At 55.3% G+C, this 57,671-nt stretch carries 38 protein-coding genes (1 of these 38 running past the window's edge); 8 read left to right on the top strand and 30 right to left on the bottom strand.

The window, feature by feature from the left end; translation table 11 throughout:
- From BMW31_RS13510 to BMW31_RS11330, 4 genes are all read left to right on the top strand, one after another.
- Nucleotides 1-151: the 3' portion of a hypothetical protein gene (locus BMW31_RS13510; RefSeq protein ID WP_177166319.1), read on the top strand. The gene continues 14 nt to the left of window position 1, outside the view; 151 of the gene's 165 nt are visible here — the last part of the coding sequence; the start codon falls outside the window, past its left edge; its stop codon occupies nucleotides 149-151.
- Nucleotides 152-156: 5 nt separating this feature from the next.
- Nucleotides 157-1,416, top strand: a complete 1,260-nt coding sequence (locus tag BMW31_RS11340; protein ID WP_177166318.1) for a YwqG family protein — start codon at nucleotides 157-159, stop codon at nucleotides 1,414-1,416.
- A 68-nt stretch (nucleotides 1,417-1,484) separates the two neighbouring features.
- Nucleotides 1,485-2,498: a PstS family phosphate ABC transporter substrate-binding protein gene (locus BMW31_RS11335; RefSeq protein WP_091825884.1), complete on the top strand. Its 1,014-nt coding sequence runs from the start codon at nucleotides 1,485-1,487 to the stop codon at nucleotides 2,496-2,498.
- 136 nt (nucleotides 2,499-2,634) lie between these two features.
- The gene (locus BMW31_RS11330) at nucleotides 2,635-4,038 is read left to right on the top strand and encodes a DUF1963 domain-containing protein (protein WP_091825881.1); all 1,404 of its coding nucleotides are present in this window, start codon (nucleotides 2,635-2,637) and stop codon (nucleotides 4,036-4,038) included.
- 945 nt (nucleotides 4,039-4,983) lie between these two features.
- Here the strand turns inward: BMW31_RS11330 and BMW31_RS11325 are convergent.
- The 16 genes from BMW31_RS11325 to BMW31_RS11250 all read right to left on the bottom strand — a co-directional run bounded on the left by BMW31_RS11325 (nucleotide 4,984) and on the right by BMW31_RS11250 (nucleotide 32,182).
- Nucleotides 4,984-6,108, bottom strand: coding sequence for a GmrSD restriction endonuclease domain-containing protein (locus tag BMW31_RS11325; protein ID WP_255404951.1), 1,125 nt, complete (start codon nucleotides 6,106-6,108; stop codon nucleotides 4,984-4,986).
- 25 nt (nucleotides 6,109-6,133) lie between these two features.
- Complete coding sequence (locus tag BMW31_RS11320) at nucleotides 6,134-7,201, bottom strand: adenine-specific methyltransferase EcoRI family protein (protein WP_091825877.1); 1,068 nt, start codon at nucleotides 7,199-7,201, stop codon at nucleotides 6,134-6,136.
- 915 nt (nucleotides 7,202-8,116) lie between these two features.
- Nucleotides 8,117-9,934 carry an FAD-dependent oxidoreductase gene (locus BMW31_RS11315; RefSeq protein WP_091825874.1) on the bottom strand — a complete coding sequence of 606 codons (1,818 nt, stop codon included), beginning with the start codon at nucleotides 9,932-9,934 and terminating at the stop codon, nucleotides 8,117-8,119.
- A gap of 53 nt (nucleotides 9,935-9,987) precedes the next feature.
- Nucleotides 9,988-10,995, bottom strand: a complete 1,008-nt coding sequence (locus BMW31_RS11310; RefSeq protein ID WP_091825913.1) for a metallophosphoesterase family protein — start codon at nucleotides 10,993-10,995, stop codon at nucleotides 9,988-9,990.
- Between the two features lie 95 nt (nucleotides 10,996-11,090).
- Complete coding sequence (locus BMW31_RS11305) at nucleotides 11,091-11,867, bottom strand: creatininase family protein (RefSeq protein ID WP_091825871.1); 777 nt, start codon at nucleotides 11,865-11,867, stop codon at nucleotides 11,091-11,093.
- Between the two features lie 9 nt (nucleotides 11,868-11,876).
- A complete protein-coding gene (locus tag BMW31_RS11300; RefSeq protein ID WP_091825868.1) occupies nucleotides 11,877-13,061 on the bottom strand; it encodes an AGE family epimerase/isomerase in 1,185 nt (394 codons plus the stop codon).
- 12 nt (nucleotides 13,062-13,073) lie between these two features.
- Complete coding sequence (locus BMW31_RS11295; protein WP_091825865.1) at nucleotides 13,074-13,991, bottom strand: dihydrodipicolinate synthase family protein; 918 nt, start codon at nucleotides 13,989-13,991, stop codon at nucleotides 13,074-13,076.
- Between the two features lie 33 nt (nucleotides 13,992-14,024).
- Nucleotides 14,025-15,263 (bottom strand): MFS transporter, encoded by a 1,239-nt coding sequence (locus BMW31_RS11290; RefSeq protein ID WP_091825862.1) that lies wholly within the window; start codon nucleotides 15,261-15,263, stop codon nucleotides 14,025-14,027.
- Nucleotides 15,264-15,274: 11 nt separating this feature from the next.
- Nucleotides 15,275-16,330 carry a mutarotase gene (locus tag BMW31_RS11285; RefSeq protein WP_255404949.1) on the bottom strand — a complete coding sequence of 352 codons (1,056 nt, stop codon included), beginning with the start codon at nucleotides 16,328-16,330 and terminating at the stop codon, nucleotides 15,275-15,277.
- A gap of 32 nt (nucleotides 16,331-16,362) precedes the next feature.
- Complete coding sequence (locus tag BMW31_RS11280; RefSeq protein ID WP_091825857.1) at nucleotides 16,363-18,450, bottom strand: GDSL-type esterase/lipase family protein; 2,088 nt, start codon at nucleotides 18,448-18,450, stop codon at nucleotides 16,363-16,365.
- A 121-nt stretch (nucleotides 18,451-18,571) separates the two neighbouring features.
- A complete protein-coding gene (nanU, locus tag BMW31_RS11275; RefSeq protein WP_091825909.1) occupies nucleotides 18,572-20,125 on the bottom strand; it encodes a SusD family outer membrane lipoprotein NanU in 1,554 nt (517 codons plus the stop codon).
- Between the two features lie 16 nt (nucleotides 20,126-20,141).
- Nucleotides 20,142-23,480, bottom strand: a complete 3,339-nt coding sequence (locus BMW31_RS11270) for a SusC/RagA family TonB-linked outer membrane protein (protein WP_091825854.1) — start codon at nucleotides 23,478-23,480, stop codon at nucleotides 20,142-20,144.
- A 692-nt stretch (nucleotides 23,481-24,172) separates the two neighbouring features.
- Nucleotides 24,173-25,579, bottom strand: coding sequence for an alpha amylase family protein (locus BMW31_RS11265; RefSeq protein ID WP_091825851.1), 1,407 nt, complete (start codon nucleotides 25,577-25,579; stop codon nucleotides 24,173-24,175).
- 23 nt (nucleotides 25,580-25,602) lie between these two features.
- Nucleotides 25,603-27,294 (bottom strand): DUF5018 domain-containing protein, encoded by a 1,692-nt coding sequence (locus BMW31_RS11260; protein ID WP_091825905.1) that lies wholly within the window; start codon nucleotides 27,292-27,294, stop codon nucleotides 25,603-25,605.
- Between the two features lie 20 nt (nucleotides 27,295-27,314).
- Entirely contained in the window at nucleotides 27,315-28,955 is a 1,641-nt protein-coding gene (locus tag BMW31_RS11255; protein ID WP_091825849.1) for a RagB/SusD family nutrient uptake outer membrane protein, read from the bottom strand.
- 17 nt (nucleotides 28,956-28,972) lie between these two features.
- Entirely contained in the window at nucleotides 28,973-32,182 is a 3,210-nt protein-coding gene (locus BMW31_RS11250; protein WP_091825846.1) for a SusC/RagA family TonB-linked outer membrane protein, read from the bottom strand.
- 190 nt (nucleotides 32,183-32,372) lie between these two features.
- On the opposite strand from BMW31_RS11250, the gene BMW31_RS11245 reads away from it, so the two are divergent.
- The 3 genes from BMW31_RS11245 (at nucleotide 32,373) to BMW31_RS11235 (ending at nucleotide 36,306) form a co-directional block, all read left to right on the top strand.
- On the top strand, nucleotides 32,373-33,482 hold the full coding sequence (locus BMW31_RS11245) for a DUF4434 domain-containing protein (protein WP_091825843.1): 1,110 nt from the start codon (nucleotides 32,373-32,375) through the stop codon (nucleotides 33,480-33,482).
- Between the two features lie 60 nt (nucleotides 33,483-33,542).
- Nucleotides 33,543-34,952 (top strand): sugar porter family MFS transporter, encoded by a 1,410-nt coding sequence (locus BMW31_RS11240; protein ID WP_091825840.1) that lies wholly within the window; start codon nucleotides 33,543-33,545, stop codon nucleotides 34,950-34,952.
- Nucleotides 34,953-35,112: 160 nt separating this feature from the next.
- A complete protein-coding gene (locus tag BMW31_RS11235; protein ID WP_091825837.1) occupies nucleotides 35,113-36,306 on the top strand; it encodes an ROK family transcriptional regulator in 1,194 nt (397 codons plus the stop codon).
- Between the two features lie 92 nt (nucleotides 36,307-36,398).
- Here BMW31_RS11235 and BMW31_RS11230 read toward each other — a convergent pair whose 3' ends face one another.
- The 3 genes from BMW31_RS11230 to BMW31_RS11220 form a co-directional block, all read right to left on the bottom strand.
- Nucleotides 36,399-37,100, bottom strand: coding sequence for a hypothetical protein (locus BMW31_RS11230; RefSeq protein WP_091825833.1), 702 nt, complete (start codon nucleotides 37,098-37,100; stop codon nucleotides 36,399-36,401).
- 46 nt (nucleotides 37,101-37,146) lie between these two features.
- Nucleotides 37,147-37,827 carry a hypothetical protein gene (locus BMW31_RS11225; RefSeq protein WP_091825830.1) on the bottom strand — a complete coding sequence of 227 codons (681 nt, stop codon included), beginning with the start codon at nucleotides 37,825-37,827 and terminating at the stop codon, nucleotides 37,147-37,149.
- Nucleotides 37,828-38,858: 1,031 nt separating this feature from the next.
- Complete coding sequence (locus BMW31_RS11220; RefSeq protein WP_091825827.1) at nucleotides 38,859-40,568, bottom strand: Na/Pi cotransporter family protein; 1,710 nt, start codon at nucleotides 40,566-40,568, stop codon at nucleotides 38,859-38,861.
- 516 nt (nucleotides 40,569-41,084) lie between these two features.
- Here BMW31_RS11220 and BMW31_RS11210 point away from each other — a divergent pair.
- A complete protein-coding gene (locus BMW31_RS11210; RefSeq protein WP_091825822.1) occupies nucleotides 41,085-42,746 on the top strand; it encodes a nucleoside kinase in 1,662 nt (553 codons plus the stop codon).
- A 915-nt stretch (nucleotides 42,747-43,661) separates the two neighbouring features.
- Here the strand turns inward: BMW31_RS11210 and BMW31_RS11205 are convergent.
- The 11 genes from BMW31_RS11205 to BMW31_RS11155 all read right to left on the bottom strand — a co-directional run bounded on the left by BMW31_RS11205 (nucleotide 43,662) and on the right by BMW31_RS11155 (nucleotide 57,271).
- Nucleotides 43,662-44,147, bottom strand: coding sequence for a pyruvate ferredoxin oxidoreductase (locus BMW31_RS11205; RefSeq protein ID WP_091825819.1), 486 nt, complete (start codon nucleotides 44,145-44,147; stop codon nucleotides 43,662-43,664).
- On the bottom strand, nucleotides 44,137-44,649 hold the full coding sequence (locus BMW31_RS11200; protein WP_091825816.1) for an RNA polymerase sigma factor: 513 nt from the start codon (nucleotides 44,647-44,649) through the stop codon (nucleotides 44,137-44,139). Before BMW31_RS11200 ends, BMW31_RS11205 begins: the two co-directional genes overlap by 11 nt.
- Nucleotides 44,650-44,744: 95 nt before the next feature.
- Nucleotides 44,745-45,566 (bottom strand): acetylglutamate kinase, encoded by an 822-nt coding sequence (gene argB / locus BMW31_RS11195; RefSeq protein WP_091825813.1) that lies wholly within the window; start codon nucleotides 45,564-45,566, stop codon nucleotides 44,745-44,747.
- A gap of 530 nt (nucleotides 45,567-46,096) precedes the next feature.
- Complete coding sequence (gene speA, locus BMW31_RS11190; protein ID WP_091825810.1) at nucleotides 46,097-47,989, bottom strand: biosynthetic arginine decarboxylase; 1,893 nt, start codon at nucleotides 47,987-47,989, stop codon at nucleotides 46,097-46,099.
- 56 nt (nucleotides 47,990-48,045) lie between these two features.
- Entirely contained in the window at nucleotides 48,046-48,624 is a 579-nt protein-coding gene (locus BMW31_RS11185; protein WP_091825900.1) for a shikimate kinase, read from the bottom strand.
- 53 nt (nucleotides 48,625-48,677) lie between these two features.
- On the bottom strand, nucleotides 48,678-50,993 hold the full coding sequence (topA, locus tag BMW31_RS11180; RefSeq protein ID WP_091825807.1) for a type I DNA topoisomerase: 2,316 nt from the start codon (nucleotides 50,991-50,993) through the stop codon (nucleotides 48,678-48,680).
- 452 nt (nucleotides 50,994-51,445) lie between these two features.
- A complete protein-coding gene (locus BMW31_RS11175; RefSeq protein ID WP_091825804.1) occupies nucleotides 51,446-51,982 on the bottom strand; it encodes an NUDIX hydrolase in 537 nt (178 codons plus the stop codon).
- Between the two features lie 3 nt (nucleotides 51,983-51,985).
- Nucleotides 51,986-53,419, bottom strand: a complete 1,434-nt coding sequence (locus tag BMW31_RS11170) for a sialate O-acetylesterase (RefSeq protein ID WP_091825800.1) — start codon at nucleotides 53,417-53,419, stop codon at nucleotides 51,986-51,988.
- An 11-nt stretch (nucleotides 53,420-53,430) separates the two neighbouring features.
- Nucleotides 53,431-54,501 carry a glycoside hydrolase family 26 protein gene (locus BMW31_RS11165; RefSeq protein ID WP_091825796.1) on the bottom strand — a complete coding sequence of 357 codons (1,071 nt, stop codon included), beginning with the start codon at nucleotides 54,499-54,501 and terminating at the stop codon, nucleotides 53,431-53,433.
- Nucleotides 54,502-54,503: 2 nt separating this feature from the next.
- Nucleotides 54,504-56,822 (bottom strand): cellulase family glycosylhydrolase, encoded by a 2,319-nt coding sequence (locus BMW31_RS11160; protein WP_091825792.1) that lies wholly within the window; start codon nucleotides 56,820-56,822, stop codon nucleotides 54,504-54,506.
- The gene (locus BMW31_RS11155; RefSeq protein ID WP_091825897.1) at nucleotides 56,819-57,271 is read right to left on the bottom strand and encodes a T9SS type A sorting domain-containing protein; all 453 of its coding nucleotides are present in this window, start codon (nucleotides 57,269-57,271) and stop codon (nucleotides 56,819-56,821) included. The genes BMW31_RS11160 and BMW31_RS11155 overlap by 4 nt, the downstream gene beginning before the upstream one ends.
- Between the last annotated feature and the right edge of the window lie 400 nt (nucleotides 57,272-57,671).

Raw genomic sequence — 57,671 nt, 5'->3', positions numbered from 1 at the left:
GTCGGCAGAGTATGGCCGACGTATCGGCGTGAGGGAAGGCCGGCCGCAGAAATACGGCACACAGAGAGGCAGCGATGGCAAGCTCTGCCGCCTCTTGGATAAGAAGATGGTGAACCAATGGCGGCAAGAAGTGGGCCTGCCTCCAATCTAACAAAAATGAAACCAACCGTTGCCAAAGCGGGCTTAGCCGTCTGCCTGCTGCTCATCCTGTTAACCGTGTTCCTCTTTTTTCATACCGGCGGAACCGATGCAGGCAAAATGAAAGTGGCCTATGGCGCTTTCATCCTCCTCATGCTGCACGGCTGTTACCGGGTGGTGTGGCATCTCCGCCATCCTTCAGCGGCCGGCGAAGTGGAGGAAATGGAGCAACAGCTGCGCCAACATACAGGCACCAAGGAGCTGTTGCAGCTGTTCTTAGACCCCCGGCAGATGAGGTTTCGCACCGTCGGTAGCCTGTTCATCCTCCTGGTTCTTTATCTTTTCGCCCGCCCTGTGTGGTTCTGGGCGTTTCTGGCCCTCACCGTTTGCATCAAATCCTTTTTGTTCTTTCAGATGTACCGCTATCAAAAAGCGCATGCGCATTTGGTAAATACTATTGCCGAAAAGGCCTTAAACAGACTTGAAGAGGGATGGGAAATCAGTGAAAACGCCAAAACCGCCCCACAGGCAGTTGCCGCCGTATTGCTGCAACTCACCGAACTCGCGCGCAAGACCGTTGGCTTTTATCTGGCCAAACCCGACGACGACCCCCTGCCCGTGGGCGCTTCCAAGTTCGGCGGGCAGCCCGATGTGCCCCCGGACTTTGAGTGGCCGCAGGGCGATACGGGACAACCGCTGCAGCTGTTGCTGCAGATTAACTGTGCCCATCTGGCCGCCTACGATGCCGACAAGCTGCTGCCCGCCTCCGGCCGGCTGTACTTTTTCTGCGATGTCAGCGCCATCGACAGCGGCAACGCACACCCTGCCGTCTGCGTGCTGTACACCGACCGGCCCGCCGCCCAGCTGCACCGGCAGGCTCCACCCGCATTGCTCAGGGCCGATTTGCGCCTGAACGAGCGCCTGTTGCTCTTCAACATGATAGAAACAATACCGTCTTACGACGACATGCTCCGTCTTGGACTGGCCAACCCCGAGCATCCTTCATTCGATGAATACTATGATGCAGTAGAAGTCGGAAACCTGCAGAACCCCACCGATGCTGCCGGAACGCTCTTGGGATACGCCGATACGATACAAAGCTCCATGCTGTCCGACCGGCCCGCAGACGACATTCTGCTCCTACAGATGTACTCTATAGAAGATGTAGACGACGGTCTTCAGTTCGGCGACAGCGGGATGCTCTACTGCTACATCACCCGCCACGACCTGCAGCAGCGCGACTTCTCGCACGTGAGATTTGAGATGCAGAGCTTTTAAGAACCCCCAGATATCCATAATAACAAATCTTTTTGAATTCTGCAAACTCATCAAACAATCATACAGCAATGAACAAACAGAAAATTACAGATGGTTTTAAAATGGCCATTCTTTCGGTTTTACTGATGATAACGGCCACCGTAGCCGTTAGTTGTGATAGTCAGGACGGACAAGAAGAAAAAGAAACAGTGCCTAAAACTTCCCTGAACGATTTCCCCATTCTTGACAGTTCAACGTCTACGCAGCCGCTTATGGTAATTCTGGCAGCCAAGGTTCTTGGGCTTCCTTATAAGTGGTGGCAAGACCAAGCCGTTACGCAAGTGTGGTATGTCGCCATAGATTGGCAAAAAACCTCATTGACGGAAACCCAACAAGCGGCATTACAAAAGAAGCTGAACAGCAGCACGACCCATGGCTCCTATATGAACCTGCTCGACGGCAAGGCTGAACTTATCGTCGCTTCACGCAATATATCGCGCGATGAGCAGAAGTATGCCGACGGCAAGGGCGTAAAACTGATAACCCGCCCCGTTGCAAAAGACGGGTTCGTGTTCATTGTCAACAAGAACAACCCTGTAACTTCCTTGTCTACGCAGCAAATTCAGGACATCTACACCGGTAAGACCGAAAACTGGAAAGAGGTGGGTGGAAACGATGCAACCATACATCCTTACATCAGGAATGCCAATTCCGGCAGCCAGGAGAAGATGGAAACAATGGTCATGAAGGGCCTCACAATCGTTGGCAGGCCTGGTATGGAGACGGGAACGATGGCCGGCCCGTTCTACGAAATACGCCGCGATGCGGACGGAATAGCCTATACGCCTTTTTATTATTACAACATCATGACGCGTGGTCAGGACTATGCAAAGACCATAGGCGTAGAAGGAGTGATGCCCGACAAACAGACCATCAACGACGGAACATATCCTTATGTTTCCGAAATCTTTGCTTCCGTACGGGCGGATGTTGACCATAACTCGCAGGCCTATAAACTTTTCCAATATCTAACGCAGTTAGGCGCCCAATCAGTCATAGAGGAAAGCGGTTATATTCCTTTGTCCCAAACAGCAAGAAAATAATGGATTGGATGGATATAATCCCTGACCTTTGTATATGATGTTTGTGAGAAGCGTGCAGTTTTATGGCTCCGCGAAGTTTTGATACTTACGGAATAAGAATCCGACAAGTGTTGTTAACCCACCAACTTTTTATAAAATGAATTTTCACCAAATTGCCATCATCGCCCTGGCCACCCTGCTCTTCGGCGTGTTGGGCGTGCGTCACTACCTTAGCGAGCGGCAGGCAAGGCAGCCGCTCGATGGCGACGAACCCTACCGGAGCCGCACCGTGTACAGCTATCCGCCCTTGCTGCGGCAGTTCATGTGGCCGTTTTTCCGCCATTTCATTGTGGGCAGCTGGCAATCTTGCCTGCTGTGCTGGGCTGTTCTCGTCATGCTTGCCCTTGGGGGCATAGAGGCAGCGGTCGCTCCGCTGCTGTGCTTGCTGCTGTTTTACGGCCGGCAGATGTATCTCGGCTATAAAAGGTATAAGTTCATGCACGAGAGCGGCATCCTCACGCTGCTCTTGCCGGATGGCGTGTGCACAGCCGTGAGCCCGGCAGACATCGACCGTCCCGACGATGCCGAGTACATCTCAAAGCGCACACTCGATGACTTTGCCGTCTGCAGCTTCGTTCCCTGGGAACAGGTAACGGCCGTCCACGTTTTCGACGACATGGTGGCGGTGGAGTCGGAGGAAGAAATGTCGCTTTTCTTCCCCTCCGGTCCCGATGAAATGGACGATATTCGGCGCTCCGTGGCGCCCTGCTTCAAGAAAGTGAAGGCCGAGATGCACCTGCTCGACCTCGACGAGGCCAAGCACGAAATGGAAGAAGACGCCTCGCTGGCGCTCTACCTCTCGCCTTACGATCCTGACGACAAAGAGCGGCCCGAGGTGACTTCGCAGACCGGCGGACAGCCTAACATGCCGCCCGGTGTAGACTGGCCGCTGCACAACGGGCAGCCCATGAGCTTCCTGATGCAGGTGCGCATCAGCGAAGGAGCGGCCGACGCCAAGACAGAAGATGAGCTCAGTCCGCTGGGCAGCGGAGGTATGCTCTACTTCTTTGCCGACCTCAAGACCGCTGACCGGGACGACCAGCAGTCGTACCGGGTTCTTTTAGTGCCCGAGGAGGGCGACTACGCCCCGCGGCCATTCCCCGACGAGCTTACGCCGGCGTTCCGTTTCGACGGCTTTCCGCTGGTTTTCAACAAGGGATTGGGCTTCCTCGACCCCGGCTCTTACGACTACCGCTACTGCGACCCGGCCATATCAAAGGCAACCTACGATACGGTTGTAGACCGGTATCTTGACGATTTCCCGATAGTAGTGGGCCACATGTTCGGCGGCGGGCAGTGGGTTGAGCGGTCGTCTTTTGGCCATGTAGAGGGTCTGGAAGAAGAAGGCTGCTTCCTGCTGTTGCAACTCGAGGGCTTCGAAGCCGAGGAGGGGCTGCACCCTTTGCAGCTTGGCAGGCCGCAGTCGCGCATGTTCTTCTACATCACCAAGGCCGACCTCGCACAGCACAACTTCTCCCGTGTGCTGGTAGACTGGCAGTAATCGCCCTTTACCCGTCCCTTCCTCCGCAGCCGTCCGTTGCCCGTAGGCTTGCTGCTGCGGGTGAAAGGCTGTGTAAGCGCAATTTAGAGACGGAGTAACAGAATGATTTTTTCGTTGCTGCAGTGGTTTAGAGACAGAGTAACAGAGTATTTTTTCCGTTGCTGCAGTGGGTTTATAAGTTAGGAAAGCGTAAGCAACGATGTACTGCAAGGGTAACTGGTATCCTCCCCTTGGAAAGGGGAGGCGGAGGAGGGGATGACCACATGGCAGGCAGTTGGCAATTTTCGTGCGCTGTCATCCCCTCCTAACCTCCCCTTTCTAAGGGGAGGATACCGGTTTGTCCTGTGGGTATTGTGCTCCATTGCCCCATTCATCACCCGCTCTAATCATAATTCAAGCAACGAAAAAATTACTCTGTTACTCTGTCTCCAACCCACCACAGCAGCAAAAAAAACATTCTGTTACTCTGTCTTTAACCCACCACAGCAACGAAAAAATTACTTTGTTACTCTGTCTTTACCCCCCAACAGCAGCAAAAAAAATATTTTGTTACTCTGTCTTCACTGCACAGCAGGCCGCCGGCAGGAAACGGCAAGCAGCAAAAATAATACTCTGTTGCGTGGTCTCTGATAACTAGAAGCTAATCAGCAGGAGACCTGTCGCAGCGTTTGCTACCTTTAGAAAGGGTAGGATAGGGAGGGATGATGACTTATAAAATTGCTCTTTAAAACTCCAATTTACAATCTAATATAAATCAGCAGGTTACAAGCAGTAAAGCAAAAGGTGCCGTTCAAGCCCCTTGAAGGGCACCTTCAAAGGGCTAAAAGGTATCGTTCAAGGAGCTTGAAGCATAGTCCCATACTGCCAGATATTGTTTTGTTACGCTGTCTGTAAAATCTTCAGACAGCGCAACAGGGTAATTTTTTTACTGCGGGTGGCGGTGGGTTATTTGCTTCCTTTGCGTCTATTGCACTCTTTACACAACATTTGGCAGTTCTCGATGACCGTCCGGCCGCCCTCTCTCCACGGCGTGATGTGGTCTCCTTCCATGAATTCGTAGTCGAACTCTTTGTGACAAATGGGGCAGATGTGCTTCTGTTGTTCCCATACAGCCAGTTTAATGTCTTCAGGGAAAGTCCGTAAATCGAGGTAGTGCTCATCGCCTGTGAGTACGTAAGGAATGATACCGGCAGGGCGTTGTATCTCGCTGTCGCGCATGAGTGCTGATATTTGTTGGCCTAAGGCTACCGTGTCGAGCGTGTGAGTATGATATTGGTCGTAGAAAAGAGCCCAGTCAAGCCCTTTCATAATCTTCTTGAACTTCTTCATGTCGAAGTTGGTAATGGCCCAGTTCAGTACATTCTGAAAGTAACTCCACAGGTTATTGGCGTTTGGTTCGTGCTGGTGTTGAGCCATGTAGCCAACAACAGTCTGGCGTTTTCCCTCACGTGTCTCGTGCTCCGCTATCCATTCCAAAGCCTTTTTGAGGAAGTCTTGCCTAATGGGTGTACCGTTCACCAAGTCTTTTCCTAACCTGTAGGCTCCGCAGTTGGACTTTGAAAAGTGGCGTTTGGCATCCGTTACAAAAGGGCCTGCATACACGGCGTTGTTTATTTCCTGTTCATTCAGTGGCTTGCCGGCAATGTTGATGGTCTTGAACCACTCCAGTTTTTCGGACGGTTCGCCCTCGCAAACGTAGATGGTAAGCGGATAGTTGAGGATACGTTGCTGTATGTCGGCAGGCTGATTGAAGAAGTTTTTGTAGTCATAGGCAAACTTTCCAGCCACATACTCACACAGCGAGAGGGTGCGCTGCTGACCGTCCATCACTTCGTAAGGGCATTCGGCATCGTCGCTCCGCCTCACCCAATACATTACGTTGAGCGGATAACCGCGCAACACGGTCGTGATGACGGCCTGCTGTTCGGTCTCGTTATAGATGAACTCACGCTGGTATGGCGGGCGAATGTCCAACTTACCGCTATAGCCGCGTACTCCCAGCTCTTCGTTGTTTATATAACCCTGGATTATCTCACCCACTGTTACCTCTGTTTGTTTAATAGTCATCATAGGTTTTCAATATGTTTAAAGGTAATTATAAAGGTTTTGGATGCTTGTTCTTGATAATAATGCGGTGATATTTCTTTTGACACAAAATACCATTACAAATCTTTTGTCTCGACTTGTATTCTTTAAATTTTGGCATCTTCCGTAGTATGTCCAACCGAATACAAGGCTCACAACAATCTAAAATTTCAAATTGTTCAGGATTGAAGAAGTTTAAAAAAGTTATTGGAACTCCGATATATCCATCATAATCGTAAGGAACAGCATTGGATTCAGAAACTTCTATAGCGTCGTAGTCTTGATATTTTGGATATTCTTCTGGTGAATAACGACAAACAAGGTCCAATTCTTCATTGCGTTTGGGTATTTCGAGGTTTGTAAACCATGTTACCCCGGAAACCCTAATCATGTCTCTCCGGTGGTCGCCGGCAGTAGCAATGTCTTCGTAAGGGGAAAAGAAGTGGGCTGCGCCGCCCTTGAAGCCGTAGCCTAACCATACTTTGTTTTCTTTTATAAGCGGGAATACTTCTTTGTAAGTGATTGCATTTTGATGGCCGACAATAATAAACTTCTTGCCGTATTCTATCAGTTGCCCTATGTATTCTCTGAAAAGAGAGAACGGAGGGTTGGTTACCACCACGTCCGCCTGCTGCAAGAGCTCAATACATTCGGCAGAACGAAAGTCGCCACTCTCTAAAGTCGCCATCACGTTACGGTCGTTTTGCAGCAGATAACGCACATCGGCCAGGTCCACGGCGCCATCACCGTTCAGGTCTTTTACCTCGGTTATCTCCACTTTGTATGCTATCTTGGTAGGTTCGGCATCTAAGTCGTCAAAATGAATGAGCAGCTCGTTGCCCTGTACTGGTGAACCATTATAGCACGTACAGATTAGTTTCTTGAGTCCAAGCTGATTAAACCGGAGGGCAAAATACTTGAAGAAGTTGCTTTCATAGGGGTCGTCGCAGTTGCAAAGTACGGTTTTCCCTCTAAAGTGAGGCCAGTAATGTTGCAGTTCACGCTCAATATCGGTGAGCTGGGTGTAGAATTCGTCCTTCTTTGCTGATTTGGCTGCATTAAGGTTCTTGTTAGCCATGAGATTGATAGTTTAGGTCTGCAAACAACTATCAATCACGCTAAGACGCAATAAAGGCGTGGAAGCACCTTACTGCGTTCAGCTATGAGGCAGCCTAGGATGGAAACCTCAGTCAACTAATAAGAATGCACCACGCCTATTGCGTGTGCACTGCTATATAGCTGACTATGGCTCCCGTCTGTACGAAATGCCTTATCACGATTATTCATGTTACGTTATTTCCAATAAGTTTCCTAGGCTTTTGGCTGAACGCGAATAATAGCGAATGCTTTATTTTACCAACAATGTCTTTGGAAAAGGTGATGCCTTATCCGCTTCAAAGGTATAAATAATTTGCCAAATACATGCCTTCTGGACTAAAAAAAACAAGAAAACATACCTTAAAAGCGCGAAAAAACAGAATAAAACCCTAATGGCAACGCCCGCAGATGCCGAAAACCAGTGAACTGCCTTTCAATTTTTGATTTCCGTACGCAAATATGATATTCTGTTCTTACAGTTAAAAGACAGCGTAACAGAGTATTATTTTAGCTGCTTGAGTTATCAAATGGGTGAGAGACTGTTGAAAGAACGGACTGCAATATCCACTGGTCAAACCTGTATCCTCCCCTTAGAAAGGGGAGGTTAGGAGGGGATGATTCACCCTGCTTCTTTGCTCATAGCTGCTATTTGGTCATCCCCTCCTCCGCCTCCCCTTTCCAAGGGGAGGATACCAGTTAGCCTTTCTGCTCATTGTTCTCTATTCATTACTGCCAACAATCAATCACGCAGCAGTAAAAAACTTACTCTGTTACTCTGTCTTTAAGCCCCAGCAGCAGCGTAAAACTTATTCTGTTACTTTGTCTAAAAAACGTGCTTACGCTGTCTGAAAAATGCGTTTACGCTGTCGGGAGAGCAAATCATTGGGCGGGAATGCTACTTGGGGTTGCCTTGCCAGTTAACGTCGCGACGCTCGAAGGGATGCAGCAGCCGGTCGGCGAGTACGGCCAGATGGAGGCGGAGGGCAGGAGCGGAGGGGCGGTAGGTGCCTAAACCGAAATCGGAATAGACTTTTTGATATTGTTCGTCGGTGATGGTGATGCCCTCGGTGCGGGCTATCTGCCGGATGGCGGCATGCAGTTGCTGCTGGCTTACCACAGTGGTGCCGGTGGTGTCTATGTGCGCTGCGGGGTAGAAACGGGCCAGGCCGGAGAGCGTGCGGCGGTTTACGGCGCTGTCGGTGTGCAGCCACATCTCGTTGCTCCAGTCTATGCTGCGCCCCCGGGGCTGCAGAATGCCCGTTACGGCGATGCGCTGCAAGGGCTTGAAACAAGGGTCATGGCGATCCTTATCCAGCAAGGGGAGCAGGTAGCCGCCGGCCTCGAGCAGGGCCGTCTGCACCTGTCTGACCGATACCTCGTGCGGCCTTACGTGCTGCCTCACGGCCAGTGCCGCTATGGCTCCGGCCGCCTGCCCCAGCTGCATCACCACGGGCTGCAGGCGCGTGGTGCCGTTCACCGTCTCCGAAACGGAGATGCACTTCTCTGCCAGCAGCAGTCGGTCGTCGTCGCTTGACACCACGACGCCCGCCGGAATGCCGTACGAGGGGATTGAAGGGTAGCTCTGCCGGGCCGCCCAGGCCGCATCGTAGGCGTAGTGGTGCTGGTCTACGGGGTAATCTCCTACGGCAATGCTCGTTTGGTAGAGGCGGTTGCGGCTCGGGTTCACGATGTCCTCAATATCCATACGTACCAACCCGCGGAACCGCCGGCTGTCTCTGTAGTAGGGAATGAGCGGCAGGCGGTCGGCAGAAGGATATTCGGTCGCCAGTTCCAAATCGCGAAATCCCAGCTCGTGTTGCAGGAAGTAGACGTAGCGCAGCGTCTTGCGCTTCATCTTCCGGATGGCCCGGGCAACCCTGCGCGGGGTGAGTTTGCGGTAGTCGAGGTAGAAGTCGTTGCCCCAGATGGGCCAGTTGAGCATGTACTTGCCGTGTTGCAGGTGGCCGTAGGAGAGCATCATGTGGGCCGGCCACAGCTTCTGCAGCGTCGTGGAGTCGTTGAGCGGGTTGATGCAGCAGTTGCGGAACTCGCTTGCCCGGTAGTTGCGCGGTCTCGGCAGCAGGCGAGCTGCGGCCGACTGCTGCACGGTAGCCACGTAGGTAACATCCTGCGCCACCCTGCTTGTTTCGAAGCACAGCCCTGCCATGTAGCCGGCATCGCCCAGTTCGGTGGCATCTATCAGGTAAGAGGCCATGACCTGTCGCCGCCCCTGCGGCGTGCGGAGCGTGAGAAGCCACCCGTGGGGCAGCCGGCGGAGGCGTTTGAGCTGCGTTTGTTTGCTGACCCGGAGCAGCGGTTGGCGTGCCGTCCACTGCTCGAGGATACGTTCGCCCACGGCGGGTTCAAACATCACGTTGCTTACCCAGCCCGTTTGCAGGGCCCGGAGCGAGCCGTAATGGGCCGCCAGCGCATCGCGGAAGTCGCCCCACAAGCCGCCGGGCAGCCTGTAGCAGCCGTCTGTGGCACTCACGCCGGCCGCGGTGAGCATGCCTCCCAGCCACGCCGTAGGCTCTGCGAGCAGCACGGAGCAGCCCATGCGGGCGGCCTGCAGGGCTGCACAAGTACCGCCGGCTCCGCCGCCAACCACTACTACGTCGTAGGCGGATGAGTGGGCCGTGGCCGCTGCTGCAGCCGGTTGAGGCAGCAGCAGACCGAAGAGGAAGGCGGTAAACAGCGGCTTGAGGATGGACATAGGGCAACAGAATGAGCAAAAGGAAATGATAACGGCGCCGGTTCAGGTACGGGTCATCGCTTCTCCCAGTCGTCTTTTACGTAGCTGTCGGGGTAGGTGGAACGGTTGAGTACGTTGCCGCGCAGTTCGCGCACGTAGGTATCGAAGCTGCGGCGGTTCTCCTTCAGCACGATGATGCGGCCGCCGGTGGGCAGGTGGTTGTACACGGTGTTGCCGCCGGAGTAGCGGCCGTAGCCCAGCACCATGCCCTGGTAGCAGAGCGTGTAGTCGTTGTCGTGGTCGTGACCGCAGAAGATTGCCATCACGTCTCCGCCGAATTTCATGGCCGAGAACATGCCCGTGTTGATGCTCGGGGGGCATGATGCCTCCATGCGGGTGCCTATGAGCACGGCGTCTTCGTCCTTGCAGGCCTGCGAGAACTCGGGTACGGGAATGTGGAAGAAGGCCAGGGCGGGCAGCGGAGTGCCGCCGTTGGCAGCGGTGAACTGCCGGTTCTGCTGCCTGTACCACTGTACCTGCTGCTCGGTAAGCCAGGCATAGCCCTTCACATCGGGGCGAGGCGACATGCTGTGGCTGTCGAGGCAGTAGAGTAGGGCGGCCGTGCGGCGGCCGTTGTGCGAGCGGATGGGCAGCACGTAGTCGGGCGATTCCACGCCTCCACGTGGCGGCATGATGCTGTGGGGTGCCTTTTGGGCCATGTCGTAGAGCGTGTGCAGGGGCATGTCATGCTCGCAGTCGTGGTTGCCGAAGAGGTAAGCAAAGGGCACGCCGTGGCGGGTAAGGCGGTTGAGCACCAGCTGCAGCGTCTTGTCGGCTGGCGCGGAGAAAACCACGTCGCCCGTGAGCAGCACCAGGTCGGGCCGCTCGGCGGCGATGAGGCGGTCGATGCAGTTGAGCGCGCTGTCCGACTTGGGGTTGCCGTACTGCACATGCAGGTCGGTCAGCTGCAGGATTTTGAACTCTCCGTTGCCGCGGAATTTAAGGTTCTGTGCTACTGCAGCGGCGGTAAAAAGAAGCAGCAATGAGAGCAGAAAGGCTGCTCCGGCTCTTGTAACCGGCATCAGCAGGGCCTGCATTGCGTGCTGCGCAGCCTGGTGGTTGCGTGGTAAAAAGGTGTTATGCGGGTTGTTCGTCATTGTTCATGGTCTGTTTTAAGCTATTCATAGAGTTCCTGCTGTTGCTCTACATGGGCAAACTGGCAGAGGAACCCGGCATATCCGGCCGCCACGGCTGCGGCAAACCGGCGGCCTTTCTCGGCGGTGGAAAGCGACGGGTTGCCTATTCCGGTATCGACGGGCGAGGCGTACGACCAGTTGCGGGGCATCCAAACCTTGCCTTGGCGCAGGGCATCAATCTTGAAGCCGTGGCCCTCTCCGGGTCCTGCCTCGTTGAGGCTGACCAGTTCGGGGTGGTAGTGCATCATGACGGAGGTCTCAATCTCGTCGGCATGGTCGCCCGGTTGGTCAAAGTAGTCGGCTGCCGGGGCCATCTTGAACCATTCGCCGCAGGCGATGAAGAAGTCGGGGTAGGTCGTAGAGAGGTCGCGCAGCATGTTCTTGAAGTTGTTTCCGCCGTGGCCGTTCACTATCACCAGCCGGCGAAACCCTTGGTGGTGCAGCGATGCAACGATATCGGTGAGGATGGCGCGCTGCGTGTCGTAGCGCGAGTGGATGCAGAAGCAGAGGTCTCGCTGGCCCGGGTTCTGCGAGCCCATGGTTACGGGCGGCATGACCATACACCTCACTCCGTGCTCCTCGAAGGCGCGGCGGGCCGCATCTACGGCTATATCGTGCGAGAGAATACAGTCCGTCAGGTAGGGCAGGTGCAGGTTATGGGGCTCCGTAGCTCCCCACGGCAGCAGCACGATGTCATACGGATGGCGCCGTGCTGTGCCGTAAGTAGCAGTGCATAAGTCGAATTCGCGTGTTTGCATTGCCGTGGGTTACAGGGTTTTCAGGATGTCCTGGCAGAGCGTGTAGCACTGCGTCATCATGCGCGGAATGTGGAACGGGCCCTTGAAGAGGTTGCCCTTGGCGGGCTGGGCCACGGTGCCGTCGCGGTGCAGATAGCCGTACCACTCGCCGTACTGGGCGTCGGGGAAGTGGGCGTAGGTCCACTCGCTGATGCGCTGATGGCGGCAGATGTACTCCACATCGCCTGTGGCAAGGTAGGCGTAGAGCGAGGCGATGATGGCTTCACACTGCGGCCACCAGAACTTCATGTCCTGAGAGTAGTCCTGCGGAGGCAGGTTGCGGCAGTCTCGGAAGTTGATGATACCGCCGTACTGCTTGTCCCATCCCCAGTCCCACGACCAGTTGAAGATGGTGAGAGCCATGTCGAGAATCTCTTGGTTCCAGTTGCGGTGGCGCGCCTCTTCCATGAGGAACCAGCTCGTCTCAATGCAGTGGCCGGGGTTGATGGTGCGGGTCATGTTGGTGTCTACGAACTCTCCGCCCGGTCCTACACTCTCCAGGAGAGCCTTGAACTCCGGGTGCATGAAGTAATCCCTGAGCTCGCGGATGGAGCCATCTATCTGTTGGGTGAGCTTGGGGTCGTCGATGACGGTGCGGATGCGGCTGCCCACGTTGATAAGTATCATCACGATGCTGTGGCTGCGCAGGTTAACCTCGGGCTCGAACTTTGGCTCGAGGAACCCCGGTGTGGTGAGGAAGCGCTGCGTGTCGTCAAATACCTTCATGGCCTTGCGGGCATATTCCTTGTCGCCAGTTGCCAAGGCATACTCTGACATGGCGATGGCAGCAAAGGTCTCGGAGAACACGTAGCGGCGCTTACGCAGTGGGCGGCCGTCGGCGGTGACAGAGAAATACATGTGGCCGTCGGCATCGAAGCAGTGCTTCTCCATGAAGTCGATGGTGCTCTTGGCAGCATCAAGCCACTCCTGGCGCTTCTCCACGTTGTTATAAGCAAAGGCGCAGACGAATGCAAAGCGCCCCTGGAACCAGACGGACTTGGTTGTGTCCATCAGTGAACCGTCGCGGTCAACGCAGGTGTAGACGCCTCCGTGCTCTCTGTCCCAGCCATGCTGCATCCAGAAAGGCATGATGTTTTGTGTCAGGTCGTTCTTGTACGACGTGCTCCAATCCTCTATATACTTCTTTATATCCATAGTGCTGATGTTTTAAAATTGGTTACAACGACTGAAGAAGCCGATGCTTTCAAGTTCTGCTTTCATCCGGGCCTCCTCTTCATCGGTCATGTTCTGGAACGGAACACGGTTAGGACCGAGGTCAAAGCCTATGAGCTTCATGATGCGTTTGCCCGCTACGATGTTGCCGCGGTAGTGACAAATCACGTTGATGACCAGCTGCGCAAAGTTCTGATGCTCGCGTGCAGCCTCTATGTCGCCGTTGTTCCAGGCCTCGATGATGGCTACCAGCTCGCGTCCGTTGTAGTTCGTGGTGCCGCCTATGCCTCCCTTGGCTCCTCCCTGGGCAAGAGAAGGCAGGATGGTCTCGTCTTGTCCGTGCAGCATGTCGTACTTCCCGTTCTTGTACAGGCGGCATTGGTTGTACTCGTACAGGCTTTCGTAGGTGTATTTGATGCCGGCGAAGTTCGGTATCCGGCCGTCTACAGCCTCCAGGAGTTCCTTCATGGGCAGGTAAGCGCCGTTAAACGCCGGTATGTGGTAGTAATAGAACGGCAGCTGAGGTGCCGCCGCAGCTATCTGCTCGCAGTATTTAACCAGCTCCTCAATGCGCCCGATGTGCGGGAAAGGAGGCGCCATGGAGCCTATTCCCCATGCACCAATCTGCTGCGCGTGGCGGGCCAGCTCAACGCTGTCGCGCAAGCAGCAGCTGCCAACGTGAACAATGACCTTGAAACCTTTGGGTGCCACGCTCACCCAACGTTCTGCCAGCGCCTTGCGCTCGTCGGTAGTAAGCATGTAGCCTTCGCCGGATGACCCGTTGATGAATACGCCCTGCAGTCCGTTCTTCTGCAGCATGGCAGCATAGGCTGCTATCGGTTCGAGGTTTACATCCCCGTTCTGGTGGAATGGAGTGAACGGAGCGTCGATAAGACCAATGATTTTTTCCATAATCGAATATCTTTATTATATCGTTAATATATGCTATTCCATATTGTCGGTTTTGGGCTTCAGGGTGGCCAGCTGGAGCACCAGGGCCACTGCAACGATGCCGCCAAGCAGGGCGAAGCCCGAGCCCAGGCTGCCTCCGTCGGCCCATTTGCCGAACACCTGCGTAACGGCAGCGCCGGCGAACACGCCCGTCATGTTCATGATGCCGTAAGCAGTGGCGCGGTATCTGGACGGGATGAACTGGCACAGAATGGGCATGTTGTTGGCATCGAACATGCCGTAGCCGATGCCGAAGAGTAGTCCGGCGCCAACCACTGCTGCCATGCTGTGGCCGTAACCCAGCAGCACGAGCGAGGGAATGGTGAGCCCCAGGCCTATTGCACTGGTGTAGATGCGGCCGCGGAGGTTACGCTGAACCCACTTGTCGGACAGGAAACCGCCGCAGATAACGCCAACGAAGGATGATGCAGCTATGGTAATGGTCGATATGGGGCCGGCATTTTCCATCGGGATGCCAAGGTTCTCGGCAAACAGAGTGGGCAACCAGTTCTTCGTGGCCCATCCCGGAAGGCTGGGAACGGCAAAGTAGAAAAGGATTACCCAGAAGGCCCAGTTAGACAGAACCACAGCAAAGCCGCTGAAGAGTGATGCCTTCTTGCCCTCTGCTCCTGCGCCCGGCGCTGCTTGCCCGTGGCTGGGGTTCTCATGGAGCAGTGCCATCAGGAACAGCGAGTAGGCTATTCCGATGATGCCAAACCAGTGGAAGGTCTCTTTCCAGGACAGCATGGCGGCCACCACGGCACCGAATCCGCCGATAGCCTGGCCCACGTAGATGCCCGTCATGTGAATACCAATGGCCAGCGAGCGTGACTTTCCCTGGTGCCAGTCGGCCAACAGGGAGAGTGCGGAGGGAATGTACAGCGCCTCGCTGATGCCCATGAGGCCGCGCAGGATGTAGAGTTGACGGAAGCTGGTGGCCAATCCCATGAGCAGGGTGACAGCCGACCAGACGAACAGACTGCCCACCACGAGCCACTTGCGGCTCACCTTGTCGGCCACGAGTCCGGCGAATGGCGATACAATACCGTACACCCAGAGGAACACGGCCATCAAAGCACCGAAGGCCTCGGCCTGGTTCAGCTCCCGTATGTCGGCCTTCATGGCCTGCTGCATGGTCGACAGCATCTGCCGGTCCATGTAGTTGAGCAGGGCTACCATCCAAAACAGGCCCACCACTATCCAGGGATAAAAGTTCTTTTCTTTCAGTTTCATGTGCGCTCTGGTTATTTAAAGGTGAGGCGATAGATTTCGGGCGTGCGGATGCCGGGCTTCAGCTCGCCGCCTATCAGGTAAACATGACCGGCGTGCTTGGCCAGGGCGGCACCGGCGCGGGCCGTTACCTGAGTCTTGCCGGCTGTGTACCAGCGGCCATTGCAGTATATGCTGACGTAGGGATTGAACCTGTACCACTCCACCGGATGCGTCATGTAACCCGGCTGCGGATGGTTCACGGCATTGAGGAATACGTCCTTGTTCACGCCTCCCACGGCCAAGATGCAGTCGTCTGTGAGGTTGATGGCAGCCGCACCGCCCAAGAAGATGGCGCTTCCCTGGCAGTCGGCAGGAGCCGGCAGCGTATCAGGCGCAGCCTCAAGGTCGGCAAACCGGCTGCCTTCTATGTGCAGCGTGGCCGGTCGGTCGGCTGTCTTGGCGGTTGAACCGCCCCACATGCAGAAGGCTCCTTCTGCCCATCCGCTTACCGGCTGGCCCAGTTTGGCGCCGTTGGCAATGGGCACCAGCTTCCAGCCTTCGCACGTGCGGTCCAGGTTGAGCACACACAGGCAGCTGCCGTTGCTTACGATTACCTGGCTGCCACATCTGCTTCCGGTAAAGTTATCCATGCTTACGGGCAGCGGGGGCAGCTGCTTTACCTGCGCTTTTCCGCCTTCGAGCCACACCCGGTAAACGTTGGCGAAGCTCTTTTCGGCATTGTTTCCGCCTATGCAGAGCATGCCGTTGTCAAGCTGAACAGTTACTCCGTAGGCGCAGTCGCTGGGCAGCAGGCCCACCTGAACCCACTCCAGCGTCGTGCCATCGGTGATGCGGGCGGCGTAGATGCCGCGGTAATATCTTTTCTTGCCGCCTTCGGCCGCCGGTGTTTCGGGGAAATTGCATCCTCCGGCCAGCAGCAGAAAGTCTCCGGAGGTGCCGGCGAAGCAGGCCGACACGCCTTTTTCTATGCCTGGCTCGGCAGAGGGGAAGCCGCTCATCTTCTCGATACTCTCCAATTGAGGCCCCTGTGCGTGGGCCTGCAGAGGGTTTGTGATAACTGTCATCATAATGGATAAATGTATAATTAGCGATAACTTTTTCATTGGCTTACGTTTTCTTGAAAGGTGCTGCACGGCAATCCGGCTCCGTTAACCAGGTTGGCGCGGGTGTAAGGCTGCCATGCGTACCTTACGCTTAGGGGCCTGCCGACCTGCTGGCTGCTCACCGTAACCTTGTTGCCGCTGATGTGGGCCGTGGCCGGATGGTAGATGCCGTCGTCGCCGGCAAGCTCAAAGCCGATGACGGAGGTGCCCGTGGCGTGCAGTCCCTCGGCGTTCTCAAACGTGAGCACCAGCTCGCCGCCACCGCCCTTGGTGGCCTGCAGGGCTACGCCTGCACATGCCGGGCCCTCTGAAACGAGGCTGTGGCCGTAGGTGTGGCGCAGGGCCTGCCGGGCCAGTCGCTCGCCCACGGGCTGCTTGTTGCGGTAATGAACGTCGAGCGAGTCGCCTACATCGGTCGTTACCACCATCCACGTATGAGGCAGCTGCTTGGCCAGAAGCCTCTGCGAGTTGCGGAACTCGGGCCACGACGGGCGGTTGAGGCTCGACAGCTGGACAAAGTAGAAGGGCAAGTTGCCGTTGCCGAAGAACGCTCTCCAGCTCTTTTCCAGCAGCGTGAAGAGGCGGGCGTGCAGCTCGATGTTGTGTGCGTTCGATTCTCCCTGATACCAGGCCACTCCCTTGATGGCATAGCCGCGGAGCGGCAACATGCCCGTCTCGAACATGTAGGCCGGCTGGTAGGGGTGGCGCTGCAGCTTGGGGCTGGCGGCGTTGCTGATGTTGAACAACGCCCGCTCGCGTGCCCAAGGCTGGCCGAAGTCGTCGTGATACCAGTCGCGGAGTATGGCCGGAAATTCCCATTCCAGCGTGTGGCGGTCTATCCACGACTCGGTGGTGGTGCCGCCCACGGCATTGCAGATAATGCCCACGGGTACCTGCAGGCTGTCGGCCAGCTGTCGGCCGAAGTGGTAGGCAACGGACGAGAAGTGTGCCACGCTCTTGGGCGAGCACTGCTGCCAGCCTTCGTGCCGCAAGTACAGCAGCTTGTTGACCGAGTCCAGGGCCTCGCGGGTCCATTTGATGGCGTTGGTGGGGTAGGCGGCCGGCATGTTGTACAGGTGCAGCAGGCGCTGGCTGGCGGCGCCGGCCGTATCGGTGCGGGCGCTCCTTGTGGCCATCACGGGCAGTTCCATGTTCGACTGGCCCGAGCACAGCCAAACTTCGCCCACGTAGATAGGGCTTAGTAAGAGCTTGCCGCTCCGGGCCACAATCTTTGCCTGGTAGGGGCCGCCGGCTGGCGTGGGCCTGAAGGCAACCTTCCACCGGCCGTCGGTTCCGGCTGTAGCCTTGAGTGTAGTGCCGTTGAAGGCAACTCTTACGGTCTCGCCGGCGTTGGCCGTTCCGCTGAACACCACGGGTTCATGCTGCTGCATGACCATTCCGTTGCCGTAGAGCGGGTCCATGCGCAAGCCGCCGTAGTTGCCCGTGAGGGCCGAATATACGGTTTGCGCAAGGATACCGGCACCCTCGGGGTTGGGATGGATGGCATCGGGGAAGAGGTCGGGACGGGGATAAAAGGGCGAGAAGAGGTCTATGAGCCCCACGTTGTTGCTCTTGGCAATCTGACGGATGTGCTTTCGGATGGCCTCGTGCCAGTCTCTGGTGCCGCTCTCGAAGCGGGGATGGCGGTCAAAGATGGGCGTGAGCAGGCAAATCCATATCTTTACCTTGGGGTTCACGGCCCTGAAGCTGTTGATGAGTGTCTGATAATCGGAGTTGAAATCACTGTTGTAATTGGGCCAGTTGCGCGGGTCGGTGTCGTTCAGGCCGAGGTGCAGCACCACCCAGTCGGCCTTGAAGGCCAGCGCGTCGCGGTATTCCTGCTGCTCGTTGTAGGGCCGGTGCCCCTTGCGGAGCAGTGTTGTGCCGGAGTGACCGAAGTTTCGTACCTCGTACGCTTTGCCCAGCAGGCGCTGCAACACAGCCGGGTACGATTGTGTTTCCCTGTCAGGTAAGCCCAGTCCATACGTCACGCTGTTGCCCACACAGGCCACCTTTGTTATACCGCCTGCGCGAGCCGACAGCAGTACGATTATCAGATACAAGACGAGAAAGTTTCTTTTCATGTTGCCCCGGAGAATTAACAGCTTTTTGTGTACAAAGTTTCGTGTTCTACTACGATTGTGTATAAATGTCTACATTATTAAGAACAGGAAAGAACGTTCGCCCTCTCCTGTTCCTGTTTTATTATTTGTAACCTGCTGTCTGATTGAGCGCACTGTTGTTGGTCATCGTATTCTTGTCGATAGGCCACAGGAGTTTACTCGGTTCTGCCAGTGAGTATTCAGTCGTTTTGCCCATGAGACGGATGTCGTACCAGCGTTTTCCTTCGAAAAGAAATTCTCTGAAGCGTTCTTTCAGCACAGCTTCAACAGGGTCTTCGTCGCCGGCTACGAACTTATTGCCCTCGTAGAATGAGCCCTTGTCGTTGGGATAGGCAACCTCGTTGCTGTAGTTGGCGCCGTAGGCACGCTGCCTTACCTTGTTGATTTCGGCCGAAATGTCCTCACCCAGCAGTGCCTTGGCTTCAGCCAACATCAGCAGGCAGTCAGCATAGCGGTACACGGGGAAGTCGTCGAGCATGCTTCTTTCCGAGGAACCCGGCAGCATCACTCCCTGGAATTTGTAAGCAAAGGGCGCCACATATTCCAGTTGGCCGTTCTCACCCTTGGTGTAAACACTGCGGAGCGAGTGCTTCCAGCGCGAATCTCCGTCTCTGAAGAGCTTAAAGTAGATGTCCTTTCGCAGTGCGAGGCGGATCAAACCGTTGATTTCATTGTCTTTAGTGTCTCTGAAAAGTTGACCGTTTTCGGTATAGTACTTGCCATTAAGTAAGTAGCTCTGCTGTGGCTGGAGGTAACTACGGTAGATGCCATTGAGCAGAGAGAACTCGTTCTCGGCGCTGGTAAAGCAGAAGATGATTTCCTTATTCTCCTTGTTCGTATAGCTGAACACGTCTTGGAAGTTGTCCACCAGTCCCACTCCGGGGCAGTTGTTTACTGCTTCCAGCGCCGTCTTGGCGGTCTGGTAGTCGGTGGCACCGCCGTTCATCTGCTTGCCGCTCCACAGGTAGACCTCGCCCTTGAGCATCTTCGTGGCTCCCAGAGACCAGAAGTTCTTGCCTTTCGTGAACTTATAGTCGTCGGCAAAGGCCTTTTCAGAAGCGTCGATGTCAGCTTTTATCTGCGTCATAATGTCGGCTGCCGGGCTCTGCTTCTTGTTGATGTTGGCCAGGTCGATGGTTGCACCCGAGGTATAGTCCAGGTACAAGATGGCGTCTCCCCATGAACGGAGAAGCTGGAAGTACAGGTAGGCGCGTATGCCGTAGGCTGCACCGAAGTAGTAGTTCTTCTGGCTGTCGGACAGAAAGTCGGTATCAGCGAGCTTGCTGATCATCAGGTTGCACTGGTTGATAACATTGTACATGCCTGCATAGTTGCTAATGCCGGGATTGTCTACCGACAGCGTGTTATACGGCAGTCTCTCCATTCCCTGCGTGGCTTCGCCTCCGAAAGGAGTATCGCCGTACAGGTAGGCTCTGCTTTCTCCCAAGAGGAAGAAGTTACCGGACAAACTTCTGAAGTAGGAGTGGATACCCACGTTGAAGGCTTCGAACTGGTCAGCTGTCTTCCAGTATTTGTCATCGGTGATGATGCTCTCGGGTTCCAAGTCGAGGGAGTCGCAGGCGCTGAAGCTCAGCATGAAAGCGAACCCCAAGAATAAACTATATATTTTGTTCATCATAATTGTAAAATGGTTAGAATGTTAACGAAACACCAAGTAAAACCGTGCGGGGAGTGGGGTATCTTCCGTAGTCCACGCCCTCTGAACCACTATATACTATAGGTTCGGGTGAGCTTCCGCTGTAGCCGGTGATGTAGAACAGGTTCTGGCCGGTAAGGTACACTGAGGCATTCTGCAAGTAAACCTTGTGTATGAGGCTCTTGGGCAGCTCGTATCTCAGCGTGATTTCGCGGCAAGCCAGATAGTCGGCCTTCTCATAGAAGCGCGAGTTGTTGCCGTTGAGCACCTGTCCGGCGCCGTTGGCACGGGTGATGTTGTACTTGGCCAGCTGGTCGGCGTAGTAGAACTTAGGCAGGTCGGCGCCCGTATTGGTTTCCGTCCAGGTGTTCTTCACCTCTGAGATGATGTTGAACGTACCCTGGTACTGGCCCAGCGAGCGTGCCATGAGCTCGTTGTAGATGGTGTGGCCGAGCGCATAGTCGAAACGTGCGTAGAGCGACAGACCTCTGTAGGAGAGGGTTGTGGAGAAGCCGCCGGTAACCTTGGGGAACACGTTGCCTATCACCTTCTGGTCGTAGGAGGTAATCTTTCCGTCGCCGTCCATATCCTCCCAGCACACGTCTCCGGGCTCTATGGGCTTCCAGCCGGCACGTCCCTTGTACTGGCTTTCCATGCCGGGTCCGTAGAGGTTGCCCACTTCGTCTACCAGTTTGTTGGCATGGGCCTTCACATCGTCCCAGTCGCGGAATATGTGATCCTGTTTGTAAGCTACAATCTCGCCGAGCTTGCCGCCTTCCTGTCGGCCGCCAACCCATTTGGTTGTGTAGTGCCATTCGCCGTTTTTGTCGACAACGGCAGGCCCTGCAGCCACCTCGTAGCCGCCTACACGGTTGTTGGGCACGTTGTTAAAGGGCAGTTTCAATATCTTGTTGGCCACGGTAGTGATGTTGGCTGTTACGTCCCAGTTAAAGTCCTTGGTCCTTAACAGGTTGGCGCGCACCTCTGCCTCAAAGCCGCTGTTCTGCAGGTTGCCCATGTTGGTGGTGATGGAGGAGAATCCCGTGTAACCCGGCAGTGCCTGCGAGGTAAGCAAATCCTGCGTGCGGCGGTTGTAGTAGTCGAGTATCACGTACAGTTTGTTCTGCCACAGACCCACGTCGAGACCCACTTCAAAGGTCTTGCTCTTCTCCCATTTCAGCCCGGTGTTAACCAGTCCGGTGTTGATAATGGACGTGAGGTTGTCGTATTTGGGCAGACTGCCTGCACCGTAGGCACCGTACACCGTGTAGTCACCTATGCCGTTTACGTTACCGTTGGTACCGTAGCTGAGGCGGGGTTTCAGGGTCGTGATGGTTGCACTTACGGGCAGCTCTTTCCAGAAATCCTCTTCGGTTACGTTCCAGCCGAACGACATGCCGGGGAAGAAGCCCCAACGGTTGTCCTTCAATCGTGAGATGCCGTCGTAGCGACCCGTGAGCGAGAACAGGTAACGCATCTTGTAATTGTATTCTGCACGGCCGAAGGCTGACAGAATTCTGTAAGCACTCTTCTGCGTAGAAATCTGATCGTACTCCGAAGCCACGTTCATGGTGGAGATGTCGTCGGTAGGCGAGCCGTGGGCACTGCCGTTGAAGTCGAAGTAATCGTAAGTGTAATACTCGCCGCCCACCATCACGTTCAGGTTGTGGGCATCGTTAAAGGTGTTGGTGTAGTTGAGGGTAGAGTTGAGCTGTATCTGGTGATACTTCTCTATCTCTGCACCGGAGCCGCGGCGGGTGTTGGGAGCATTCTGGTTCTGCTGCTGCGTAGCCTTGTCGAAACTTTCGTACTGGTATTCGTAGTTCAGGTTGGATGCGTTGCCGTTCAGCGTGAGGTGGTCCTTAATGATGTCGAGTGTAAAGCCGGCGTTGAATGTGTAGCGGGCCGTGCTGTTGCTTCTCTTGTACTTTGATGCCCAATAGAGCGGGTTGCCGTCGGACGAACCAAAGCCGCTGGCCGGCGTTCCGTCTTCCAGATAAGGGTTCCACGTGGGGCGTTGTGAGCGGGTACGGTAGAACAGGTTGTACACGCTGAGGTACATCGAGGGAGCCGATGACCAGATGTATTGTGCCCCGGCCGTTACGGTAAGGATGGGGAGTACCTTGTACGATGCGTTCAAATTGCCCGTGAAGCGCTTGAAGCCCGTGGTCTTTACCTGTCCGTCTTCGTTGTAGTAGCCTACGCTGGCGGCAAATGTAGAGCGGTCGTTGCCACCCGTAATGCTCAGGTAATGCTCCATGGTCAGTGCGCTGTCATCGAAAACGGCATCCTGCAGAACGCCCGAGTGATCTCTGAACAGCAGCTTGCGGTCGGCATAGTAGGGGTCGTCCATCACCTCCCAACCCTCGTTTTGCAGCGAGGCGGTCTCGTCGTTCAGGTATCTGATGTCGAAGAGTGTGTTTCCCACGCCGTAGCCCATTTGGTTGTCTACGCTGTAACCGTTTGAGTAGGCTGAAACGGCCGTATTGGTATTCTTCATGCCATAGCGGTTGTACCAGATGTAGTCGTGGGCGTTGAGGAAGCTGTAGCCGCGGCGCGCATAGTTCTTTCCTATCTTGAAGTTGTAGGTTATGTTTGCATTGCCCTTCTTGCCTTTCTTCGTCTCAATGAGGATAACGCCGCCGTTGGCACGCGCACCGTAGATGGCTGTGGCACCGGCATCCTTGAGTACCTGGATGGACTCAATATCCTCCGGGTTCACGTCGGCCATGCTGTTGCGCACGATGCCGTCTACTATCACCAGTGCATTGTTGTTGCTGCCGGTAATGGTGGCGCCGCCGCGCAGCACGATATTGGGCGTAGAGCCCGGCTGACCGGTCGTATTAATGACCCGCAGGCCCGTTACCGAACCCTGCAAGGCCTGACCGGCATTGCTGAAAGCACCGTTGCTGAGCACTTTGTTGTCCATTTTGGAGATGGCGGTGGTCAGAGTGGTTCGCTTCTGCTGTCCGCCGTAGCCCGTTACCACGACCTCGTCCAGAGCCTGCGAACTTTCCCGGAGGGTGATGTTCAGGTCGTTTCCGTTCCAGACTGTTTCCATAGGGTCGTATCCTATATAGGAAATCTGCAGGACAGAGCCCTTGGGCACGTTTGAGAGAGTGAAGTTTCCGTCAATGTCAGTTACGGCACCTTGCTGGGTACCCTTTACAAGCACGGTAGCTCCGACAACCAGTTCTCCGTTGGCATCCTTAACGACGCCTCGGCAGTTCTGTTGCTGCTGGGTTATCTGTACCGAGTTGTCCGGATACGCCAATGCGTTGACGGCAGTGCCGGCCAGCATTGTACATACTGTAAGAAGTAGGACTTTGCGCATAAACAATTAATAATGGTTAGTTTTGATATCTGTTAAAATAGGCTACAAATGTACTCAGTTTCGACCGAATATCCAAAATATTTTCTATAAATCTTTACCAGTTTATTAAATTATTTGTGAATGGTGTCGGCTTTATTGGATTGTTGCAAGAAACTTGACCGTATCAAGCAAAAGTGCAGTTTTTTACCGGTGTGCCGGCCGTTAAACTGTATCTGCCGTTTAAGAGCTATCCTTCAAGCCTCCTGAACGGTGCTTTCAAGGGCGTTGAAAGATACCTTCAAGGCCGTTGAACGATACCTCCTGCAGAACGCCCGTAGACAGGCGGTTTGCTAAGGGGGAGCCTACCCCCGCCCTCCCAAAGGGAGGGGTCGTTGTTGTGAGAGGTGGGTGGATAGGGTAAAGACTGCTGTTGTTGTCTTTATGTTATCCATCCGGTAAAGACTCCCTCCCCCTTGGGAGGACGTGGGTAGGCTTTTCCTTCCCTTAGAAATGGGAGGCGGAGGAGAGAATGACATATTAGCAGTAACTTGGGGGCGGGTGCGGCGGTTTGCTGACGGTTGAAGATGGCGGCTTAAAAGAAGTTTTCTGTTGCCCCGTATCTTCAATCGCAGGGTGTTGCAGAGAAGCCAAGGGGAAAAAAGAAAGGGCATCGGTTACGTGAAACCGATGCCCCGGAGTGGCGGAAATGGCTGTTACGGGAGTGTACTGAGGTACTTGTCTATGCCCTGCTTCAGCGATTTCCAGTAGTCGAAGTTGCGCACGTGAACCATGTCGAACACGAAGTAGCCGTCAGCGGCGTTGATGCAGGCGTCGACGGAGTTGGTTACTGCCGGGCCGGCATTGCCGTTCTCAAACCCGGTGGGGTTGCCAACATCGGGCCCGGCGGCAAACGGCACGGCGCCCTGCAGCAGCTTGCGGGCCTGCTGGCAGAAGCCCTGCATGGTCCATTCCGTGGTTCCGTAGACCTGCGAAGCCGGGGCATAGGCCCCCAGCAGCATGCAATCGAGCTTGTCGGCGTAGCCGTATTTCTGGTAGTCGGCATTGGCCCACTGCGGGTAGTCGGCGGCAGGATTATACTTGCTGCTGGCCCAGTTTACGCCCATCTCGTAGTAGGTGGAGTACCATGCGCCCACGTAAACACCCACCTTGATGCCGGGGTTGAGGCCGTGAACCTTGTCCGTAACCCGCCCAACGAAGTCGTAGATGGTCTTGGCACGGAAGGCCAGCCAGTCCTTGAAGTATTTGCCGGGTGCTGCGGGCAGCGAAGCTGTGCCTGGTTGCAGTACATCGGCAGCGAAATCGACGCTTTCGACGCCCAGATAGTCTTCAAACTTCTTTCTTGTTACATCCGAGAAGTCGGACAGCAGGTTGTCGAACCGGCACCGGTCGAGGAAGATGGCGTCGATATCGTACTTGCACAGGTCGGCTATGAGGTTGAGCAGGTACGTCTGCACGTCGTCGTTGCATGGATTGAGGAACTTTGTGCCGTAGTATCTGCTGTCTGTCGGGTCGGTTGAAGTTAGGTCCAGCTCATTCGTCAGACCGTCTTCCAGGTTGAGCGTTGTTACCCACTGCCGCTTGCCGGCATCGCGGAACACGGCTCCCTGCTCGCCAAGTCCGTAGGGGTTGAGGGTTCCGCCCACGAACGTGTTGAAGGCCGCATCGACTTTGAGGCCCAGTTCGTGGCCGATGTCTATGAATGCCTGCAGGTAATCCCAGGTGGCCGTGCGCTCAAAATACCGGTAGTTGGGGCCGTCCCAGTAATCGAGCTTGGTTATCTGGTCGGTGTAGGAGGTCTTGTAAAGCACGTCGCCCATGGAGGGGCGCACGTCTACCACCACATCCGTAAAGCCGGCATCCTTGGCTTTCTGCAAGTCTTCGCGTATGTTGTCCTTGCTGTTGGCAAAGCGCGGGAAGTTGGCGGTGGCGTCAATCCAGATATAGCGCGGCTTGGCCTGTGTGGTTTCCGGCTTTGGAGAAGTTCCGTCCCACTGCCAGTTCTCGAGCGTGCGTTCGTGCTCTTCGCCGCTGCATGCACTCAGCGAGCACATGCAGGCGGCAAGGGCAAGGATATAATCTGCTATTCTTTGTATCTTCATGTTTGCTGTTTTTAACGGGTTCGTTATTTGTCAATGCAGTCAACCTGTAACCCTCCGAAGGAGAGGTGAGTGTTGGAGGCATAGAAGATGTAGAGGATGTAGCCATCCTCGGACGGGGTGATGAGCACGTCGCCGAAGCGGCCGTCGGCTGCAGCGCCAACCGAGCCGTACAGGTCGCCCATGGTATAGGTGTACTTCAGCGAGCTGCTGGTGTCTATGGTGCCTGACAGGGTGGCGGGAGCGGTGGCATCGTAGAGGTAGATGTGGCCGGGCAATCCCCAACTCGGCCAGTAGCCCATCTCAAAGACGGAGAGGTATCTGGCACCGTTAAACTCGCGTATGTCGGCTGCTCCGGTGTTGTAACCCCAGCCTGCGCCGCTGCTGTTGCCACTCAGCAACTGGGTGGCATTTTTCCAGTCCTTGGCGTAGTAGAGCGGACAGTTGCCGCTGTCGTAGTAATCGAACAGGCAGCCGTCGGCCGTGTTGGTGCTGCAGGCCACCACTTTGGAGACGCCGTCCTGGCCGCCCCAGGCGTTTACACCGCTGAAGAGAATGTTCTCTGCGGGGCCTGCCTGCCCGTTGGTAACAATCCAGCGGATGGCGTTCTGGCAGTTGTACGGAGTAGCGGTGATGATGGCGTTGCCGTTGAGGTCGCCCTGCACATGCAGGCGTGCACCTATGTCTACGCCCAGGTTGTTGGGGTAGGAGAGGAATAGCTCGGGTGCCGTGGTAACGGAATTGGTCTTCCAGATGTGGAGGGTCTGCCCGCTCTCGGCAAAATCGCAGATGAGCATGTTGCCCGCACAGTCGCTGGTAATGGCTCCGGTGGCTTTGGCCGAACCTAAGTTAATGGTGCCCATCAGGGTGCCGGTGGCCTTGCGGAAATACTGCGGCACAGAACCGTCGCCCAGATTGAGTATGACCGAGCCGCCAATGCAGGCCAGGGTAGGATGCGTGGCGGCCGGGTTGGTAACGCCCAGCGTGGTCATGTCGTTCTCAAAGAGCTTGGTCTCGCTGCCTGCCCGGTAGCCACTCTTGATTTTCTGCGGTACCTGCTTGATGACGGTATAGGTGGCTTTATCGGTGCCGTTGTCGGCAGTAACGGTAAATTCTACCGGGGTGTTGTAGTTAAGAGGCTGTGCAGGGTCGGGCGAAATGGTGGCATGGGGCGAGAGTGTGATGTCGGCCGTCAGGTCCGTCAGGTCTTGTCCGGTAGCCAGGTAAATGGTTTTGGCAGCCTCGTCTATTACGCCCGTGAAGTCGCCCGGCTGCAGGGCAAAGGCCTTGATTTGGCATTTGTCCGACCGGGTCATCTGCCCGGAGATGGTGATAGATTTCTGCTGGCCATAGGGGTCGGTGTAGGTAAACTCGTTCTTCTTGGTAAGGTCGAGCACGCCGAGACCGGGTTCCAGCTTGCAGTTGTTCTCAAGGGTGGCGACAATCTTCATGGATTTGAGATATTCTTCCGTGGTGTTGTCGCTCTCCTCCGGATAATAATAAGGTATGGGGATAACGTAATCGGTAATGTCCGAGCTGTTGTCAATCTGCCAGTTAACTGCGAGCTTATCCACGTTGGGGCCGGCAGTGAAGTAGGCGGCCAGACTCGACAGCCCCGCACGGTTGGCCGTAGGCGCCACCTTCTCCTCGTCGGCACAGCCGGCGAGCAGGAACAGGGCAGCCAACGAGCCTGCGATGTATGATAGTTGCTTTTTCATGTTCTGATGCTTTTTGATGGTTATTTCCACTCCGGGAATTGTTCAATCTCGCTGTTGTTGTTGATTTCGCTCTGCGGAATGGGCAGGCGGTTCATCTTCTGCGGGAAGTTCAAGTCCTGGTTGTCGACAGTTACGTAGGTATATTTGAAGTGGTCGCCCTGCTTCTCTATCCTGAAGCCGTGGCGGCGGATGCCGGTGAAGGCTTTTTCGGCCAGTCCCCAACGGCGCATGTCCCAGTAGTAGAGCCCCTCGAAGGCCAGTTCCACCTTGCGTTCATGGCGGAGGGCGGCAAACAGATTGTCGCCACTAAGGCCTGCAACATCGGGCAGTGACACTCTGCGGCGTACCTTGTTGATGTACTCCATGGCCTGCTTGTTGTCGCCGGTGCGGTAGCAGGCCTCGGCGTAGTTGAGGTACACTTCGGCCAGGCGGAATGCTATCCAGGGCTGCGTGCTGGCCTGCTGCTCGGCGTAGGCGTGGTTCTCGTCTACGAACTTGCGCAGGTAGTAGCCGGTTGTTGTACGGCCGTCGGCCTTTGGCTCAATCTGCCACTGGCACCATCCGTCGGTACCGCCTACGAAAGGCTCTATGGTACGGTCTCTCCATGCGGCTCCGTTGCAGAGAATGGTGGCCTGGAAGCGTGGCTCAAGCTGGTCGTAGGGTGGGGTGCTCAGCGTGCCTTCTGCGGCATGCCAGGCAGTCCAGTCGGCCTTGCCTCCTGTTGCCAACTCGTATTCCTCGACCATGTCCTGGGTTGGGGTGGCGTAACCGCCCGTCATGGCCATGGCTGCCGTGGTGTGATCTCCGCCCGGAGCGTAATAGCCGTCGAAGCTGTGGCTCATGTTGGACTTGATGTCGTAGCTGTACTGGTAGATGTCCTCGCTGTTGCCATCGGTAAAGGCGTCGGCATAGTTAGGAGTAAGTTCATAGCCCATGGCGAATACTTTTTCGCCGGCTTCCTTTACGGCTGCCCAGTTGCCGGCGTAAAGCATGGCACGCGAGAGGAGCGCGTAGGCGGCACCGCTGGTAAGACGGCCTTTGGCGTTGGTGCTTACCGGCAGGTTCTGGCCGGCATAGGAGAGGTCGTCGTAAACAAACTTCCAACAGTCTTCCTCGGAACTCAGTGCCTTATTGGTGCTGATTTGGCTGAGGTCGCTGTACAGGATAGCCTGATGGTAGCGCTTGAGCAACTCGTAATAATACATGCCCCGGAAGAAGCGCAACTCGGCCTCGAGGCGCCTGGTGGTGGCCTCATCGAAGCTGCTGGCTTGCAGCTTGGCGAGCGACTCGTTTGCACGTCTGATTTGTTCGTAGGTACTTTCCCATACGCCCATGTAGACATCCACGTAGCTGGGCGACAGGATGATGCCGCCGTAAGATATCTCGCTGGGGATATAACAGTGGGCGTTGTAGTTCATGTTGCCGTACTTGAACTCGTCGGTCAGTCCCTCTGTCATTCCGACTGCACACTGGTAGGTGTTGAAGCTGCCCATGTTGGGAATGTCGGCATAGTGATAGTTCACTGCCATTTCCGCGTATTCGGGCTTGCTCCACACCAGTTTGTCGGTAGCTTTGTTGGTAGGGTCAATGTCCAGGAAGTCGTTACAGGAGGCCAGCCCCATAACAGCCAACAAACAGAGACCAATATGTTTTACTTTCATAATACTTCCTTTCTTGATTAGAATGTTACGTTTATGCCACCCATGAACGTGCGCTGCTGGGGATAGTAGCCGTTGTTTACGCGCGGTGATTCGGGGTCGATGCCGGTAGGCAGGCAGTCGATGGTAAACAGGTTGGAACCTTCTACATAGAGACGGATGCGCTGGATGCCGATGGCTCTGAGCCAAGCCTGGGGCAGGGTGTAGCCTATCTGGGCCGTCTTGAGGCGGACGTAGTCGCCTTTTTTCATCCAGAAAGTGGAGGCCAGACCGTTGTCGCCGCCATGACTGAGGTTGCCCGTAGTTAGCCGCGGGTACTCGCCGTTGGGATTGTCTAAGCTGTAGGATTTCTGTACGAGCCAGAGCGGAGAGTTTGCTCCTTCCTTGAAGGTTTGCGTCCACACGGTATTGTCATCGGCTCCGTTGTAGTATGTGCCAAGCAGAGAGACGTCGAAGTCGAACCCACCAGTGAACTGGAGGTTCAGGTCGATGCCGTTCCAGGTAGCTCCCAGGTTGAGTCCGCCCATGATTTGAGGGCGGTTGCTGCGGCCGGTGCGGGCACGATCGCCCTCCCATGTAATCTGTCCGTCGCCGTTCAGGTCCTTGAATTTGATGTCGCCCACGTTGGGCCGCGAGCTGTACCAGGCCGACTTGGTAATTTCTTCCTCCGAGCGATAGAGGCCTTCGGCTATCCAGCACTCATAGCTGTCTACGCTTGTACCTACCACTTTGAGTTGGTTGGAGGTGTTGGGACTGTCGGGATAGCGCAGCCACTTGCTCTTGGCGTAAGTCATGTTGAGGCTGGCATGGTAGTTGAAAGGCTTGCCTGCCAGGCTGAACGAGTTGCGGTGGGAGATTACCCACTCAAAACCGTAGTTGCTGTAACGGTTGTTGTTCATGTACGTAGGATAATACCCGCCCATGGAAGGTGCCTTGTCGCCACCCATGGCGGCCAGCAGGTCGTAGTTCAGGTTGTAGAACCAATCGAATTCCAGTCCCAATTTGCCGTTCCAGAGCGTGGCATCGAAGCCGATGTTTGAAGAGCGGGTCTTGGACCAAGTGAGTTCGGGATTGGGCACGCCCGTGGTGTAGAGCGTGCGGTAAGCGGTGCCGTCGAAGATGCGGTTGCCCCCAATGCTGTAGGTGGAGAGGAATGAGAAGGCCGGTACTCCGTCGTTACCCAAAAGACCGATGGAGCCTCTGAGCTTGAGGTCGTCGAGCCAGGAACGCGTTGACTGCATGAACGGCTCGTTCGAAATACGCCAAGCTGCCGAAAAAGAGGGGAAGAATCCCCACCGTTTGCTGGATACGTTGCCGTTGAAGTTGTAGGAACCGTCGTATCGGCCGCTGAACTCAGCCAGATAGGTGTCGGCGTAGTCGTATTTCAGTCGGAACACGTAACCGGCCGTGCGGGTATGTCCGCTGTAGCCGTCGACGGGATTTTCTTTCAGCGCTGTACCGAAGGAGAGCTCCGGAAGCTCGGCAAAAGGTACGTGGTCGGCATAGGCAGCCATCGTACTCGATTTGTAGTCGCGCCCTTCTACCAGCAACATGGCATCTACGTTGTGTTTTTCAGCAAAGCGGCGAGCATATTCCACACTGAACTGTCCGATGAGTTGCTCGGTGGTGTATTGCCCTTCGCCGACGTGGTTGAGCGTAGAAGAAGCGTTTCGGGGGTCTTCATTGAGCGTGTAGCCGCCTTGGGCATTCATGGAATAAGTCTGGTAGGGCGTGTCGAGGTTTTTGTTCTTTGACGACAGATAGTCGTATGATGCGGTGACTTTAAATGTCAATCCCTGAAGCCAAGGGGCAGCGTATTCCACGCTCAAGTTGGAGTTGAGCTCAAAGCTGCGTGTCTTCTTGTAGCCCGACTCGTAAACAGCTGCCAGTGGACTGTAGGCTACTGCAGCGTTGTTTGGAATGGTGGCGGTGTAGAGACCGTTGTACCGTTGGGGCAGGAAAGGGTGCATCATTATGGCTTGGTGCCCGATGGAGAGCCATCCTACCTCGCCACCACCACCGCTGCCGTCATCGGCACCACCCGAATTATAGCCGGGCGTGCTGCGGCGTCCGGTGGTTCCGGCGGCTCCGAAGCTCACTTTCCAGTCTTTGCCGACTTTGGAGTCCAGGTTTACACGCATGTTGTAACGGCGGTAATCGAAGTTATCAACGTTGCCTTTCTGGTTGAAGTAGCCTGCTCCGAGATAGTAGTGCATGTCGGGTGTGCCTCCCTGCAGGCTTACGTTGTGCTTGATGTTGGTGCCGGTTCCGAAGACTTTCCCTATATAGTCCACGTTGTCCCAGCCGTCGGCGGAGTCGCCGTTGAGCATGGCCTCTACGTTGGCTTTTGTATATATGGGTACATAGTCTTCACGTTTGGATATAGTGCCACTGGCCAGTTTGTCCATCATGTCGGCCATGTTATAGTAGTCGGCATATTCGGGCCCGTTCATAAAAGTCGGGAAGTTGGCATTGACGGAGATTCCATACTGTCCGCTGTAAGATATCTGAGCCTTGCCTTCGCGACCTTTCTTCGTGGTAACGATGACAACTCCTCCTGCGGCGTTGAGTCCATAGACAGCAGCGGCAGCACCGTCCTTTAATACCGAGATGCTTTCAATGTCGTTGGGGTCGATGTCGTTGATAGAACGAGGCATGCCGTCGACGATGTAGAGTGCTTCGTACTGGGAACCGCGAATGCGCAGACTGGCTTGGTCATCGCCCGGCTCGCCCGATACCTGCACGGATGAAAGACCCGGCAGCTTTCCTCCTAATACGCTTGATACGTTGGTAGAAGGGCCTTCGAGCAGCGCGTCGCCCCTGATGGCCGACACGGCTCCGGTCAGTGAGGCTTTCTTGGCTGTGCCGTAGCCTACAACAACTACATCATTCAGAGTGGATGCGTCGTCTTTCAGGGTGATGTCAATGTGGCTGCGCCCACCGACTTTAACCTCCTGACTCTGCATACCGATGTAAGAGAACACGAGCACTCCATTGTGCCCCACTTCGACATTGTACCTACCGTTTGCATCGGTGATGGCTCCGCTTTGCGGATGTCCTTTCACCAAAACGCTTACGCCTGGCAATGTCTCACCTGAACCATCTCTGACCGTTCCGCTCACGCTGTTCTGTGATTGCGCCGGAAGAAGCACAAAGAACAGAGCCATGAGGCTTATCAGAAATGTCTTGCTAAGCAGAGAATTCTGCCAAGATGTCTTGTAATCCTTCATGGATAAATTTTCAATTATCAGTTAAACATTGAGAAACTTGCTCTTAAACTAAGTATTCGAGTGCAAATATAGATTTTTTAAGGATAAGTTCCAATATATTTTCAATAAATCTTCGTTTATTTATTAAATTATTTGTAAATTGCAACCGTTTTGCAACTTAATAATTAAAAAGTTATCAATATCAACTAAAATGGTAAGCAGAAGAAGTTTTATTAAGAAGGCTGCCTTAGCTGGAGCTGCAGCCGTGTTGGGACCGTCGGTTCTGAGAGCCGAGGAAGCCGAGAACAGGCTGCTTGGAGAAGGCATGCCGCACGGTCAGGTGCCGGTGGAAGAAACCGGACAGAAGTCGCACCTCATTGTTAAAAAGAACAACGGGCTGCGTATTACGGGAACCTTTCTGGATGAGATTTCGCACGACATCCCGCATCAGAACTGGGGTGAGCGTGAATGGGACCAGGACTTCCAATACATGAAGGCCATCGGTATCGACACTGTTATCGTCATCCGGTCAGGTTATCGTAAGTTCATCACCTATCCTTCACCTTATTTAATAAAGAAGCGGGGATGCTACATGCCGTCGGTTGACCTCATCGACATGTACCTGCGGCTGGCCGACAAGTACAACATGAAGTTCTACTTCGGTCTCTACGACTCGGGCCATTACTGGGACACGGGCGACATGAGCTGGGAGACGGAAGACAACAAGTACGTGATTGACGAGGTGTGGAAAACCTACGGCCATCACAAGAGCTTCAAGGGATGGTACATCTCCACGGAGATAAGCCGCCAGACCAAGGGCGCCATCGAGACCTTCCACGCCATGGGGCGCCAGTGCAAGGATGTTTCGGGCGGCCTGCCCGTGTTCATCTCGCCGTGGATTGACGGCAAGAAAGCTGTCGAGGGCACCGGTTCGCTCACCAAGGAGCAGGCCGTGAGCGTGCAGCAACACGAGCGGGAGTGGAACGAGATATTCGATGGCATACACGATGTTGTGGATGCCTGCGCTTTCCAGGATGGCCATATAGACTACGACGAGCTGGATGCTTTCTTCTCGGTGAACAAGAAGCTGGCCGACCGTTACGGCATGCAATGCTGGACCAACGCCGAGACTTTCGACCGTGACATGCCCATCCGCTTTCTGCCCATAAAGTTCGACAAGCTTCGCCTGAAGCTCGAGGCGGCCAAGCGTTGCCATTACGACAAGGCCATTACCTTCGAGTTTTCCCACTTCATGAGTCCGCAGTCGGCCTATGTGCAGGCTCACCACCTGTACGAAAGGTATAAGGAATACTTTTTTTAAAGCCCGCAGGGACAATCAACTCCGTTATTCTACGTTATGAATGAAAAACAACCGTACACTATGTATCATGAATTAAACGACACTAAGTTAGGTTACGTGATTTTTCTCTCGGTGGTTGCAGCCGTGGGAGGGTTGCTGTTTGGCTACGATACGGCAGTAATATCGGGCACTGTAGACCAAGTGGCCACGCAGTTCGGCCTCGACACCTTGCAGCAGGGGTGGTATGTGGGCTGTGCCCTGATAGGTTCAATTATGGGCGTGGCCTGCGCCGGCATGATGAGCGACCGGCTGGGGCGTCGCCCTACGATGCTCATTTCGGCCGTGCTGTTCACCGTTTCGGCTGCCGGATGCGCCTTCAGTGGCAGCTTCACGTGGCTCGTCATTTACCGCTTCATCGGTGGCGTGGGCATTGGCATCGTCTCCATCGTGGCCCCCATGTACATATCAGAGATTGCCGTACCCCGCTATCGCGGCCGCCTGGTGTCGCTCTATCAGCTTGCCGTTACCGTGGGGTTCCTGATGGCGTATGCCGTCAACTACCTGTTGTTGGGCGTGTCACATTCTGCCTCGTTTGCTGTCCCGTGGGCGCAACTCGTATTCGTGACCGAGGTGTGGCGCGGCATGCTGGGCATGGAGACGCTGCCGGCGCTCATGTTCTTCGTTATCATCTTCCTCATACCAGAGAGTCCGCGCTGGCTTGTGGTGCGTGGAAAAGATGACAAGGCTGCCGGCATACTCGGCAAGATTTACACCAACAGCGCAGCCGTGAGCCAGCAGCTGCAGGATACCAGGTCAACCGTCTCCGGCGAAGTGAAATCGGAGTGGCGCGAACTGCTGCAGCCGGGCATCTTCAGGGCAGTAGTCATTGGCGTGTGTATAGCCATTCTCGGCCAGTTCATGGGCGTAAATGCGGTGCTCTACTACGGCCCGTCCATCTTCCGCGATGCAGGCATGGACGACCCTCTCTTCTGTCAGGTGCTGGTAGGCGTAGTAAATACGCTCACCACCGTGCTGGCCATGAGTATTATAGATAAGGTGGGACGCCACAAGCTCATCTACTACGGCGTGTCGGGCATGATAGTCTCGCTCCTGCTCATCGCCGTCTACTTCCTGTGGCCGTCGGCATTTCCGCCTGCGTTCATGCTTACCTTCTTCCTGCTCTACGTGTTCTGCTGCGCCGTCTCCATCAGTGCGGTGGTGTGGGTGTTGCTTTCGGAGATGTATCCCAACCGTGTGCGCGGCCTGGCTATGTCGGTGGCAGGCTTTGCCCTGTGGATAGGCACCTACCTCATCGGCCAGCTTACGCCCTGGATGCTGGAGCATCTGTCGCCTGCCGGCACGTTCCTGCTCTTTGCCGTGATGTGCGTGCCCTACATGCTCATCATGTGGAAGCTGGTACCCGAGACGGCCGGCATGTCGCTGGAGGATATAGAGAGATACTGGACGAAAGCAAGTGGCTCAAGAAGATAAGCACTCAAGAAGTTATCCGTTCGCTTCGCTCACAGAGAAGTTAAAGCCGATGGCCTTGTGGAGCAGGGCTCACCGGTTCGGCAACACGGCTTGCGGCTTTTAACTTCTTTGTCTTCCTTAGCTTCCTTAACTTCATAAACTCATAATCAAAACAACAACTATGGCAACTATCTTTAGCAACGACAAGGATAATAAGAACGACTCACTCAAGAACAGAATCCTTGAGTGCTTCATACTCGACGGCAACTCCACCAACACCGACCTGGCCAAGGAACTGGGGTTGAGCGTGCCGACAGTGTCCAAGCTCATCAACGAGATGACCGAGGAGGGCTTTGTCAACGAATACGGAAAGCTGGAAACTGCCGAAGGGCGTAAGCCCAATCTCTATGGACTGAACCCCGACTCGGGTTACTTCATCGGCGTAGACATCAAGCAGCAAGGACTCAACATCGGACTGATGAACTTCCGAGGCGACCTCGTCGAACTCCTGAACAACGCCCCCTACGAACCGCAGAACACCGAAGCATCGCTCGACGAGCTCTGCCGGCACATCCGGGAGTTCGTTGCGAACCTAAGCATAGATACCCGCAAGATACTTGACATCGGCATCAATATCTCCGGACGCGTAAACCCCGACACCGGCTACAGCTACAGCATGTTCAACTTCTCCGAGCTGCCCCTCACCAAGCTCATGGAGGAGAAGCTCGGCTATCCCGTGAGCATAGACAACGACACGCGTGCCATGGCCTTCGGCGAGTACATGCAGGGCTGCGTCAGGGGCGAGAAGAACGTACTCTTCGTGAACTTGAGCTGGGGACTGGGCGTGGGCATCATCATCGACGGACAACTCTACAAGGGCAAGTCGGGCTTCGCCGGAGAGTTCGGCCACATCCATGCCTTCGACAACGGCATCCTCTGCCACTGCGGCAAGAAAGGATGCCTGGAGACAGAAGCATCGGGCAGTGCCTTCTGCCGCGTGGTAAAGGAACGCATCGCCGCCGGCGAGACCTCCGTACTCTCGGCTAAACCGCTCGACGAAATCACCTTCGACGATGTTATCGAGGCCACCGAGCGCGAGGACCCGCTCTGTCTCGATGCTCTCGAAGGCATCGGGCTCTATTTGGGCGAGCATGTGGCCAGCCTTATCAACCTCTTTAACCCCGAGTTGGTCATCATCGGCGGCACCATGTCGTTAACGGGCGACTTCCTCATGCACTCCATCCGCACCTCCATCCTCAAGTATTCGCTCAACTTGGTCAACAAAGACACCCATCTCTGCATCTCCAAACTCAAGGAACGGGCCGGCGTGGTGGGGGCCTGCATGCTGGCGCGTAAGTATGTGCTGGAGATGTAACCCCGCCGCCTAACGCCCCAACACGCCAACAGCCATGCCCTGCAACTGCGGGACATGGCTGTTGAAGTTTAACCAATAAGGTGCTAACCCTCTTATTCTATTTGTATCTTTGCATCCTCATAATAGACGTTGTCCAAATCCGGAACTTCCGATCGCTTGGTTTGTAGTATTCGGAACTTCAGTAAAGCATCTGGAGCAGTTTTCTCTATCGTTTCCGGGTCAACCTTAATGTTATAATTAGCATCAAATATCATTGGGAACTCTTTGCCTTCGTACGTTTTTATCATAATGTAATAAAAATGAGGCATGAAAAAAGTACTCACAAGTCCGGTATATACTCCCGTAAGCGGATGGTCAGACCATTTACTCCGGTCCTGATTGTTTGGCGTGCAAGGTTCTATAATACTTAAGGCTTCTTCAGGTGAATAATTAACATCCTTATCACCCGGTTCACCATAAAATTCCCTGCCTTTCAATACAAACTTAATGCTCATTCCCTTTTTGAGCTCTTGGTTCATTTGGTAGGTTTGGAACCTCATCTTTTTTGGTTTCCACGGTATGAAGTTCTCACCCTCGGGAGTATTGGTAATGAATACATGCGTCCAGTCGGCATCAGTTTCCATAACTTTAGCTTCAAAATAGCCTGGCTTGTCGTAAAACACACATTTTGCAGGCGATAGTATCAGGTCATAAGTAGGGTTCTGTTGATATTCTTCCTCGTCGCTACTGCAACTGGCAAAGCATCCCAACAACAGGGAGAGCAATGTGAGTTTGTGAATGGATATTGTTTTCATTGTGTAAAAGTTCTAATAGTTGTTTAACTAATGGGCATGCCAAGCATTAATCTTCTATCTTTATCTTTGCATCCTCGTAAAACGACATGTCGTATAAAGTGAGATCCAGTTTGCTCTCCAATATGTGGAACCGAGCCTTTTCCGAGTCAGACAAAGCTGCTAATTCATCAGGAACAGGACTTACAGTAATATAATACTCACCTTTTAGCCGTCTTCCTTCATAGGTTTCTAAACTGATGAATATTGATGTCTGTCCGGGATGGTAAATAAAATCTCCTGTGAACAGTCCTGTGTACGGATAGACAGCCCACTTGCTTTTGTCCTGATTAATGCCAGTGTATGGCCTAACGATGCCTAAATCTTCTTCTTCCTCAATGTCTTTGTTATCGTATCGTGCCATTAAGACAAACCTGATGGTCATGCCTTTTGTCATGTTCTGCTTCATTTGGAAAGTTTCAAACTTCATTTTTTTAGGCTTCCATTTCCATAGGCTCTCGCCTTTAGGTGTTTCTGTAATGACAACATGGGTCCAGTCAGCATCTGTTTCAATAACTTTCGCCTCGAAGTATCCCGAGTTAGCATAGTACATACATTGTATGTCTGGCAAACGAAGGTCGTAAGGGTCATCTCTTCGCTGCTCCTCTTCATCTTCGCTGCATGCGGTAAAGCCCAGTATGAGGAGCAGGGAGAGTAATGTGAGTTTAAAAATGGATATAGTTTTCATCATGTTTGTTTTATTTGATAGGTTAGTGTAATAGGCTGATTAATCTCTTTCTATTTTACAAATATAGGCAAATATCGGGCACATTGTTCGCGTTCGTGGTTAATAAAAGTTAACAAATAGGCTTGTGTTAACATATTCTGACGCTGCGATATGTGAAAACCAGCGGTGTATGCGCAGCTGGCGCGGAGTGTTAAATCAAAGGAGTATTCTTTCCGGAACTGACTTTGCTCTTTGTCCGGACTTTCTTTTCAGGGTCTTTTAGGGCTGGAAACAGCAACCTTAATCATGTTTTCCTGCAGGGCGTAAGTCAGCGGCTCGTGGCAGGGAGCAGGCTCGCGCCTTTCCCGGAGCTATGCTTCAAGAGGCTTGGATGTATCTTTCAGGGAGCTTGAAGATGTCCTTCAAGAGGGTTGAAAGGCACCATTTGTTTTCCCGTTCGCAATTGATTGGTTTTTAATAGTTTACAGGCATCATCGGGAAAAGGTTTTTCCTGCTGCTATCATCCCCTCCTATCCTCCCCTTTCTAAGGGGAGGAAAAGCTGCTGGTGCTGATTTCAGACAGAGTAACAGAGTGTTTTTTTGCTGCTGAGGGTTTCCTGCCGGGTTCCTGCTGCGGGTGAAAGGCAGAGTAACAGAGTAGTTTTTTGGCTGCTTGAGTTATCAAACGGGCGGGAGACTGATGAAAGAACAGACTACAATATCCACAGGTCAAACCTGTATCCTCCCCTTGGAAAGGGGAGGTTAGGAGGGGATGATTTGCCTTGCTTCTTTGCTCATAGCAGCTATTTGGTCATCCCCTCCTCCGCCTCCCCTTTCCAAGGGGAGGATACCAGTTAGCCTTTCCGCTCACCGTTCCTTATTCATTGCTGCCAACAGTCAACCTCCCAGCAGCAAAAAAACTACTCTGTTACTCTGTCTTTCAAACGCAGAAGCAACGAAAAACTACTCTGTTACTCTGTCTCCAAAGCACAGAAGCAGCGAAAATAAAGCCCTTCTACCCTGTCCTACAACCGAAGGAGGCCCGCTGCAGCAGGCTACACGTTCTGCTTGAGGCCCATGCGAGCCTCCACGACGTTAATCACGTAGTCGCCTAACTTTTCGCATTCCTGGATGATGTCCATGTACATGGTGCCTATGCCGTAGGTGTACTGGTGGTTGTCTACGTCGTTGATGTTCTCCGTCTTGAGCTGGTCGCGGAAGCTGTTTATTTCGTTCTCGATGTTGAGCGAGCGCTGCGCGTCCATCTTCTCGCGGTGACCGGTGAGCAAGGTGTTCATCTGGGTCAGCGCATCATCAGTGAGTTCAAACATCTGGTGTATGTTGTCGTACTGCCCCTCTGTGAACTCCTCCTTGTTTGTGAGCTTGCGGTGGAGCGTGCGGGCGATGTTGTAGCAGCTGTCGCCTATGCTTTCAATCTCGCTGATTTCGCGCAGCATGACGCGTATCTTGCCCTTCGTGTCGTCGCTCAGGTGTGCGTTGCTCACCTGATCCAGGTACTTGGCAATCTCTATCTCCATGTTGTCGCTGATGCCCTCGTACTTCTCAATGCGCTCATAGAGCTTGCCGAAGGCCTCTGCATTCTTGATGCCGAGCAGCTCGCGCACCATGCCGAACATGCGTTGTATGCGCTCCGCGAAGCTTTCTATCTCCTTCTGGGCCTCGAAGACGCTGAGTTCCGGCGTCTTCATGATGCCCACCTGGATGAAGCGCAGGCGGAAGTCCTCGTCTTCCTTGCTGTCCTTGGACTTGATAATCCAGCACACTGCTTTCTCCATCTGCGGGATGAACCAGATGAGAACGAAGGTGTTGGTGACGTTGAAGCAGGTGTGGAAGGCGGCCAACACGATGGGCAGCTGCACTGCCTTCTGTGCTGCGGAGGCCGAGCCGGCCGGGTCGTAGCCCACGAGGCTGCACACCATGTTGACAAACGGATAGAAGAGCAGCATGACCCACGTAACGCCAAACACGTTGAACAGCAGGTGGGCAAAGGCTGCCCGCCGTGCCTGGGTGTTGGCTCCCAGGGCAGCAAGGTTGGCGGTGGCCGTGGTTCCGATGTTTTCTCCCATCACCAGGGCTATGCCGAGGTAGATGGGCAGCACGCCCGTGGAGCACAGCATGATGGTGATAGCCATCACCGCAGCCGAGCTCTGCACCACGCACGTGATGAGGGTGCCTATGAGCAGGAAGACGAGAATGGTGAAATGGCTGCCCGTATCGAAGCTGGAAAAGAAGTGTACGGCCTCCGGATTGTGCTCCAGGTCAAGCTCCTTGCCGGCCGTACTGAGCAGTACGAGGGCGAAGAAGAGGAAGGCGATGCCGAAGAGAAAGTCGCCTATGTAGCGCCGCCGCTTGCTGTAAATGAGCATGATGCCCACGAAGAAGGCCGGAAACACCGCCATCGTGAGGTCTACGTTGTAGCCTAACGACATAATCCAGGCCGTGAGCGTGGTTCCGATGTTGGCTCCCATGATGACCGAGATGGCCTGTCCCAGGGTGAGCAGGCCGGCGTTGACGAAGCTCACCGTCATGACCGTGGTGGCCGATGAGCTCTGCACGGCGCACGTAATGAACGTACCCGTAAGCATGCCTGTAAAACGATTGGTTGTCATGGCTCCCAAGATGTGTCGCAATTGCGAGCCGGCCATCTTCTGGAGTGCCTCGCTCATCACCTTCATACCGTAGATGAGAAGGGCCAGGGAGCCGAGGATTTTGAGCAGAATAACAAGATAATTACTTGTTGTCATATAGTAGCTATTGAAATGGATAATTCAATTTCGTTACAAAGATACGAAAAATTAGCTGTACGGTTGCCTTTGCCACCGTATTTTTTTACATCCGGCAGCTTTGCCGCAGCTTTTCTCCGGCGGCAGTGCAGCCTGCCGGCAGCTTGCCCGGTCGGCGTTTGTGCGGCAGCCGTTCCGCCCCTTCGGCATGCCGCCTGCACAGCTGCCGGCGCGGCCCTTGTACAGGGCGGTTTTGGCAGAGGTATCGTTCAAGGCTCTTAAACGATACCTTCAAGCCCCTTGAACCTGTCCTTCGGCGTCCTTGAACGATAGCTCCGCCGCCGGCCGTGCTTACGGACAGGGGCAATTGATAAAAAAAACAAACGGGCCTGCAATTATGACCAGTCTCTTGGCCGGTCTCGATTTTTATTGCTACCTTTACCCGAGCCAAGGCGCAGAGACGCCGGGCGACCCTGCTGCAGCACGGCAGCAGGCGGGCTGGCGTAGCGAAGCAGAAACCAGAAACAACATAAACAAATGAAGCAAGTACTTAAAGTAAGATGTAAAAACAACGGCCAGACGCAGGAAGTTGCTGTGGGCAGCACGCTTGCAGAGGTCTATGACGCACTGAATCTCAAGATGTCCTACGGCCCCATCTCGGCCAAAGTGAACCATGTAGTGGAGGGACTGCACTTCCGCCTTTACCACAACAAGGACGTAGAATTTCTCGACATGCACACCGGCTCGGGCTCTCGCGCCTACACGCGCACGCTCTTCTTCGTGTGCTGCAAGGCCATACACGACCTCTACTCCGGTGCCGAGGTGGTGATAGACATTCCCGTGAGCAAGGGCTACTACGTGAACCTGCAGATTGGCCGGCCCGTTACGGTGGCCGACGTGGATGCCATCCGCCGCCGCATGCAGGAGATTATAGAGGCCGGCATACCCATTACGCGCCACGAGGTGCCCACGGAGGAGGCCGTCAAGATGTTCACCGAAAAGGGCGACGAGGCCAAGGTGAGGCTCCTGGAGAGCATCGGCACGCTCTACACCGTCTATTATCAGCTCGACGACTTCGTAGATTACTTCTACGGAGCGCTGCTCACCAACACCCGCGACCTGTACCTCTTTGGGCTCGAACCCTATCATGAGGGGCTGCTGCTGCGTATCCCTTCGCTCTCCGAACCTTCGGAGCTGAGCCCCATGCCGCAGCAGGAAAAGATGTTCGAGGTGTTCAAGGAGCACCACAGGCTGCAGGAGATAGTGGGCCTGCGCACTGTGGGCGACCTGAATGCAGCCGTTGCCGAGGGCCATGCCTCGGAGGTGGTGAACGTCAGCGAGGCACTGCAGGAGAAGAAGATATCACGCATTGCCGACGAGATTGCTGCCCGCCGCGATGTCCGCCTGGTGCTGCTGGCAGGCCCGTCGTCGTCGGGCAAGACCACAACCTGCAAGCGTCTGTCCGTCCAACTGCTTGCCAACGGCATCAAACCGCTGCAGATTTCGCTCGACGATTACTTCGTTGACCGCGAGCACACGCCAAAAGACGCCAACGGCGAGTACGACTACGAGAGCCTGCACGCCCTCAACATCCCGCTCATCAACACCCAGTTCAAGGCGCTCTTCGCAGGAGAAGAGGTGGAACTGCCCAAATACAACTTCCAGACAGGACAGAGCGAACAGAGCGGAAAGAAGCTGAAGATGAACCCCAACAACGTGCTCGTGGTGGAAGGCATCCACGCCCTGAACCCCGAACTCACCGCTCAGATACCCGAGGAGCAGAAGTATCGTGTCTACATCTCGGCCCTTACAACCATCCTGTTGGATGATCACAACTACATTCCCACGACCGACAACCGCCTGCTGCGCCGCATCATCCGCGACTACAAGTACCGTGGCGTGAGCGCGCAGGAAACCATCAGGCGCTGGCCTTCGGTGCGGGCAGGCGAAGAGAAGTGGATTTTCCCCTTCCAGGAGAATGCCGACGCCATGTTCAACAGCGCCATGCTGTACGAGCTGGCGGTAATCAAACAGCAGGTGGAGCCGCTCTTGGAGCAGGTGCCCGAGAGCTGTGAGGAGTACAGCGAGGCCTATAGGCTGCTGCGTTTCCTCCGTTATTTCCGTCCCGTTCCCTACAAGCAGCTGCCCCCCACGAGCCTGCTGCGCGAGTTCCTGGGCGGCAGCAGCTTCAAGTATTGATGCCTTAGGCAGAGTGGGTTGTGGTTAAAGATTGAGTAACAGATTAGTTCTTTCGCTGCTTCTGTGTTTGAAAGACAAAGTAACAGAGTAATTTTTCCGTTGCTGGGAGGTTGTTTGTTGGCAGCGATGAATAAGGAACGGTGAGCGGAAAGGCTAACTGGTATCCTCCCCTTGGAAAGGGGAGGCGGAGGAGGGGATGACCAAATAGCAGCTATGAGCAAAGAAGCAGGGCAAATCATCCCCTCCTAACCTCCCCTTTCTAAGGGGAGGATACTGGTTTGACCCGTTGGTATTGCAGTCCGTTCTTTCATCAGTCTCCCGCCCGTTTGATAACTCAAGCAGCAAAAAAAACTACTCTGTTATTCTGTCTTTCACCTGCAGCAGGCCCCGGCAGGAAACCTTCAGCAGTACAAAAACTACTCTGTTACTCTGTCAAAAATCAGCACCAGCAGCTTTTCCTCCCCTTAGAAAGGGGAGGTTAGGAGGGGATGAGGGCAACAGGAAAAACCTTTTTAAACTGCAGCCCGTAAACTATTAAAAACCAACAAATTACGAACGGGAAAACAAAAGGTGCCTTTCAAGCCCCTTGAAGGGCACCTCCAGGGGGCTTGAAGGTATCGTTCAAGAGGCGTGAAAGGCATCTTCAACCAGCGTAGAAATGAATGGCGGTTGCGCCTTAGGCAGCAATACGCAGTTTTATTACTCTGTCTTTCACCCTTCGCAGCAGCCAAAATACAGTTTTGTTACTCTGTCCTCGACACGGCGGTGCATAAAAAACAGGGACTGCAAAGCTCTCGTTCGAGCGGCAGTCCCTTTCCTACGTTAGTATGTTATGAAAAATTTGAGAGAATTGAAACTTCACAGTTTCTTTTTTGTTTTACTAAACATGATTTTATAGAGAAAGCATAGAAATATCTACTTGATGATTGTCGGCGTGGCTGTGGGCTGGATGCTGCTCTGCTGGAGCGTGTCGATAACAGATGAATCGCCCATTGCCACGGAGGTGCCATGCTGCACCTTGTTGTATTCGTTGCTGCCGGCATTGGCGTAAGGGTCGGCATCCTGGCCGAACGGAACCTGCATGGCGTTGCCCAGGGTGAGCAGGATGGCCACCACGGCAGCTGCCTTGAACAGTGGCCGGAGCCGCTGCGGCAGGGTTACGAGGCGTGCCTTTACGGGCGCAGGTTCCTCTATGAGGGCCGTTATCCTGGCGTCGAAAGCCTCGTCCAGTACATCTTCTTTGACCTCGCTCTGCTGGTATGCGAAGAGCTCCCGGTAGGAGCGAAGCTCTGCCGGCACGTCTTTCTGGCTGAAGAACATGCGGAGTATCTCCTCTTCTTCAAGCGATGTATCGCCTTGCCAGTAGCGCTGCAGGAGTTGTTTGATGTATTTATAGTCCATAATCGTCGTATTCTTTAAACCGTTGCTTAATCGTTTGCCGGGCGCGGAAGATGTTTACTTTCACTTGCTCTTCGCTAATGCCCAGTATGGTTGCGATTTCTTTGTAGGGTTTTCCTTCGAAATCGCGGAGCTGCATGCAGCTCCGCTGCTTTTCGGGGAGCCCGTCTACGAGTCTTCTGACCAGTGAGATGCGGTCTTTCTGTATCATTTCCTCGTAGGGATTAGATGCCTGGTCGGCCCGTTCTGTGGGTGTTTCGTCGAGCGAATCGTTTTGGTTTTCCGCCTTCTTGAGCCTGTCCAGGGCCAGATTTCGGCAGATGGTGAGGCTAAAAGCCTCAATAGATTCTATCTCGTTCCAGTCCTCCCGCTTGTTCCAGACCTTTATCAGCGTGTCCTGCACGATGTCTTCTGCCTCTTCTCTGTTGAGAGTGATACGCAGCGCCAACCGATAAAGAACATTCTTCAGCGGCAACACATCGTTACGGAAACTGATATCTTTCATCTTCTCTCTGATTAAATGACGAACCAAGAATGGATTAGTTACAAACCGGTTACTGATTTTCGCCGTATTTAACTGTCGTTAACACGCGGCTTTCTTCAGCTTCTGATAACCGTGCCATGCCGCCCGTCGATGGCCGTGGCCAGTGTGATGATAACGCTGCTTACGCCGGCGTCGACGGCTGCCAGCGCGTTTTCTATCTTCGGTATCATGCCGCCGGCGATGGTGCCGTTGGCTACGTGGCGGTTGAAGTCGGCCCGGTTGATGACGGGTATCACGCTCTCGGCGTCGGCCGGGTTGGCCAGCACGCCTTTCTTCTCGAAGGTGTAGATGAGCGTAACGTCGTATTGGGCGGCCAGGGCTTTGGCCGTTTCGGCGGCTATGGTGTCGGCATTGGTGTTGAGCAGGTGGCCTGCGCCGTCGTGGGTGAGGGGTGCCATGACGGGTGCTACGCCCGAGGAGATGAGCTGGCCGAGGCGGTCGGCGTCCACGTTGTCCACATCGCCCGCGAAGCCGAAGTCCACTTCGGTCTTCTCCGCGGTTCCCCCTGCACCTTGACCGGGCAGCGTCATGACCACGGGCGGGCGGCGATGGGAGCGTATGACGTCCATGTCGGCGCCCGTGAGTCCGAGCGCGTTCACGCCGCGAGCCTGCAGGCGGGCCACAATGTTCTTGTTAACCAGCCCGCCGTAGACCATCGTCACCACCTCCAGCATGTTGCTGTCGGTAATGCGGCGGCCGCCTACCATCCGGTTTTCTATGCCGAGCGCGGCTGCCACCTTGGTGGCCCGGCGGCCTCCCCCGTGCACCAACAGCTTGTTGCCCGCAATGGCCGAGAAGTCAGAGAGCAGACGGTCGAGTTGCGCCTCGTCTTCAACGATGGCGCCGCCTACCTTTACGATGGTGAGTTTTGGTTTCATATCTTGCTGTAAAACGTACGTTCGCGAAATTTCATCCAGATGCTTCGTAAGCCTTTGAGTACCAGAGTATTGCTCTTGCTTGTGGCAACCCGGTTTTTTGGAGGTGCCTTTCAAGCCTCCTGAAGGATACCTTCAAGGCCCTTGGCCGATAGCTTCAAGCGGCTTGAATGGCAGCTTTGTTCAGCTTACTCGTTTTGGAAGTTAAAGTAGATAGAAGAAGTTAAGGAAGTTAGAAGCCGTTAGCGGGAGGCTTGGTTGTTTTGGAAGAGCTTTTTAAGAAGTTAAAGAAGTTAAGGTAGATAGAGAAGTTAAAGCCGTAAGTCGGCCCTCTGAGCTTCGTTCTGTTGGCCCTCTGAACTCCAGTCCATTGGCTTTAACTTCTTTAACTTCTTACATTATCTTCCTTAACTTCTTGCTTTATCTTCTTTAACTTCTTGCTTTATCTTCCTTAACTTCTTGCTTTAACTTCTTTAACTTCTTACATTATCTTCTTTAACTTCTTACATTATCTTCCTTAACTTCTTGCTTTCCTACTCCAAGTACGTGTAGCCGTAGAGGCCGGAGCGGTAGTTGGAGAGGAATTCCTTGCCCTCGTCGAGCGATATCTTGCCCTGCTTTACGCTCTTGGTAACCCACTGTTCGAGCTGGCGGACGAGCTTCTTGGGGTTGTACTGCACGTAGTCGAGCACCTCCTCTACGGTCTCGCCGTCGAATATCTGGTCGATGCTGTACCGTCCGTTGTCCACACTGATGTGCACGGCGTTGGTGTCTCCGAAGAGATTGTGCATGTCGCCGAGTATCTCCTGGTAAGCTCCCACGAGGAAAACACCCAGGTAGTAGGGCTCGTTCCTGCGCAAGGGGTGAACCGACAGCACGTGAGACACGCGGCCGTCGGCCACGAAGTTGGCTATCTTTCCGTCGGAGTCGCAGGTTATGTCCTGCAGAGTGGCGTTGCGTGTTGGGCGCTCGTTGAGGCGCTGTATGGGCATGATGGGGAACAGCTGGTCAATGGCCCACGAGTCGGGGAGGCTCTGGAAGAGCGAGAAGTTGCAGAAGTACTTGTCTGCAAGCAGCTTGTCGAGGTTGCGAAGCTCATCGGGCACGTGCTTCATCGACTTGGCCAGCGTGTTTATCTCGTGGCACACGCTCCAGTACATGCTCTCTATCTCGGCCCTGGTCTTCAGGTCAACGATGCCGTGAGCGAAGAGTTCCAGCACTTCATCGCGTATCTGTTCGGCGTCGTGCCAGTCTTCAAGCATGGTGCGGGGGTTCAGGTTGCACCATATCTCGTAGAGGTCCTTCACCAGCTGGTGGTCGGTCTCCTTGGCTTCGAACTCCTCCGGCATCTCCGGTAGGCTGGCTGTCTCGAGCACATCGATAACAAGCACGGAGTGATGGGCGGCCAGCGAGCGTCCGCTCTCGGTGATGATGTTGGGGTGCTGGATGCCGTTTTTGTCGGCGGCTTCCACGAACGTGTACACACAATCGTTGACATACTCCTGTATGGAGTAGTTGACAGAGCTCTCGGAGTTCGAGGAACGCGTGCCGTCATAGTCCACTCCGAGGCCTCCGCCGCAGTCAACGAAGTCGACGTTGTAGCCCATCTTGTGCAGGTTTATGTAGAACTGGGCGGCTTCACGCAGTGCAGTCTGGATGCGGCGTATCTTGGTTATCTGGCTTCCTATGTGGAAGTGGATGAGCCGCAGGCAGTCATGCAGCCCTTTCTCGTCGAGTATTTTGAGCGCTTCGAGCAGTTCCGAGGAGGTTAGACCGAACTTCGAGGCGTCTCCTCCGCTCTCTTCCCACTTGCCGGAGCCGCTTGATGCGAGCTTGATCCTGATGCCCAGGTTCGGCATTACGTTGAGTTTCTTGGCTGCGCGGGCAATGATTTCGAGCTCGTTGAGTTTCTCCACCACGATGAAGATGCGCTTTCCCATCTTCTGAGCCAGCAGAGCCAGCTCGATGTAGCTCTGGTCCTTGTAGCCGTTACATACGATGAGCGAGTCGCTCTGGCACTGAACGGCTATCACGGCGTGCAGCTCCGGCTTCGATCCTGCTTCGAGTCCGAGGTTGAACTTGCGGCCATGACTGATGATTTCTTCCACCACCGGCTGCATCTGGTTTACCTTAACGGGGTAGATAATGAAGTTTTCGCCCTTGTAGTTGTACTCTTCCTTGGCCCGCTGAAAGCAGCTGGCGGTTTTCTCGATGCGGTTATCGAGAATGTCGGGAAAGCGCAGCAGCACCGGCGATGATATGTCGCGCAGCGCCAGCTCGTCCATGACTTCGCGCAAGTCTACCTGCGTTTTGTCCTTGCAAGGCGTCACGTAGACGTTGCCCTTGTCGTTGATGCCAAAGTAAGAGGTGCCCCATCCGTTGATGTTATAGAGCTCCTTGGAGTCCTCAGTTGTCCATTTCTTCATGTTGTTGTTTGGGTTTGCGGGCCCTGGGAGCCCGTTGTTGATGTGTTGTGCCGTATTTACAGGCCTAATAATGTCTTGATTTGGCCTACCGTAACCTTAATTTTGTCGTAGTGGTCCAGCAGGTCCACGTTGATTACATGGCGTGCTTTCAGGTAATAGGGCTCGCGGGCGAGCAGCTGTTCGCTGACGAATTGCTCCATCTCCTGCTGCGTCTTGCCCAGCAGCAGCGGCCTGACGGTGCGCCCCATCTTGAGGTGCTGGCAGAGCACTTGTGGCGAAGCCTTCAGATAAACGGTTGCTCCCTGGAGGTTGAGGTAGTCGATGTTGTCGAAGAAACAGGGCGTGCCGCCGCCGCAACTGATGATAACGCCCTCGAATTCGGCCACCTCGTGCAGCATGTTATGCTCTATACGGCGGAACCCCTCTTCACCTTTTTCGTCGAAAATCTGCTTCACCGAGCGGTGCATACGCGTCTCTATGTACCAGTCGAGGTCGTAGAAAGGCATGCCGAGTTCCTTGGACAGCGCGTGCCCGATGGTGGTTTTGCCCGCCCCCATGTAGCCGATGAGGATGATGCGGGGCGGCTGCGGCCTTTCTCCTGCCGTGTTGTGCGAAAGCAAATCGTTGTCAGTCATCATGATGTTCCGCTCCCCCTCCCTCTTGAGGAGGGTGGGGAGAGGCCGCTTGTTTATTTCTTTTTCGCCGTTCCGTTCACTATTTCCATGCACTGCTCGTAGCTTAGCTCGGCGGCCTTGTCATGCAGCGCCTTGGGCATACGGTAGTTCTTGCCGTCGTAGGCGATGTAAGGGCCGTAGCGACCGTTGAGCACTTCCAGCTTTGCATCTTCGCTGAACGACTTCAGGTGGCGCTGTTTCTCCTGCTCGCGTTTCTTCTCCAGCAGGGCTACAGCTGTCTCCAGCGTTACCGTCATGGGGTCTTCGGTCTTGGGCAGGCTCACGTATTTCTTGTCGTGAAGCACGTAGGGGCCGAAGCGTCCGGCACCTATCACCACCTTGCTGCCTTCGAACTCGCCGATGGTACGGGGCAACTGGAACAGCTCCAGGGCCTCGGCCAGGGTGATGGTCTCGATGCTCTTCTCGGCCGGAATCTGCGAGAAGCGCGGCTTCTCCTTGTCATCGGCCGAGCCAATCTGCACCACCGGGCCAAAGCGGCCTATCTTCACGAACACCGGCCTGCCGCTCTCGGGGTCGATGCCCAGCTCGCGTTCGCCGGCCTTGTGTTCCGAGCGGGCCGACATGACCTCGTCTACCACCGGCTCGAAGCTCTTGTCGAAGCCCTTCATCATGTGCGTCCACTCCTCTTTACCCTCTGCTATGCGGTCGAACTGGCTCTCTACGCGGGCCGTAAAGTTATAGTCCATAATCTCGGGGAAGTGCTCCATCAGGAAGTCGTTCACCACGATGCCGATGTCGGTAGGCAGCAACTTGCCCTTCTCGTTGCCCACCGTTTCCTTCTTCTCCTTGGCAGTTATCTTGATGCCTTTGAGCGTATCGACGGTGTAGCGGCGCTCTTCGCCCTTCTTGTCGCCCTTTTGCACGTACTCCCGTTGCTGTATCGTGCTGATGGTTGGGGCGTAGGTAGACGGCCGACCGATGCCGAGTTCCTCCAGCTTCTTTACCAGGCTGGCCTCCGTATAGCGTATGGGGCTCTGCGAGAAGCGCTCGGTAGAGGCAATCTCGCGGCGGGTCAGCTCGTCGCCTACGTTCATGGAGGGCAGCGTGTGGGCAAACTCGTCGGGGGCGTTGGTCTCCTCCTCGTCGGTCGACTCATGGTAAACCTTCTGGAAACCGTCGAAAACAACCACCTCGCCGTTGGCTATGAACTTCTCGTCGGCACCCTCTATGTCGATGGTAACGGTAGTTTTCTCAATCTGCGCGTCGGCCATCTGGCTGGCTGCCGTGCGCTTCCAGATGAGGTCGTAGAGCCTCCGCTCCTGCATGGTGCCCTCTATCTTGGTCTCGCTCATGTACGTTGGGCGTATGGCCTCGTGTGCTTCCTGGGCGCCCTTGGAGTGGGTGTGGAAGTTGCGGGGCTTGCTGTAAGGCTTGCCGTAGAGCTTGATAATCTCGTCCTTGCTGGTGTTGATGGCCAGTGAAGAGAGGTTCACGCTGTCCGTACGCATGTAGGTGATGCGTCCGTTCTCGTAAAGATGCTGCGCCACCATCATGGTCTGCGTTACCGTAAAGCCCAGTTTGCGGGCTGCCTCCTGCTGGAGGGTTGACGTGGTGAACGGAGGAGCGGGCACGCGCTTGAGCGGTTTCTTCGTTATTGCGTCCACGCTGAAGCGTGCGTCCTTGCATTTCTCGAGGAAGGAGGTGGCCTCCTCGTGCGTACGGAAGCGCTTGTCGAGCTCGGCTTTTACCTCCGAGGCCGAGCCGTCGGCATGGGTGAGGCCGAAGATGGCGTTCACGCGGTAGTACGGTTCTGACTTGAAGGCCTGTATCTCGCGTTCTCTCTCAACGATGAGTCTGACGGCCACGCTCTGCACACGGCCTGCGCTGAGCGCCGGTTTTACCTTTCGCCACAGCACGGGCGAGAGCTTGAAGCCCACGAGGCGGTCGAGCACGCGGCGTGCCTGCTGCGCATTGACCAGGTTCATGTCCAGATGGCGCGGGTTCCGGATGGCCTCCAGAATGGCCGGCTTGGTGATTTCGTGGAACACGATGCGGCTGGTCTTCTCTTCGTCCAGCCCCAGCACCTCGCACAGGTGCCAGGAGATGGCCTCTCCCTCGCGGTCCTCATCGGAGGCGAGCCATATCTTGCGGGCGGCCTTCACGTTCTTCTTGAGCTCGCTCACGAGCTTCTTCTTCTCGTCGGGAATCTCGTACGTGGGCTCCATCGTCTGCTCGTTGATGCTCAGTTCGCGCTTCTTGAGGTCGCGGATGTGCCCGTAGCTGGACATCACCTTGTAGTCCTTGCCGAGAAACTTCTCAATGGTCTTGGCCTTGGCAGGGCTCTCTACTATCACTAAATTGTCTTGCATATCCTGTAATGGTAATCTATTTGGAGCGCAAAAGTAAACAAAACTTTTGCATATACATTATTATATAGGGTTATTTTCTGTTTTTTTAAGTTTTTAACAAGTTTTCGGTAACGGCTCCGTTGCCCGTCTCCGGCGGCCCGGAGGCCTTGCAGCAACGCCACGGGAGCGTGCGGACAGCGGGCCGGAGCATGGCCGGCGGCGACCCTGCAGCCAACGACCGGCAAGGACGGAGACACCACCCGAAAACCCTGCCCGGCAGGAGCGGATTTCATGCACGTGTCTTTCAAGGCGACTGAAGGGCATGTTCAAGCCCCTTGAAAGGCACCATCAAGGGGCTTGAAGCACACATGTAGGCAAACCGCCCTGTACATGGGCCTTAGCAGCAGGCCTGCAGGGCGGCTCCGGCTCCGCATCCGTGAAGCCGAAACAACGAACAACCGGACTTGATAAGCTCAAGTCCGGTCGTTCCCGTTTTCATGCAGAAAGCGCGTTACGGCCTTGCGGACGGACTCCAGGCCGAAGTCCCCAGGGGCTATGTCGGCCGGGTTCAGCCACACGCACTCGCCTGCATCGTCCATGGGGTGGGCCTCATCGGCGTTGCTGACCCGGCAGCGGAAGAAGGCGTCGAGCGTGGGAATGGTCATCCCGCTGTAGCTGTAGCGGTTCGGAATGCTGAAGAGATACGTGGCCGAAGTTATCTCGAGGCCGGTTTCCTCCATGACTTCGCGGCACACGCCCTGCTCCAGCGTTTCGCCTATGTCGCAGAAGCCGCCCGGCAGGTCGAGCGTTCCGCGGGCGGGAGAGCGGCGCCGGCGCACGGCCAGCAGCTGCCCCCGGTCGTTCAGTATGAAGGCGGCATTGGCGGCGCTGGGGTTCATGAAGTACTCGAAACCGCAGTCGGCGCAGCGCTTGCTCTTGCCGTTTTGTATCTTGAAGCGGCTGCTACCGCACACCGGACAGTAGCAGAACTTGTGCAGAGGGTGGCTCATGGCTTACCAGTTATCGGTCCGGAAGGGGAACAGAGGCAAGCCCGCCTGGTTGCGGGCGTTACCAAGTTGGAAGTTGCGGAAGCAGTATCGCACGGCCACAGGTGCCGGTACGTCCTTGCAGGTCACGATAACGCCCTGCTCGTGGGTATAGCGCGCCGTGGCCGGATGGAACACCCTGTCGGCTCCGGCCACTTCAAAACCCTCGATGCCCTGCAGGGGCGAGAGGCCGTCATACAGGTTGTTGAGCGTGATGTAGCACGTACCGCCCACGGTCTTCATGCTCCCGAACGACGGGCTCTCGCACATCAGCTGCTCCATGCCGTACTGTTTCTGCAGCGCCATGAAGGCCAGCCGCTCGCCCACTTGCCGCTTCTGCGCGGGGTGTATCTGGCTGTACTCGTAGGGATAGACCAAATCCTGCGTGCACACAATGCCGCTGTTGGCTATCACCTTGGCAGCCTCAAACTGCTGCTCGCGCAGCTTCGGGCCCCAGTCTCCGTTCACGTCGCCGTTCTCGTAGGGCGCTATCTGCACGAAGTAGAACGGCAGCTGGCCCTGTGCAAAGTCGCGGCGCCACTGCTCGACGAGCAGTTTCAGCCGCTCGGTGTACTGTCCCGCAGGGTCGCCTACGTTGGAGCAGCCCTGATAGAAGAGGATGCCCTTGACGGTGTAGTTGAGCACCGGATGGAATGTTCCGTTGCCCCAGACCAGCGGACGGGTCCACTCCTGGCTGTACTTCTTCACGATGGCGCCCGTGTCGAGCGGCTCCTGCGTGTGCGCTTTCAGGTTCTCGCGGTCCAGCCAGCTCTCAACACGGCTGCCGCCCTTATTGGCCAGGATGAGCCCCACGGGCAAGTCGAGCGCCCGGTTGAGCATTCGGGCGAAGAAGTAGCCCGTAGCGCTGCAGTCGGCCACGTGCTGCGGGCCGGCCTTCAGCCACTGGCAGGGGGCGTCGTCGAGCGGTTTCATGCTCATGGTGCTCGGTATCTTGGCGTAACGGATGCCCTTGTGGGCGGCCGACTCGGCCACGGTGGCGTTGAAACCTTCGACCGGACAGCCCCAGAAGCCGCGCACCGGCATCTCCATGTTGCTCTGTCCGCCGCACACCCACACCTCTCCGGCCAGGATGTTCTTCACCGTCAGGGCCTCTCCATCATCAAAGACGATGGACAGGGGGGTGTAAGAAGCCTTGGGCGTTGTTACCTTTACCTGCCACCGGCCGTTCTTGTCGGTGCGCGTCTGGTACGTCTGGGCGTTCCAGGATACCGTTACCCTGACCGTTGTGCCGGGCTTGTCCCAGCCCCAGAGGCGGGCTTCTGTCTGCTGCTGCAGCACCATGTTGTCGCTGATAAGGTGCGGGAGGCGCACCTTGGCCTGTGCCGTGGAGGCCGTGAAGAGGGCCACGGCTGCCATGAGAATTGTCTTTATCCGGTTCATTTCCGTTGTTTTCAGTTTTCTGTTTGCTTCAGATAGAGCCCGTTGAGGCTGCTCAGGAAGATGGTGGAGGGGTCGTTGTAGAGCGTCATGAAGCTCTTGATGAGGCTGTTGTCGGCCCCCGGCCAGGGCGCGAAGAAGTGCTTCTGCGCGTATTCTCCGTGGTTGCTGCCCAGCAGGAGGTACGAGAGGCGGTTCTGCTGCAGCAGAGGCAGCAGGGTGGAGGAGAAGTAGGTGGAGTCCGGCAGCCCCTCTATGCCCGTGGTAATGCCTGCTACCTTGTTGTATTCTTGCGCCAGTCGCACCACTGCGGGCACCATGCGCTCCATCACCCGGCGGTAGGCAGCCTCGTTGGCCTGTGCCTGCGGCTGCATGAAAGTAAAGTTGATAACCTGCGTTTCGTCAACGGGCAGCCGGCTGCCGAAATGTTCCGGCCGGCCGTCAAAGCTCTCGGAATAGCCGAAGAGCACGTTGGTAACCTGTTCGTCGCGCAGCCATTGCACCGTCTGCCGGTACAGGCGGCGGTACTCCTGGGGCGAGAGACGGGCGTACCAGGTACCCGGCGAGAGCGGAAAAGGAAAGAGAACGACGGGTGCCTTGATGCCGTAGCCGTCGTGCAACGAGCCGAGATAGGCTGCCAGCTTGCGCACCCAGCCGTGCAGCAACTGCTCGTTGCCGTTGGGATTGGGGGCCGTCCAGGTCATCAGGATGAGCCCGCCGTGACGGAAAAAGCCGACGGCATCCTTGCTGATGAGGCTGAAGGGGATGCTGTCGGCATTGGTTTTGAGGCCGCGCTCGATACCGCACAGCTCGTAGGCGTTGACGGCCGGCCGGTCGTTACAGATGCTGCGGAAGTCGCTGCGGGCGCTGTCGCCCTGCCAGCCGATGCCGCGCAGGGTGCCGTACTGCTGCCCGATGAGCACGCCCTTGCCCACAAAGCGGGGCAGGTTGGCCTCTAAGTTCTCCGTCCGAACGGTGCGGCCGCTGTCGCCCAGCTCGTCGTACGACTTCTTCTTGCCGCCGCACGAGGCTACGAGCAGGGCGACTATGGCAGCACCGGCCATGTATGTGAGTTTGCTGTTCATTGTCATTCGTTGTATGCCTGCTTCATGGCAGCGACCACGGTGGGCAGTGTCCACTTGGGTACTGTGCGGTCCGAGCCGTAGAAAATGCTCGACCAGTAGATGGTGGCGATGCCCAGCGGCTTGGCCTGGCGTATCATGTCGGTGGCCTGGTCGGCAGCAGCCTGCTTCAGCTTGTCGGTCGATGAGCCTTCTACCTGTACGCCGTCGCCGTGAGTTCCGTACTCACCGATGATGACGGGCACGCCCTGGCTCACGAAGCGACGGTTGAGTTCGGAGAACATCTCCTTAATGGTATTGCTGCAGGTGGTGTTCCATTCGCCGTAGGTTTTAATCCAGTTGTAGGGGTCGTAGGTGTGAACCTGGACGGCAAGGTGGCCTTCGGTCTTGTCCGCAGGTACCTTGAAGTTGTTGAGAACCTCTGTACCGTGGGCTCCGGCGTAGGTGTTCACAATCAGGTTTCGGGTGGAGTTGTTGCCTCCCGTGGTCCGTACTGCGTTCACGAAGCTCTGCGCGTAGCTGTTCAGCGGTGCATAGCTGCCGGCGTTCTTGGGTGCGTTCCAGGTGTTGTCGGCATCGAGCATCTCGTTGTAACCCTCGAAGAGCAGATGCTGGTCGTAACCTGCAAAGCGGTTGGCTATCTGCGTCCAGAGTTTCTCAAAGCGTGCCTTGTTGGCCGTATAGTTGCCGGCATCGGCCTTTATCCAGGCACCCGCGCCGGCTGCCGTGTCGTGGTGTACGTTGAGAATGCAGTACATGCCGGCGTTGATAACGTAGTCTACCACCTCCTGTACACGGTTCATCCAGGCTTCGTCCACGTTTCCGTCGGCGTCCATGTGCTCGTACCAGGTTACGGGAACGCGCACGCAGTTGAGCCCGCCCTGCTTGAGGAAGTTCATCATGGCCTGTGTCGTGACGGGCTGACCCCAGCAGGTTTCGTACTGACTGATGGTTTTGCCCTTGCCGATGCCGTTGGCGTCGAGGGTGTTACCGAGGCTCCAGCCCAGCCCCATGTTGCGTACGGCGTCCTTGGCACTCTCGTTGTTGGTGGTTGCCTGGAGGTTTACCTGGTCTCGGGTGATGACGTAACTCTGGCTCATGGCATCCTTCCACCAGCTGTTGTCGGGCATGCTTTCGCCGTACCAGGGCATGAAGTAGAGCCACTTGGCACCACTCTGCCACACGTCGGATATGTTGGCAAAGGGCGTCTGGCCATTTCTTCCGCACTCGGCCAGCGCCACCATCTTGCCTTCATGGCGTGAGGAGATTTCTTGGAACTCTGTTTGGTTGGCCTTGGCCGCAGTGCCGTAGAGGTCGCGGCCGATGATGTCAACGTACTCGTTGCCCGGGTAGAAGTCGCTGTCGTCATTGTACTGGCTGCTGTCGCCGTTGTAGTTCTGTGTCGTCCAGGTCCATATCAGGTTGTGGATGCCCTTCTCCTGGAAGTAGTTGAACATGGTTCGCCAGAGGCTCTTGTAGGTTTCGGCACCGTCGGCACCCCACCAGAACCAGGCTGTAGCCCAGCTGGCAGGCGTCTTGTGCATGCTGTTGCCGGCCCCTTCGTGGAAAGGTCGCCAGAGTGCTACAATGCCCGCATCCTGCAACTTCTGCAGAACAGCGGCCACCTTGTCCATCTGCTGGTAGAACCACCGGTACTCCCACGTGCCGCTCCTGAGGGCATTGGAGGCCTTGAAGGTGGTCTTGTCGGTCGAGCAGGTAACGCCCGAGCCGTCTGTTCCGGGCACTACGCCCTCGGCGGTGGGCACGTTGAAGTGCCACATCAGCGACACGATGCCGCCTGCCCCCGCCCATTCGGTTACGGGAGTGATGTCGTCGTAGTTTATCCAGTTGTTCTTCGGAACGTATATCTGGATGAAGTCGTAGCAGTTGATGGCGGGATACTTGCCCGTTGCCTGCTGAATCTTGTCGGCCTCCTGGTGGTTCCAGTTTACGTTGGCCATCACGGCCGAGAAGATTTTACTGCCGTAGTTCATCTTCAGATACTTGTAAAGGCGCTTGGTGTTGTCCAGCGCCGCCTTGTCGGCCAGGGTGATGTTGCTCACGTCGCTCTCGTGGTAAACGTTGAAGATGACGTTGCTCACCTCGTCTACTTTCCACTTATCAATCTGTCCGAAGTCCTCCATGCCCTGCATGTAGTTGCCGAATGTGGCGTCGGCATTGAACTGGAGCTTCGGGAATTGGTTGATTTTGAGCGTCTTTGATTGACCGTCCTTGGTGTTGACGGTGTAGGTGTCGGTAGCCGCCTGCGCGGTTACGTTCAGCGAAATGAGCGCTGCAAAGAGGGTGAAGATTAGTTTTTTCATTTCTTGACGATTTTTACAGATTTGCCGTTGGCGTTGACAATGTAGATGCCCTGCGGCAGGGCGTCGAGGCTGACGACGGTGGCTTGGGCCGTGTGAGAGGTTACTGCGGGCACTGCCGTGCCGTTGACGGCGAATATCCTGACAGTGGCGCCGGCGCCGGGAATGACCAGGCTGTTGCCCTGACGGGTGAAGCCGCCGGCCGACTCAATCCCGTCAATGCCGCTGGCAGTGGTAAAGGTAAAGGTCTTTACTTTGTAGAGGTCGTATTCCAGCGTCTCGGCACCGGCCGTGATGGTCATCTTGTCGGCCGCCATCACGACGGTAGGCTGTGTGGAGAGGGCAAAGGTGTGGGTGGCGTTGTCGCTGAACGTAACCACGAGAACCCTGTCCTCGGCGCCTGCGGTGAGCGCGGCGGCCAGCGTGAAGAGCGTGAGTAGTAGTTTTCGCATGTGCATGTATTGAATGGTGAAACAGAAAAATGTGGCGCGGTTGATAGTCCGACCGCGCCACAAAGTTATGATTTTTTTCGCAAATCCGGAATGAATTCCGCGGCTAAAAGGCTGTTTGCGTTCTGCTCCGCGCGGTTTCCGGCGGTGCCGGATGCTCCGGCTGGGGTTGCCGGAAACCTGTTCAGGCGGGCTTGCAGACTATCGGGAAGAAGTTTCGACACCTGTCGAACAATCGTGTGACACCTGTCGAACGATTGTGTGACACTTGTCGAAACTTCCCGAAGCATGTCTTCTGGAACCCGGAAGTGTCCTGTCCTGGATTTAGTTGACAGTTTTTGTAGTTAAATGTTCTTTAGGTTGACAATAAATTTCTTATGTGGAAATATAGTTGTCAGGTTTT

Origin of the sequence: Prevotella sp. kh1p2, from assembly GCF_900111525.1 — a bacterium.
GTDB lineage: Bacteria > Bacteroidota > Bacteroidia > Bacteroidales > Bacteroidaceae > Prevotella.
Note: the sequence above shows the minus strand (reverse complement) of the source record. Positions and strands in the feature narration are given on the sequence as shown.

What these genes read in the sequence shown, in the direction of transcription:
- BMW31_RS11340 (WP_177166318.1), top strand. Translation starts at nt 157, where the DNA reads ATGAAACCAACCGTTGCCAAAGCGGGCTTAGCCGTCTGCCTGCTGCTC.
- BMW31_RS11335 (WP_091825884.1), top strand. Translation starts at nt 1,485, where the DNA reads ATGAACAAACAGAAAATTACAGATGGTTTTAAAATGGCCATTCTTTCG.
- BMW31_RS11330 (WP_091825881.1), top strand. Translation starts at nt 2,635, where the DNA reads ATGAATTTTCACCAAATTGCCATCATCGCCCTGGCCACCCTGCTCTTC.
- BMW31_RS11325 (WP_255404951.1), bottom strand. Translation starts at nt 6,108, where the DNA reads ATGATGACTATTAAACAAACAGAGGTAACAGTGGGTGAGATAATCCAG.
- BMW31_RS11320 (WP_091825877.1), bottom strand. Translation starts at nt 7,201, where the DNA reads ATGGCTAACAAGAACCTTAATGCAGCCAAATCAGCAAAGAAGGACGAA.
- BMW31_RS11315 (WP_091825874.1), bottom strand. Translation starts at nt 9,934, where the DNA reads ATGTCCATCCTCAAGCCGCTGTTTACCGCCTTCCTCTTCGGTCTGCTG.
- BMW31_RS11310 (WP_091825913.1), bottom strand. Translation starts at nt 10,995, where the DNA reads ATGCCGGTTACAAGAGCCGGAGCAGCCTTTCTGCTCTCATTGCTGCTT.
- BMW31_RS11305 (WP_091825871.1), bottom strand. Translation starts at nt 11,867, where the DNA reads ATGCAAACACGCGAATTCGACTTATGCACTGCTACTTACGGCACAGCA.
- BMW31_RS11300 (WP_091825868.1), bottom strand. Translation starts at nt 13,061, where the DNA reads ATGGATATAAAGAAGTATATAGAGGATTGGAGCACGTCGTACAAGAAC.
- BMW31_RS11295 (WP_091825865.1), bottom strand. Translation starts at nt 13,991, where the DNA reads ATGGAAAAAATCATTGGTCTTATCGACGCTCCGTTCACTCCATTCCAC.
- BMW31_RS11290 (WP_091825862.1), bottom strand. Translation starts at nt 15,263, where the DNA reads ATGAAACTGAAAGAAAAGAACTTTTATCCCTGGATAGTGGTGGGCCTG.
- BMW31_RS11285 (WP_255404949.1), bottom strand. Translation starts at nt 16,330, where the DNA reads ATGATGACAGTTATCACAAACCCTCTGCAGGCCCACGCACAGGGGCCT.
- BMW31_RS11280 (WP_091825857.1), bottom strand. Translation starts at nt 18,450, where the DNA reads ATGAAAAGAAACTTTCTCGTCTTGTATCTGATAATCGTACTGCTGTCG.
- nanU (WP_091825909.1), bottom strand. Translation starts at nt 20,125, where the DNA reads ATGAACAAAATATATAGTTTATTCTTGGGGTTCGCTTTCATGCTGAGC.
- BMW31_RS11270 (WP_091825854.1), bottom strand. Translation starts at nt 23,480, where the DNA reads ATGCGCAAAGTCCTACTTCTTACAGTATGTACAATGCTGGCCGGCACT.
- BMW31_RS11265 (WP_091825851.1), bottom strand. Translation starts at nt 25,579, where the DNA reads ATGAAGATACAAAGAATAGCAGATTATATCCTTGCCCTTGCCGCCTGC.
- BMW31_RS11260 (WP_091825905.1), bottom strand. Translation starts at nt 27,294, where the DNA reads ATGAAAAAGCAACTATCATACATCGCAGGCTCGTTGGCTGCCCTGTTC.
- BMW31_RS11255 (WP_091825849.1), bottom strand. Translation starts at nt 28,955, where the DNA reads ATGAAAGTAAAACATATTGGTCTCTGTTTGTTGGCTGTTATGGGGCTG.
- BMW31_RS11250 (WP_091825846.1), bottom strand. Translation starts at nt 32,182, where the DNA reads ATGAAGGATTACAAGACATCTTGGCAGAATTCTCTGCTTAGCAAGACA.
- BMW31_RS11245 (WP_091825843.1), top strand. Translation starts at nt 32,373, where the DNA reads ATGGTAAGCAGAAGAAGTTTTATTAAGAAGGCTGCCTTAGCTGGAGCT.
- BMW31_RS11240 (WP_091825840.1), top strand. Translation starts at nt 33,543, where the DNA reads ATGTATCATGAATTAAACGACACTAAGTTAGGTTACGTGATTTTTCTC.
- BMW31_RS11235 (WP_091825837.1), top strand. Translation starts at nt 35,113, where the DNA reads ATGGCAACTATCTTTAGCAACGACAAGGATAATAAGAACGACTCACTC.
- BMW31_RS11230 (WP_091825833.1), bottom strand. Translation starts at nt 37,100, where the DNA reads ATGAAAACAATATCCATTCACAAACTCACATTGCTCTCCCTGTTGTTG.
- BMW31_RS11225 (WP_091825830.1), bottom strand. Translation starts at nt 37,827, where the DNA reads ATGATGAAAACTATATCCATTTTTAAACTCACATTACTCTCCCTGCTC.
- BMW31_RS11220 (WP_091825827.1), bottom strand. Translation starts at nt 40,568, where the DNA reads ATGACAACAAGTAATTATCTTGTTATTCTGCTCAAAATCCTCGGCTCC.
- BMW31_RS11210 (WP_091825822.1), top strand. Translation starts at nt 41,085, where the DNA reads ATGAAGCAAGTACTTAAAGTAAGATGTAAAAACAACGGCCAGACGCAG.
- BMW31_RS11205 (WP_091825819.1), bottom strand. Translation starts at nt 44,147, where the DNA reads ATGGACTATAAATACATCAAACAACTCCTGCAGCGCTACTGGCAAGGC.
- BMW31_RS11200 (WP_091825816.1), bottom strand. Translation starts at nt 44,649, where the DNA reads ATGAAAGATATCAGTTTCCGTAACGATGTGTTGCCGCTGAAGAATGTT.
- argB (WP_091825813.1), bottom strand. Translation starts at nt 45,566, where the DNA reads ATGAAACCAAAACTCACCATCGTAAAGGTAGGCGGCGCCATCGTTGAA.
- speA (WP_091825810.1), bottom strand. Translation starts at nt 47,989, where the DNA reads ATGAAGAAATGGACAACTGAGGACTCCAAGGAGCTCTATAACATCAAC.
- BMW31_RS11185 (WP_091825900.1), bottom strand. Translation starts at nt 48,624, where the DNA reads ATGACTGACAACGATTTGCTTTCGCACAACACGGCAGGAGAAAGGCCG.
- topA (WP_091825807.1), bottom strand. Translation starts at nt 50,993, where the DNA reads ATGCAAGACAATTTAGTGATAGTAGAGAGCCCTGCCAAGGCCAAGACC.
- BMW31_RS11175 (WP_091825804.1), bottom strand. Translation starts at nt 51,982, where the DNA reads ATGAGCCACCCTCTGCACAAGTTCTGCTACTGTCCGGTGTGCGGTAGC.
- BMW31_RS11170 (WP_091825800.1), bottom strand. Translation starts at nt 53,419, where the DNA reads ATGAACCGGATAAAGACAATTCTCATGGCAGCCGTGGCCCTCTTCACG.
- BMW31_RS11165 (WP_091825796.1), bottom strand. Translation starts at nt 54,501, where the DNA reads ATGAACAGCAAACTCACATACATGGCCGGTGCTGCCATAGTCGCCCTG.
- BMW31_RS11160 (WP_091825792.1), bottom strand. Translation starts at nt 56,822, where the DNA reads ATGAAAAAACTAATCTTCACCCTCTTTGCAGCGCTCATTTCGCTGAAC.
- BMW31_RS11155 (WP_091825897.1), bottom strand. Translation starts at nt 57,271, where the DNA reads ATGCGAAAACTACTACTCACGCTCTTCACGCTGGCCGCCGCGCTCACC.